We start from the raw sequence: 57,671 nt of genomic DNA on the forward strand, positions 1-57,671 counted from the left end.
TGCACGACATGCTGCGGATACTGGCGGTGGTCGAGCCACGGCGGGAAGTCTCCGCGACCGGAAGTGCGCCGAACCTGCCGACGCGGGAGCCAGCGCCGGAGGTGGTGTTTGCGTGGAACGGCCTGCCGGCCGGCGGGCCGGTTCTGGCGCGTATCAGCTTCGATGACCTGCGGCCGGCGGATGATCTGAAACCGGAAAACAAGGTGAAAAAAGAGGCGTAAGGCTACGTCCGGGGGGCAGTCATGATTGTCTGTGTCAACTGTGGACAGGTGAATGAAACGGCTGCCAGCCGGTGTCTGCGCTGCGGGGCTTCGATCTTTGAGTATCCCAGTTACCTGGGTTCGGCTGGGGTTGCGCCGTCCGGTCCGCCGCCAGCTCCGCCCCCGCCGTCAGTGCCACCGCCGAAGCCTGCACCACCGCCACACAAACAGCCGCTGCCGCCGCCATACGGTTCGCCATACGGTGCATCGCAAACGGCGGCTCCTCCGCCAATGCCGTTGCCGCCGCCGGTGTCTCCGCCGTTGGCACATCCGCTGCCGGTTCAGCCCGTGGTGGTGGTTGGCGGTTTTGCGTGTCCTTATTGCCGGACAACCCTGCCGCCGCGCATTACCTATCGCACGTCACCGGCCGGGTGGGTCATTTTCGCCCTGCTGCTGTTGTTGTGCTGGCCGCTGTTTTGGGTTGGTTTTCTGTTTCAGGAAGAGTGTCTCCGGTGCCGCAACTGCGGCCGGCGGCTGGCGTGAGTTGCCGAAAAAACCATTTGCGCCGGTGCAACGCGCTGCGTAATGTCTCGCCGTCATGCTGGCCGGATGCCGATGATCACTGGTTTTGCCGGTGACGCCTGAAGCTTGTGGAGAGGGGACTGCGATGAAGATCATTCGGGAACCGCACGAAATGCAGCAGACGGCGCTGACGTTGCGGGACAAAGCCATTCGCATCGGGCTGGTGCCGACCATGGGGGCTTTCCACGATGGTCATGTTTCCCTGATGCGGCGCGCCAAGCAGGAAAATGACGTGTGCGTGGTGTCGCTTTTCGTCAATCCGCTGCAATTCAACGACCCTTCGGATTTCGAGCGGTATCCGCGCGATGAAGCGGCTGACCTGGAGATTGCCCGCACGGTTGGCGTGGACATTCTGTTCATGCCGAGTGCGGCGGCGATGTATCCGCCCGACGCACAGACCTTTGTGGAGGTGACGCGGGTTTCGCAACCGCTGTGTGGTCGGCATCGTCCCGGACACTTTCGCGGCGTGGCGACGGTCGTGGCGAAGCTGCTGATGATTACGCTGCCGCGCCGGGTCTATTTTGGTCTGAAGGACTATCAGCAGTGCCGCGTGGTGGCGCAGATGGCGCGGGACCTGTACTTTCCGCCGGATTTGGTCTTTTGCCCGACGGTACGGGAAGCCGACGGGCTGGCGATGAGTTCGCGCAACGCCCGGCTTTCGCCGGAAGAGCGGCGCGCGGCCGTGGTGTTGCCCCGGTCGCTGGAGTTGGCGCAGGAACTGTTTGCGGCGGGGGAAACGAATCCGGCGGTGATTCGGGAGCGGGTGCACGGGCAGCTTATGACGGAGCCGCTGGCCGAGGTGGAGTACGTTGAGGTTGTGGATGCTCAGACGCTGGAACCCATCACGGAGATTACCCAACCGGCGCTGGTGGCCATTGCCGCGCACTTTGGCCGGACGCGCCTTATTGACAGCGTAGTGCTGACGCCGCCGCGTCCTGAACCGGAGCCGTCAGCGCCCGACCCGCTGGACATTTCGGACGTGCCTGGCCGCGCCAGGTAGCCATTCATTGGTCATCGCAGGAGAAACATCATGTCAACAAGCCGGTTGCGGTGGATGGGGGTCGTGTGGGCACTGGCGCTGGCGGTTGGGGTGGGCGCGCAGGGTATGGGGCTTCAGGATGCGGACCGCACGGGGGAAGGGCGGCAGGGGACGATTGTCAACAGCCGGACGGGCTATGCCCAGCTCCTGGGGCAGCACAAGCTCCAGTTGCAGTGGATAAGCTGGTTTGAGCCAAAAAAGTCCGGTGATCTCACGGTGACGGACCGGCAGGGGCTGCTGGTGATACAGGGGGCGCAGCGCGACCGTCGGACCGGGGATTTCGTCGAGGTGGATGGCATTGTGACGCGCGTTGAGGACCGGACGTTTGACTTTCGGGGGAGGATCGTCACGCGCGTGAGCCACATCAACGGTGGCGAGCCATGCCTGCGCGAAGGCGATATGACGTTTGCCATCAAGGGGAAGCGGCGTTTCTGGCGGTTGCAGCAGATGGACAACCCGTGTGATGGCGTGACCGATTACGTGGATATTTTCCTGCGCTGATTGCCGGGAGCACGGGCGTCCCGCCCGCATTGGCCCGCATGGGAATGGGGGCATCACCGCGATCCGTGGGTTGAAATCCACGGCTAAAATCAGGCGTCACTACGCGACGATGGAGATTCCAATAAATTCAACCGTCGCTACGCGACGCGGGCCGATGCGGCACGTTTTCCCTGCGCGAGGGGGGCAACCTGGCGGGGTGGTGGCTGCCCGTACGCAACGATGAAGATTTGGGGATGCCCACGGAAATGCGGGGTGGGAATACCTACGGGCCGCGAAGTGGGAACGGGCCGCGAAGTGGGAAACCATGCCGCGTCAGCGGCAACTGAATTTAGCCGTGGGTTTCAACCCACGGATTCGGGGGGGCAACCCACGGATCACGTCGCCCCCAATTGTTTCCCGTCGCGTAGCGACGGATGAATGCCACCGGCAGGGGGCGTCCGATACGTCGCGCAATCCGTGCAGGCGGGACGCCCGCGCGCCCAAGCGCGTCGCGTTAGCGACGATTGAATTTAGCCCGGCGTTTCAACGCCGGGAAAACGGTGTCACATCGCCCCGCGTCGCGTAGCGACGCCTGAAATCCATCGTGGGTTCAAACCCGCGACGGATTTCAACCCCCGAATCGTGTGATGCCCAATGCCCACGCGGGCGGGACGCCCGCGCTCCCAGGGACGCATGCGCTCCCGGCAAGAAAAACATGCACGACACACGCCGGATTCCGCTATGTTTCCCCAGCCGATTTTCCCTACAGTACGCGCTGCGCCCCACACATCCGGGAACAGCGCGCGGACGCAAAACGCTTATGTTCCGCCTGATGCACAAATCCAAAATTCACCGCGCCACGGTGACCGAAGCCAACCTCAACTACACCGGCAGCCTGACCGTTGACCAGGACCTGCTCGATGCCGCCGACATCCTCCCCAACGAAAAAGTCTCTGTCGTCAACATCAACACCGGCGCCCGCTTCGAGACCTACGCCATTTCCGGCCCACGCGGCTCCGGCACCATCTGCCTCAACGGCGCTGCCGCGCGGCTCGGTACGCCCGGCGATCTCGTCATCATCATTTCCTACGGGCTGTTTACCGACGAAGAAGCCCGCCACCTCAAACCCCGCGTCGTCAAGGTGGATGCCCACAACCGCCCGCTGCCCGAAGCGTAGGCGCTCCACAGCACAGGCGCTTCAAAGCATAGGCATTCCATAAGCATCCAGGTCACGCTCCAGCCCGTGCTGCCGGCCCAGCCTTCACCGCTCTTTCAGCGCGTCGTCCACGCCTACAACCAACACCTGCTGCGCCGCGCCTTCCACGCCGTCTGGTGGCGCGGCGTTGACGTGTTCACCGCCGAACCACGCCGGCCGCTGCTCATCTACGCCAACCATCCGGGATGGTGGGACCCCCTGCTGGCCTTCTTTGTCGTCCGCCGTACCGGACGCGACGGCTACATGATGGGCGAAGAAACCACCCTCCGTACCTTCCGGTTTTTCCGCTGGATGGGCGGCTTTTCCGTCAACCGCGCCGATGCCCGCGACGTAGCCCGGTCCATCCGCTATGCCAGTGAACGCCTGGCGGCTCCCTCAACCGCCCTGTGGATTTTCCCCCAGGGCGAAATCGTCCCGCCCGACAAACGCCCCCTGACTTTTCTGCCCGGCGCAGCCCACATCCTGCGCCGGACAACCGCCTGCATCGCCGTTCCGACCGCCATCCGCTACGAGTTCCACGACCAGCCGCGCCCCGAAGTGTTTCTCGATTTCGGTCCCGGTGAACTGATCCGTGGCGCTGAAGTCCACGACATCACCGCGCTGACCTGCCATCTGCAAGCCCGGCTGACCGAACGCATGGATGCCCTGCGCGATGCCGTCTGGGAACGCCGCCCGGAAGGATTTTCCCTGGCGCTGCGCGGGCAACCCTCCATCAGCGACCGCTACGCTGCCGTCGTCGCCCGGCTGACCGGAAAGCGTGCCGCCTGAACAGATGCCGGATGAACAAATCTTTACCCGGCCCACAGGCCGGAAAGCTTGCGCCGGCAACCCATCCGTGCCATACAGAAACCAGCTTCAGAAGCCTGATTTCCGTTGCCAGCAAGGAGCCAAAGCCAATGTCTGAAGGCGTTTTTTCCGTCCGCCGCCCGGTCTGGTGGGCGGCTGCCGTCGGTGGGGTGTTCGTCTCGGCCGCGTTGTTTTCCCCAACGGTACGCGCCGTCGGACAGTCCTTCCTGGACGCTTTCCGCCTGCCGCGTGTCGTCGCCATCGGTCTCGATGACCAGCAGATGACCGCCCTGCGGGAGCGCCTCAACCGGGTACAGTCGAAGTTTGACCTGCCGGCGCTCGTCGCTGAAAACGTCGAAGTCGCAGAGCCGAAGGTCAGGTCCGCGCGGGTGAACTCAGCCAGGGAAGCCGGTCAGGTGGCGGGTATGGCTATCCGTACGCCGGCGTGGTTGCCGGAGGGCGTCACCATGCAGGACATGCGCGCCACGTCCAGCGGCGGCGGCGCGCGCTTCAAGGTGGACGTTGGCTTTGCCAATCAGGTGCTCGACTTCCTCGAACTGCGGGACGCCCTGCTGCCGGCTTCACTCGACGGCCAAACCATTGCTTTCCGGCTGGGCGGGCGCGTGGAAACCAGCTTTGCCCGTGGCGACGAACACCGGTTCGCGCTGGTGCAGGCGCGCCTGCCCGAAGTCAGCCTGCCGGAAGGGACATCGCTGACGCCGTTTGGCTACGCCTACCTGCGGATGCTCGGCATGGATGCCGAAGCCGCCCACCGCGTCGCCGCCACGACCGACTGGCGTTCGACCTTCGTGCTGCCCATCCCGGCCCGCTTCCACGATCTGCAGCAGGTCATCGTGCGCGGGCAGCCGGGCTTTCTGCTGACACCGCACGCCGTTGAAGAAGCGCCACGGCGCAACCGTCGCTGGCAGCCAGCGCGGGCAACAACGCTGGCCTGGACGGAAGGCGACCAGGTGTTCGTCCTGAGCGGCAACCTGACCGAACAGGAAGCTCTCACCATCGCCGGCGCGTTGCAGTAGGGGCCGGAGCCGGTTCCGGGGCTGGCTGTGACCGCCGGAAACTGGGTGATTGAAGCGGAAGGTCTGCGCAAGGTGTTCGGCCGCAAGGTGGCCGTCGCCGACCTTTCGCTGCGCGTGGCTGCCGGCGAGGTGTTCGGGTTTCTCGGCCCGAACGGCGCGGGCAAGACCACGGCCATGAAAATGCTGCTGGGCCTTGTCCATCCGACGGCCGGACGCGGCTTCGTTCTGGGGCATCCCGTCGGCTCGCGGGAAGCGCGCCGGTGGGTGGGTTTCCTGCCCGAACACTTCCGCTTTCACGACTGGATGACCGGCCGCGAGTTGCTCAATTTTCACGGGCAACTGCACGGGCTGCCGGCGACCGCGCGCGCCAAGCGCATCGAGACCCTGCTGGCACAGGTGGATTTGGCCGATGCCGCCGACCGCCCGGTAGGCACCTACAGCAAGGGCATGCAGCAACGGCTGGGACTCGCCCAGGCGCTCATCCATCAGCCCAAACTCGTCTTTCTCGATGAGCCAACGTCCGGGCTTGATCCCATCGGGCGCATTCTCGTGCGCGATCTCATCGTGCGGCTGCGCAGCGAAGGCGTCACGGTTTTTTTCAACTCACACATTCTGGGCGATGTCGAAGCCGTCTGCGACCGCGTTGTGTTTCTCAAACGCGGCCGGGTGGTTCACGAAACCGCGCTGCGGGAGGGGCTCACACCGGAACTGCACCTGCGCCTTGGCGAAGTCCCACCGGAACTCGTCCGGGGACTGGCTGCCTTCGGCCGCGTGCTGCGTACGGCAGAACGTGAAGTCTGGCTGCAACTGGAACAGGAAACCGCCGTGCCGGGCATCGTCCGCTGGCTGGTTGAACGAGGGGCGGCGGTCTATGGCGTACGGGTGCAGCGCCCGTCACTCGAATCCCTGTTTCTGGAAACCATGGGGCCGGAAGAACGCGCCGGCTAGCGGTGGCTTATGTCCATTCAAGTCCATTCGAGTTCGTCGGCGCGGAAAACCGGGCCTTCAACACATGCCCGGCGGTAGTCCGTCGCGCCCTCCTGACCCCTGACGGCAACGACGCATCCGACACAGACGCCAAAGCCACAGGCCATGCGTTCCTCAACCGAAACGTAGGTCAGTACGCAGGCCGCAGCCGTCAGCGCCGCCACCCGCGCCAGCATCGGCCCGGGGCCGCAGGCATAGACGACGAACTTCCCGCTGCGTACTTCATCCGCGTGGTCATGAAGAAACCGCTCGAAGGGTGTGGTGACAAAGCCCCTGACGCCGCGTGAGCCATCATTCGTGGCGACATGAACCGGAATACCCAGCGCGGTGAAATCCTCCAGCCCGATGAGGTCCACGGTGGAGCGTCCGCCGAGAAACAGGCGCGTGGTCACATGTTCCCGTTTGAGCTGTTCGGCCAGCGCAAGCAGCGCCGCACTCCCGACACCGCCGGCAACGAGCAGGGCTTCGCGTCCGCCAACAGCCACGGGGGCAATGTCGAACGGCCGCCCCAGCGGAAGCAGCGCCTGCACGGCATCGCCCGCGTGTACGCGCCGCAACGCCTGTGTGCCGCGCCCGAAGACCTGATAGATGAACTCAACCTGGCTGCCGGCCCCGCTGCGCCGCAGGCGGTAAATCGCCATGGCGCGTCGCCACATGGGGTCAAGTGCACCGGCCGGTTTGAGCATGGCGAACTGTCCCGGCGCAAATGTCAGCGGGGTCTCCGCCGTCAGCGTGAGGTGGCCGTAGCTGCCAAACGTACGGTGTCCGGTGACGGTGAGCCTGATGTCCTGCACGGCAATCCTCCGGTCTGGAAAACCTGTTTTCCGACAAAAACATGCCGCCGCAACGTGGTCAACCGGAACGTTCGGCGCGGGCGGAATTGGTATGGCGGGCTTGCATCCGGGGGCGCTGCAAGGTAGCCATGGGCGTCTCTGAAACAGGTGCTTCACCATGTTGCTTGACCGCCAAACCGTTGACGATCTGCGCGCCCAGGCGGACATCGTGCGCGTGGTTTCCGGCTATGTCACGCTGCGCAAGCGCGGCGCGAACTACCTTGCCTGCTGTCCGTTCCACAGCGAAAAAACGCCCAGCTTCAACGTCCATCCCGGCAAGCAGGTGTTCAAGTGTTTTGGGTGCGGCATCGGCGGTGATGTGTTCACCTTCGTGATGCGCATGGAGAATGTCGGCTTTGCCGAAGCCGTGCGCATCGTGGCCGAAGTGTGCGGCCTGCCGCTGCCGGAAGCCCGTCCGGCCGCCCCGCCGGCACACGGGAAAGGGGCGCATCAGGAAGGGGCGCTGCCGGAAGCGGAAGAACGGGAGCGGCTGCTGCGCCTGCACGAACTGGCCCTGCGGTTTTTCCAGAGCCAGCTTGCCGCCCCGGAACACTATGCCGCCCGCGAGTATCTGGCGCGGCGTGAGGTGGCGTCGTCCACGATTGCCACGCTCGGCCTCGGCTATGCCCCCGACCGCTGGGATGCGCTGCTGAACTTTCTGCGCGGCCACGGCGCAAGCCTGACCGACCTCGAACGCAGCGGTCTGATCACGCCACGGGAAAGTGGCAGCGGTGGCTACGACCGCTTCCGGGGACGGGTCATGTTTCCGATTGCCGATTCGCAGGGGCGCGTCGTGGCCTTTGGGGGACGCACACTGGGCGACGGCGAGCCAAAGTACCTCAACTCGCCGGAAACGCCGCTCTACGTCAAGGGAAAGCACCTGTTCGGGCTGCATCTGGCGAAGGAAGCCATCCGGCGCAGCGGCTTTGCCATTCTGGTGGAAGGCTACATGGACTTTCTGCGCCTGTATCAGGAGGGCGTTCACAACGTCGTGGCGACCCTGGGCACGGCGCTGACGGAGGCGCAGGTGCGCCAGTTGCGGCGGTATCTGGAAACGCCCAAAGTCGTCATCAACTTCGACAGTGACCGCGCCGGACAGGCGGCCACCCGGCGTGGCTTTGAGCTGCTGCTGGAGCAGGGGTTTCGCGTCAACGTGCTCCATCTGCCGGAGGGCAAGGACCCGGATGATTTCGTGCGGGCCCAGGGCGTCCGCACCTACCGCGCCTGCCTCCGACAGTCACAGCCGCTGGTGGAATATCTGGCGGATGCGGCGGGACTGGAGTACGACCTGACGCGCCCGGCCGGGCGGGCCCAGGCCGTCAATGCTGTGCTGCCATACATTGCCAAACTCAACGATCCCATCGAGCGCGCGCTGGCGGCCGAACGGCTGGCTGACCGGCTTCAGTTGGATGTAGGGTTGATTCGTACGGCCCTGGAGCAGTCCGCCCGTGAGCGGCGCACTGAGCTGGCGGTGGAAACCGTCGAGGTGGCGGCCAAGCTGACGCTGGCCGAGCGGCAGGTGCTTCAGGTGTTGCTATCCCATCCGCCGCTGTGCGAACTGGCGTTTGCCGCACTGGATGACGAACTCATCAGCATGCTTTCGGGACGGGTGTTTTTCCGCGCAGTGCGGGAGGTCTATCTGAAAGGCGAGCCGTTTGACTACAGCCCGCTGGCCGCGGCGGTGGCCCGTTGGCAGCGGGCCGAAACCAGCGGAAACGCCCACGGGCAGTTTGATTTCCTTGCGGAAGCCGACCACACGCCAACGCCGCTGGACCGGGAAATGGAAAACCACATGGCCGAACTGCTGCTGGGGGCCGAGCCGCCGGCCGACGACACGGCGCTGGCAAAGTACCGTTCCATTCTGGAAGACGGATTGCTGGTGCTTCAGCAGCGGCGGCTGGAACACCAGAGCGCTGCCATGCACCGGAATGTGCAGAAGGCGGAGGAATCCAATGCCGATGACCGTGCCCTGGCCTACGTCCATGAACGGTTGCAGCTCAAACGGGCGCGTCTGGCGGCGCTGCACCATCGGCAGAAAAAGCCATGACCGGTGAGACGACCCAGCCGCTTGTGACGCAAGTGATAACCGCCGCGCGTGGCCGGGCTTTTCTGTCCTATGACGAACTCAATGCCCTGCTGCCGCCGGGGATGACCGATGTCGCGGTCATCGAGGCGCTGCTGTCCGCGCTGGAGCGGCGTGGCATTCGCGTGGGAGAGGAACATGAACGCCCGTTGCCAGCAGGGGCGGTTCCGCTGGCGGGGGCGGTTCCGCCGGCAGGGGCGGTTCACGGAACCGCCCCTACAGCGCCGGCGTCGCCGACCGCCTTTTTTGAAGACCCGCTGCGCCCGTACCTTCAGGAAATGGGACGGATTGCCACGTTGTCCGCCGAAGATGAAGCCGCACTGGTGGCCGGCATCCGCCGCGCTGAGGCGCGGTTTCGGAAGCAGCTTTCCCGCCTGCCGGCCACAGCGGTCCTGCTTATTGAAAAAGCAGAAGCCCTGGCGCAGGGAGAGAGTGCGGCAGCCCGCTGGTTTGATCTGTCGGGAACGGCAGCCGGGCCGGAGCCGGGCGAAACAGCATCGTCGGAAGCTGCTTCTCTGGAGGCGGCCCTTGACGAGGCTGTGGCGCGTGTACGGCAGGCGCTGGAAGCCGTTCAGGATGAGTGGTCTCTGTTGTCCGCCGTGGCTGATCTGCCGGCATCGGCGGACTGGCAGCGCCGCCGCCTGGCCCGGGCGCGGATTGTCCTGTCGCGGGCCGTGCTGGATGTGCCGCTTTCCCGTACCGGTTACACGTCCCTGCTTGAAGCCCTGGAGGCTGGACGGCGTACCAACGCCGCGTGGCTGCTGACGGCCGCCGAGCCGGAGGGCATCGCGCGCACCCTGGCGCAGGCGCGGCAGATGTTTGACCGGGCGGCGGCAGCGCGGCAGCGGCTGGTGGAAACCAATCTGCGGCTGGTGGTGTCGGTTGCCAAGCACTACACGCACCGGGGACTCGGACTGACAGATTTAATCCAGGAAGGCAATCTCGGACTGCTGCGCGCTGCCGAGCGGTTCAGCGGGCAGCGCCCGGAACGGTTTGCTTCCTACGCGACGTGGTGGATTCGCCGCGCCATGGCGCAGGCGCTCAGTGAGCAGCCGCGCCTGATTCGGTTGCCGGCGGCCGTGCGCGCCGAACTCACGCGGCTGCTCGAAGCCGTGCACCGTCTGACGCTGGAACGGCGCCGTGAGCCAAAACAGGCCGAACTGGCGGAACATCTGGGCATGTCGCTTGAAAAAGTGCAGATGTTGCTCCAGTTGGCGCAGCCGCCGGTCAGCCTTGAAACACCGGTGGGCGATGAAGAAGACCAGAGTCTGGGGGATTTCATTGCCGATGCCCACGCGCCGAATCCGCTGGATGATGCGGCGCGCGTCCGCCTGCGGGAAGACCTCGATGCCGCGCTTCAGTCACTCAATGCCCGTGAGGAAAAGGTACTGCGGATGCGCTTCGGGTTGGGTGCGGATGGCAAAGCCTACACACTCGAAGAAATCGCGCAGTTTTTTGCGCTCCCACGGGAGCGCATCCAGCGCATTGAAGCGGAAGCCCTGCGGAAGCTGCGGCGTCCGGCGCGCAGCCAGCGCCTGCGCCAGTTTCTGGACGACACGGCGCACGATGCGTCGGCCTGACGCCGGGGCCAGGCCACACAATCGGTTGGCGATTGGCCTTTATTTGGCGACGAACTGCCCGTGCAGACCGTAGGGGACAGTATCGCGCAGGTGGAGCCGCGCCAGCGGCCCGCCGGCCACATTCCGGGCGTCAAAAATGGCCAGCCCGCTTGTTCCCCGTCGGGCATCGAACACCATCTGCAGGAGGTAGCCGGCGTTTTCTTCGGTAGCGCCCGGCGTGGGCACGAACACCGGCTCGCCGACGTAGCCGCCGGGGGCGAAGCTGTACGTCTGGGTTTCGCCCGTGTGGGTGTCGTAAGCCATGACGCCTTGCAGCGGCGCATTGCCGGTCGGTGCATCAGCCATGGCCATAAAGGCCCAGCGGTGGGGGAGTCCGACCCGCGCCGGGTGGACACTAGGGAACTCAACCGCGCGTTCCAGCAGGCGTTCCCGGCGGGACGCGCCGGTTTTCAGGTTGATGGTGAAGCGGAAAAGCTGCGAGGCCGCGATCTTTTCAATCTCGACCTGCCGGTACATCGTGCCCGGTTCAAGCGAAGGGAAGGTTTCGTACGCAATGGAATCCACGGTCAGCACATCGTCCACGAGGTGGGCGTTGACGTGGTGGAACACAAAGCAGGCGTCGGTTTCGTAGGTGCACATCCGTCCGCCGTGGCGCGGCAGCAGGTGGACTTTCGTCGGGCGGTCAGGCTGGAAGACGAGGCATTCGGCCGCGCCGCGAAAACCGAACCAGTAGGGCAGGGGATTGACCGTGACCGGGTTCTGGAAAAACACGGCGTAGTCGTCAGTCAGGGCGAAGTCGTGGATGAAGGCAAAGCCGGGGACTTCCCAGCGGTGTTGCGCCGTCACGTTCAGGTCGGCGTCGAGGGTGTAAAGGTTGATGGTTGAGGACAGTCCCGGCTCGATACCGAAGTTGACCATCTCGCCGGTGCGCCGGTCATAGTGGGGATGCGCCGCAAAGTTGGCATTGCCGGCCAGTGCCCCGCCCAGATCGTCTTCGCCGATGGTCTCAAGCGTTTCTGGGTCAAGGGCATAAGGTTTTCCGCCTTCCCACAGCGCCAGCAGCTTCCTGGGCGAGCAGGCCACGTTGGTGTTGGCAATGTTTTTGGCCTGGAGGTCAAAGGCATTGGCCAGCCAGCCGCCCGGCTTTTGTGTGCCGAAGACACCGCGTTGCAGGAAGCGTCCGGCTTTGGATTCAGCGATGAAGCCGGCCGTGCGGACGTACCGGTTGCGAAACCGGACCCGGCCGTCGCCGGTGAAGTCAAAGGCGCAGATCATGCCGTCGCCGTCGAACGGATGCTGGACAGACTGACCACCGCGTTCGAGCAGTCCGGGCCCGTTGCGGTACAGCGTGCCGCAGAGGTCAGCCGGCAGGTTGCCTTCGATGTCGTCAATCCAGTAGTCGCGTTCTTCAGTCAGTGACGTGTAGCCGCGCAGCCAGTCGGCGCGGTTCCAGCGGCGGGTGGTGGGTTGGGGAGCGGGAGCAGCCATGGCACCTTCTTCAGGCGTGGGGTTCGGCCTGGGGGGAAGCCAACGATGCCAGACGTTCCAGTTCCGCTACCGTGCGTTCAAGTTCGTTGGCAAGCGGTTGGCACGGCCCGGCGGCAAAGATTTCGACAAGGCGGCGGTAGTACCACAGCGTTCCTTCCCGGCCGCCTTCAAACCGCGACCACAGGGCTTCGCCGACCGTCCGGTAGTCGGCCAGAATCGTGCGCGCGTTGTGAACCTTGTCGGCCAGCGACACCAGCCGTGCCGTGTCAGGCGTCGTACGCAGGTGGGCGAGGTAGGCTTCCTTGCGCGCGCGCCACGGCGGTTTGGGTATCTGATCGGTGTCGGTACAGTGGTCCACAATGGCTGCCACGTCTTCGCCGAAGCGGTGACGGATTTCCTGCCGTATGGCGTCGCCGCCCTGGTCTTCCACGGCGTCGTGCAGCAGGGCCGCAATGGCCTGGTCTTCCGTGCCGCCGTGTTCGAGGACCAGCGCCGATACCGACAGCAGGTGGCTGATATAAGGGATTTCCGTTCCCTTGCGCTTCTGGTGGCGGTGAAGCTGGTGGGCGAAGACCAGCGCCGCATCGTACCGTTCGCTGAGCATGGTTTGTCTCCCAAGCCAGTGACTGAATCGTTATGCCGCCTGTCCGGTGGGGCCGGTGGAGAGTGCCGCGTGGATGTCTGCCGGCAGGCGTATGATGCGGCCCGCGTGGTTCGTCGGCAAGTGTGTCGTTTCGCCCGTGGCCAGCAGGGTGTCGTCGGTGGCGCGCCGGATGTCGTAACCAAAGACAACCTGCCGCGAGCGCAGCGCCAGCAGGCGGGTGGTGATGTGGATGTCGTCGTCGTAACGGGCCGGCGACAGATAGCGCACCCGCGCTTCCGCCACGACAAGGCGCAGTCCGGCGGCTTCCATCGCGCGGTAGGCATATCCGCAGGCCCGGCAGTAGTCAGTACGTCCGATTTCCATCCAGACCAGATAGTTGGCGTGATAGACCACGCCCATCTGGTCGGTTTCGGCGTACCGGACGCGCAGGCGCGAAATGACACTGGAAGGCAGGGCTGAATCCGTCGCCATGGTTGCGTGGGGGGTCAGTGCCGCGTTGCTTCCGGCAGCGGGGCCGCCGGAGCGGCGACGCGCTGCCGCAGCGCCACAAGCTGTGCCTCGCGGTCGTCGCGGTAAAACAGGTTGAAGGTGTCGAAGGGGATGATCCGCCCGTCAGGGTGAACGATGTGGACACACGACCGCTTCACCGAGCGGATGTCGAGATTGTGGGCGTCCATAAACTGCACGATGAGAATCCGAAAGACGTTCTCGTAGCTCAGCGATGCCGGAACGTTGACCAGCGGCAGGCAGCAGAGGAGTTGTTTGAGGGAAAGCGCCTGCCCGTCCGGGGAGTGGCCCGTGGAAAACGTCCTGAACAGTTGCTCCCGAAACGCCGCCTGGTGCTCGTAGGCGATGGTGTTGTTGCCTTCGCCGGCCAACAACATCTGCGGATCAATGAGTCCGGTCAGCGGGATGATGTCTCCGCCGAGTTTCAGGGCGTAGGCCATGGCCAGACAGTCGGGATGGCAGGGAACGGGCAGGACATCCTGGGGGCGCAGCCACGGGACCTGCCGCAGCAGTTGCTGCCGTACTTCGCCCAGCGTCAGGCGGTCACGCGCCGGGTCGAAGTGTTCGGTCCGTCCGGCGGCCTGTACCGGCTGGAAGGTCACACCGCGCACGCACGGATGCTGAAGGGCAAAGGCGATGATGTCGCCAATTTCGTCGTCGTTGACGCCCTTTTTGAGGGTGACGACAAGGGTTGTGGAGACCTTCAGCCGGTCGAGCCGTTCCAGCGCGCGCTCACGGACGGCGCGCAGGTCCAGTCCGCGCAGGTCACAGAGGGCGGCGGGCCGCAGGGAATCGAACTGAAGGTACACCTCGAAGCCGGGCATGTAGCCGGCCAGCCGTTCGGCAAAGGCTTCGTCCTGGGCGATGCGAATGCCGTTGGTGTTGATCATCAGGTGCTTGATGGGACGGCGGCGGGCGGCATCGAGAATCCCGAAAAATGCCGGGTGCAGCGTCGGTTCGCCGCCGCTGATCTGCACGATGTCCGGCTCGCCTTCATTGCGTACGACACAGTCGAGCATGAACTCAACCTGTTCGAGGCTGCGATGGGTCGGACGATGGGGCCCCGAATCGGCATAGCAAATCGGACAGGTCAGGTTGCAGTGGTCGGTGATCTCGACAATGGTCAGGCAGCCATGCTGCTCGTGATCGGGACAGATGCCGCAGTCATACGGACAGCCATACCGAATGGGTGTGTTGAACTGCCGGACGAGTTGGCCGGGCTTCAAAAACTGCCGTTGCTGCCGGTAAAACGCGGCATCCGTGGAAATGAGCACCCGTTCACGCCCGTGCGTCGGGCAGAACTTGTGCATGAACACCCGCTCGCCTTCGATGACAATCTTGGCCTCGACCTTCTGGAAACATGTCGCGCAGATGGCGTTGGTCAGCTCATAGAACAGGTAGGGGCGGTCAGCCATGGGCCGGGCTTCCTTTCGCCGTGGAGTGGGCCGTTGCGGGGGCGTGGGGGAGCGTTGGTCTCCACTGACGCCACAGGCTGATGGCAGCCGCAACCAAGCCGAGCAAAGCCACAAACTGAATGGCCGTCAGTCCGATGAGGTAAGGGAACGGACGCGGCTTGATGAACTCGATGGCGAAGCGGAAGGCGAAGTAGCCGATGAGAAACTGGCGAAACCGCGCGCCATCCGGTGCGCCGGGCAGCTTCCATGTCCAGAGCAGCCAGCCAAGCCCGGTCAGATAGAGGATTTCATAGAGCTGGGTTGGGTGGCGGCGGAGGCCGTCGCCGAAATCAACGCCCCAGGGCAGGCTGGTGGCGATGCCGCAGGTGCCGTCGGAGAGACCGGTGAGAAAGCACCCGATCCGTCCGATGGCGATGCCCACGATGAGCGGAAAGACGTAGGCATCGCCGGTGGCCTGCGAAACGCCGGCAAAGCGTTTGGCAACTTCGACACCCAGCCAGCCGCCCAGCAGCCCGCCCACGATGGACTTTCCCTGAAGCCAGATGAGCGGGTTGGCGCGGTGCTGCCAGTAGAGCGGGAAGACTTCCAGCCAGGCGACGAGCTTTGACCCAAGGGCCGCGCCGGCCAGGCAGCCGACGAGCGTCCAGACTGCCTGTTCGACCGTCATTCCGCCGGGTTGCCGGCGGCGGGCGCGCAGGTAGAGCCGAAAGCCAACCGTATAGGCCAGAATTTCACAGACCAGATGAATCGGAATGGTGACGCCGGGCAGCCGCAGGTCGTAGGGGAAGCTCATTGCGGAACCCTGCTCCGGTGGAAGGGCCGTTCAGCGGGACAGGTAGCGTTCGGCGGTTTTGACGCGCACCAGCGCCGCTTCCAGTTCGGCACGCAGACGGTAAAGGTCTTCATCGGGGCGTTCGGCTTCGGCTTTCCTGAGCGCCAGTTCGGCTTCACGCAGGCGCGTCCGGGCTTCCTCGATGTCAATGTCTTCGGCGAGTTCGGCCCGTTCGGTCAGCACGGTGACGCGGTTGCCCAGAACTTCCACGAAACCCTGCGCCACGAACGCCAGGGTTTCCTTTCCGCCCTGGCGATAGGTCAAAAGACCGGCCACACCAAGTTGTGACATCAGGGCGGCGTGGCCGGGGAGGACACCGATTTCACCATCCAGCGCCGGCAGGACGACTTCATCCACGGTCTGGGAAGGAAACGCCCGTTCGGGGGTAACGATGTCGAGTGTGAGAGACATATCCTTCAAATTGGTCCTTCATGTGCCAGATTTGTCTGTGGCGGCACGATACCAGCCCTGCCCCCGGATTGGAAACCGGTTGCCCAGCACGATGGCCCCGGGCCTCCCAGTGAAGACCCGCCAACGAAAATCCGGAAGTGCCGCTGCTAGAGTTTTCTTGAGACAGGAGATTGTTCATGGCTGTTGAAATCACCGGCAAGTATCTTGGCGCTTTGCGCGTTGAAATGACCCACGGACCCTCCGGGGCACTTCTGCAAACCGTGGCCCCGACAGACAACCAAGGGGACGGAAGCTGTTTTTCGCCAACGGACCTCGTGGCGGCGGCGCTTGGCTCCTGCATGATGACCCTGATGGGCATCGTTGCCCAGCGCGACGGCCTCGACCTTTCCGGGACGCATTTCCGCATTGTCAAACACATGCAGACCACCTCGCCGCGCCGGGTAGCCTCGTTGCCCATCACCTTTCACCTGCCGGGTCACATTCCAGCCGAGGCCCGTCCCAAACTCGAACGTGCGGCCCTGACCTGCCCCGTTCACCACAGCCTGCACCCGGACATTGAAAGCAAGGTTGAGTTCCTTTACGACCTGTGAACCGCACATCAACGGGCGTTGACAGGTCACAGGCGGCGGCGTATGTTCTCGCCAAGTCATCCGATGCGGGCGTAGCTCAATGGTAGAGTACCAGCTTCCCAAGCTGGGTGTTGTGGGTTCGAGTCCCATCGCCCGCTCCACATCCGGCGCCAAAAACCACGGCTGCCGAAAGACCACGTAAAACAGACAACAACAAACAAAAAACGAGGCGGATGAAACCATCCGCCTCGCGTCGTTTGGGCGTCCGTGTAACGCTACCGACTTAGTAGTTACGGAACAGCGCGTTGGCATCCAGCGTGCCGTTGCTGACGCACCGGCCGTTGAGGGATGAAATCCGATAGACGCTGTTCATGATGTTGTTCTTGATGGTGAGACCGCGCGCTGAACGCCGGGCAGCGTAGAGCGCAACCACACCCGTGACGTGCGGGGTTGCCATCGAAGTGCCGCTCAGAGAGCCATACCGGCTCGCCGGCAGCGTGGACTGGATGTTGGAGCCGGGCGCGCCGAGGTCAACGCTTGTGCGGCCGTAGTTGGAGAAGGAAGACAGCGCACCGGTGCTCGTGATGGAAGCCACGGCAATGATGCAGTTGTGGCTGTAGCTGGCCGGGTAGGACGGACGGCGGTCGTTGTCGTTGGACTCGTTGCCCGCTGCCGCCACGAAGAGAATGTTGCGCGCCTGGGCGCGGGAAATCGCATCGAACAGCGCCTGCGAGTAACCGCCGCCGCCCCACGAGTTGTTCGTGGCAACGATGTCCAGCCCATGCCGCACCTTGAGGTCGGTGAAGTAGTCAATGGCGCGGATGGCGTTGGCCGTCGTGCCGCCCTGTGCACCCAGGAACTTGCCCGAAATCATGGTCACGCGCCAGTTGACGCCGACCACGCCGATGCCGTTGTTGCCTACGGCACCAATCGTGCCGGCCACGTGCGTGCCGTGGGAGTCAATGTTGGTCGAACCGGAAGCCGGCCCGTCATACACCGTCCGGTCGTTGTTGGCGAAGTCCCAGCCATGCGTGTCATCCACATAGCCATTGCCGTCGTTGTCGCGTCCATCCACGGGATCGAAGGGGTTGACCCAGATGTTGGCCTGCAGGTCGGGATGGTTGACCTGGATGCCTTCGTCAATGACGCCGACGTAGATGTTGCGTGAACCGGTGCCATTCGTCACCGAGGTGGACCACACGGCGGCGGCTTCACTACCGTACTGATTGCTCGTGCCGCTGCCGGTCCGGTAGCCGTACATGCCCCACATCGAGCCGTTCAGGAAGAGCGGGTCGTTGGGACGCGCTGCCTGAAGCTTGGTGTAAATCCAGTTGGGTTCAACCGACTTGACGGCCCGGTGGCCGCGGAGAATTTCGCACGCTTCCTTGACGCTCAGACCCGGCGGCAGGGTGTCGAGTTCAACCTCACCGGCCGGGCGCTCCATACCGTTGCGCAGGGGCGTGCCAGCTTCGAGCATACGCCGTTCGTCGGACGAAAGCAGCGTTGTCGCACGGGCGGCACCAATCATGGCGCGCACCTGCGCGCGGCTGCGCTCGTCGGCGTCTTCGTAGTACTGGATGATGACCTGATTGGCGACGTAACGCGGCTCACCGGCCACGTCCACCGGGTATTCGTCGCGTCCACTACCACCTGCCGACGGCGGCAGCGGGCGGCTGATCTGGCTGAAAGTGGTTGCCGTCATACCTCCGGCAAGCAAAAGCGCAAACGCAAGGGCCAGTGACTTTTTCACGATGAGGATCCCTCCATGGATGAAGCGGGAAAATGTTTTGTGGTGCGCAGGACCGGGTGGTGCTGGGCGTAACCTGTGCAAAACAACTTGCGTGCCAAACCTGACGGATTCCCGCCGGAACGACACCGGCGGTGGGCCGTCCGCGCCCCACAGCCGTGGCCCGTGACGCGCCGGAATGCCGGCTTTTTCAAGGTTTTTTCGTCCATGGCACTGGCTTGTGACGCAAAAGGCTTGAGAAAGGGCCGACTTGGCATTACCTTCACGGCCTTGCACCTGAACCGTCAATCGCCGCTAAAGTGTCAAATGACTTGCTGTCAACCTGCTTGACGGCAAGCATCTTGATGGTTATGGAGACCGACTCGTCGCCGCGATGTCTGATGCGCTTTCTGCCAGTGCGCCACGCCTGAGTCGCCATGAGTGGTTGGTCAGTCGGCTGCAATTCGAAATCGGAGAACTTGAGCAACAGGGGTCGCCGCTGGCTGTCGAGCGGCGCTTTGAGCTGGCCCGCCTTCTGGCCGAGGTGCACCGCTTTGACGAAGCGGCACAGGTTCTGGACCGCATCGCCGCACAGGCGGCTGATGCGGAAACCATCGCTGGCGTTCACCTCCAGCGGGCGGACACCTATCTGCGCCAGCATCACATTCCGCGCGCCATTCACGAAGCCAATCTGGCGCTGAAGGTGGGAGAGTCTGAGCGCCTGGAGACTGTAGTGGGGCAGGCGGAAGCCCTTTTGGGAGGCATCTACGCGGCCATTGATGAATACGCCATCGCCCGTGAGCATCTGGAGCGGGGGCTGCGTCTGCTGGAAGCGGCCCGCAGGATGCGCGGCGTTGCCGAATGCCGCTGGCAGCTTGCCGTCATGGCCTATCACGAGGGGCGTCCGGCTGAATCGCGTGATGAAGCCGCGCGCGCCCTCGCGCTGCTTGAAGCCCTGCCGGGCGGGTTGGCGGCCCAGGACCCCAGGCTGGTTGGGCAGTTGCTTGACCACCAGGCTTTTATGGCTTTTGAGGCAGGCGATCTCGCCACGGCGCTGGCGCTGCTGGAAAGGGCCCTGTCCCACTGGGCGCAAACCGATGACCGGTTGGCGTTGGGGCGGGCATACGACCTGGTGGCCGATGTGCGCATGTGCGCCGGCAAGTGGCGCGAGGCGGAAGAAGCCCTGGGGCAGGCGATGTCGCTGGTGGCGGATGACCAGGCGGCTGAAAGCCTGGTACGCCGGACGGCAAGCCGCCTGCGGCTCTGGCAGGGTGATCTGGACGCTGCCGAACGGCAGGCCCGGTTGGCCGTGGAGCGCGCCCTGGCCGCCGGGCGGGCGGCCGCCGAAGCCGGCGGCTGGGAAGCTCTGGCCGAAGTGCTGCTGGCGCAGGGACGCAACGAAGAAGCCCTGGCGCTGTTCGAGCAGGCCACGCGCATCAATGCCAAAATCAACCGGATCAACCGTCTGCCCATCAGTCACCTGCGTCTGGCCGAAGCCTGTCTGGCCACGGGCGATGCCGTCCGGGCGGAAGCCCATATCCGCCGCGCCCGTGAGCTGTTCGGAGAGACATCGAAGCTTCATGCTGCGGGTCTGCTCTGTCGGCTCGAAGGGGAGTTGCACCTCGTGCGCAACAATCCCAGTGAGGCCGTCACGGCTTTTACCCAGAGCCTGTCCATGTTTGAAGCGGCCGGCTTTCTCTACGACGCCGCCACGAGTCACCTTGGAGCCGGCCGGGCCTTTCTCGCTCTGGGCAATCCGGCCCGGGCGCGCCTTCACCTCGAAGCCGCCCAGCGGCTCTTTATGGAACTGGGCGCCCAACGTGGCCTGGCACAGGCGATGCAGTTGCTGGCTGACGCCCAACGCGCCGATGAGCGGGACCGTCCACTGGCTCCCGCGCCCAGCCTCGATGCCCTGCTCGTCGAAAGTCTTGTGGCGGCTTCGACAACACCGGATTTGCTGCTGCGCGAACTGGTCATCCTGCTCCGTGATGAACTGCGTGTGAACGCTGCCATTTTTGAACAGATGCCCGATGGACTGCGGCTCCACGCGGGCAGCGCCGGTCCAGCCGAGCGGATGCGCCGTGCTCTGGAAAGCAGCCTGCATGATGAGCGTTCCCTGCCGGACGATCTGACGGTGCGCACGTTCAATGACGTGCGGCCCGGAGCCGATCTCGCTCCCATGCGGCGGTTTTTCCTGTGCCTGAGCGGCGTCATCGCGCCCAACATCGCCACAACCATCGAGGCGCTCGTCCACGTCGTGGAGTTCATTCTCGAAAATCACCGTCTGCGCAACACCGTCCGGGCTTCCCGGGCCATTGCAAGCAGTGAGCCGGCGGCCAACCGCTTTGCCCACCTGGGTCTGGTGTGCGAGTCGCCGGCCATGCTGTCGGTTGTGGAGCGCATCGAGAAAATCCGCTCCTCCGATGTGACGGTGCTCATCACGGGTGAGTCCGGGGTCGGCAAGGAACTCGTGGCCCGGGCGCTCCACGCCACCAGCCGCCGCCGGGACCGGGTGTTTTTGCCCTTCAACTGTGCCGCGATTCCGGCCGAGTTGGTCGAAAGCCGGCTGTTCGGGCACCGCCAGGGAGCTTTTACCGGGGCCAACAAAGACGCCCTGGGCATCATCCGGTCGGCCGCCGGAGGAACGCTGTTTCTGGACGAAATTGGAGAGCTGGCCCTGCACGTCCAGCCCAAGCTGCTGCGCTTCCTGCAGGAGCGCGAAATTCACCCGGTAGGCGAGGAAAAGCCCATCAAGGTGGATGTCCGGGTCATTGCGGCGACCAACCGCGACCTGGAAGCGGAGGTGGCCCAGGGCCGGTTTCGGGAAGACCTGTTTCACCGCCTCAACGTGGTACGTCTGCACGTCCCACCGCTGCGGGCGCGCCGCGAAGACATTGCGCCGTTGGTACGGCATCTGTTGCGCGAGTGCGCCAAGCGGGAAGGGAAAAATGTTGCCCTTTCCGAAGCGGCTCTGGAACGTCTGTGCCAGCTTCCCTGGCCGGGCAATGTGCGGCAGCTCAAAAACGAAGTTGAGCGGGCGGTTGCACTTGCCGAACCCAACGACATCCTGACGCCCGATCACTTTTCACCGGAGTTGTGGCTCGCCACACCGCCGATGCCGAGTGGCGCGCACCGCATTCCGCCGTTGCCGCCGGGCGGTCGCCGTGGAACGGGGGAGTTGATCTTTCCTTCCCGACCGACACTGTCGGCGGCCGTGGAGGCGCTGGAGCGCCAGATGATTGCCGAGGCGCTGGAGCGTCACCACGGCAACGTCACCCATGCCGCCCGTGAACTGGGCCTGACCCGGCAGGGGCTGATTCTCAAGCGCCGCCGCTATGGCCTTGAAAAAGAACCGCTGCGGGAATGATGCCGGTACACTATGGCAAAGGCAGGCCCCACCGGCGAACCGTGCCATCCTGCCCCCAGGAAAAGGCATGGACGCCATCGGGATGCAGGGCCACGTGGTGCACCCGTTCGGTGTGACCGGTCAGGCACATAATTTCACAGCCGCTTTCGATGTCCCACAGCCGCACGGTCCGGTCGTCGCTGCCCGACAGAAGCCGTTTGCCATCGGCCGAAATGGCCAGACTGTTGACGTAGTTGCCGTGGCCAATGAAGACCTGCACCGGTTTTCCGTCGGCGACCTGCCACAGGCGAATTGTCGAATCGAGGTTGACTGACGCCACCTGCCGGCCATCGGGCGTAAAGACAACCTGCGCCGAGCCGTAGGGAATTTGCCCGGCATCAAGCCGCTTGATGCGCCGCCGTCCTTCACTTTCGGCCGTTTTGACCTGTTTGAGTTCACTGCCGACCAGCCGCTGGCGGTCATCCGAAATGGACACGCTCAGCGAGTCGTAGGTCGTTTCGTCCGGCGGCAGATAGAGCAGCTCCCGTCCAGTGTGCGTGGCCCACAGGTGGATGTCACCGCTGACGGTCATGACGATGACCGATTGCCCGTCCGGCGCAAAGGTGGCGCAGGCAATTTCATCGGCATGCTTGGTGAACCGGCGGATTTCGCGTCCGGTGGAAGTTTCCCACAGGCGTACGGTTTTGTCCTGCCCGCCGGTCACAATCCATTGCCCGTCTGGCGAGAACGCCACCGTCGTCACCATCGTGTGCCCGAAGAGCCGCCGCAGTTCGCTGCCGCTCTGGGCGTCGCGCAGGCGGAGGCTGTCATCCGCGCCGCTGAACACGGCCAGGCGGTTGTCGGGACTTAGCGCCGCACAGCGTACCGGAAACATGCGCCCGGCGGCAAAACGGGTGATTTCACGCCCGTCTTCAGTCGAAAACATGCCGATGGTCTGGTCACGGCGCGCTGAATGGAAAAACCGGCCATCCCGCGAAAAAGCAATGCTGTTTGGGTAGGTGTGGGCGGTGAAAACGGCAATCTCGCCGAGCTTTTCGGGCGGTTTTACCGGTTCGGGCGCCGGCAACACCAGTCCTGCCAGATTCGGCAGGTGCGGGGCGGGGCCGTTGGTCGCCGATGGAGCCGTGGCCGCCGGGACGCTTTCCGTCAGCGGGGAAGTGATGATTTCCAGGGTTGAGGTCAGGTCGAAGAGCAACGGTACGCTGGGGCCTTCAGCCGTCAGCGCCGGGAGTCCGGCCGGAACCGCCGGTGAGGCGGGGTCCGCCGATGGCGTTGACGCCGGACTGCCCAGGGTGAACTTCCCGGAAGAGTAGCCGAAGGAAGATTCGCCCGTGGCTGCCAGCAGCTCGCTGGCCAGTTCCTCTGCCGTCGGCCGGTTGGCCGGGTCCTTTTCCAGCGCGTGCATGACAACCCGCTCGATTTCCACTGGAACGGCCGGGTTGTATGAACGCAATGGCGGCGGCGGATCGTTGACCTGCATCCACATCACGGCGACGAAATCATTGTCCGGCGACTCGAACGGCAACTTTCCGGTCAGCATCTGATACATCATGATGCCCAGGCTGTACACGTCCGCCTTGCCGTCATAGGGTTTGTTGCGCATGCGTTCCGGCGACATGTATTCCGGCGTCCCCATGAGAATGCCGGTGGCCGTCAGGTTGCGCCGGCCGGGTTCTTTCGGGGGGCGCGCCAGCTTGGCAATGCCGAAGTCGAGTACCTTGACGACCTCTCCGCGCCGGGTGCGGTGGAGAAAAATGTTATCCGGCTTGATGTCGCGGTGGACGATGCCCGATGCATGGGCTTCGGTGAGCACATCGCACACTGGAATGATGATTTCCACGCAGCGTTCGAGTGGAAGCACAAACCGTTCCTGGAGTTCGTCGCTCAGCGGGCGGCCGTCGAGCAGCTCCATGACCAAGTAGGCATGACCATCCTGGGTGATGCTGAAATCCAGAATGGCCACGGCGTTGGGGTGTGAAACCGAACAGGCCGAGACGCCTTCCTGCCGAAACCGCTCCAGGTTTTCCGGCGTGGTGTTGTGGATGTTGTTGTGCAGCACCTTGACTGCCACAGGGCGGTTGAGGTTCAGATGCGTGGCCCGATAGACCGCACCAAAACCGCCCACGCCAATTTTGGCGTCAAGGCGATACTTGCCATCGAGGGTGACACCAATGAAGGGATCGGGGATGGTCGTCAAGGGCTGGTGTCTCCACGAAGAAAACCTGGGTCGGTGCGGGATGAGAAGCCTATTGTGTGCCAAACCTTGTGGTATGACAACCAAGTTTCTCGTCAACCTTTTGGCAGCCGATTGTAGCAAAAATTCAGATGCAGTGCAGCCGGCCGTGGCGCTGGCAGGGCTGTTTTTCAGTCCGGTGTACCGTGCCGCGCGCCGCCATAGCGGAACTTCAGCACCAGAATCGTGGCGACCAGAACCAGCGTGAGGGTGTTCCACACCATCAGCGGTATGTCCCGGCGGAGCAACCCATAGATGAGCCACAGGATGACACCGGTGGAAAACACAAGGTACATGCCGGCTGAAACGTCTTTGACCGACTTCGTGCGCCAGCTCTGCCACACCTGAAGGGCGAAAGAAAAGCTGGTGAGGGCGCCGGCCAAAAGGCCCAGAACTGTCAGTGTGGCAGAGGAAGGCATAGGTGTGGCACCGGTTGGTTACGGCGCATCCGGTCGGCCTGGTCAGGGTGTCAGCCAGTGGCCACGCCAGCCGGCGGCATGATCGTCCCAGGTGAAGGCGGCCCGCCGGTGGCCGCGGGCGGCAAGCTGGAGCCAGTCCAGCCGGATAACCTCCGTGACGCAGACGGCAAAGTTGACAAAGCCGGCTTCACTTTCTTCCGCCGTCGGCGACCGCTCCACCAGTGCCGGCGGTAGTCCGCTGGAGGGGGTATCGGACGGGGTGCTGGGAGCCACTTCAGCCAAGTAACAGCGCCGTGACATCAGCCGGGTGCGCGCCCAGGCGTCTGCGGCCACGGCATCACCCTGGTGAACCACACTGTTCCCTTTGGCCCGTACCTGTACCTTGCCAGCCGGGTCATAAAACACCCAGGCCGTTGTGTGACAGGCCTGTAACAGGCGCACCTTGGGGGCGCGGGCGTCGGTGTGGAATGCCAGTTCGCGGCGGTCCGGGGAAGCGCGCCGCAGGACGACGACCCGCGCATCGCAGTCTGCCGGGCCGGCCGTGGCTACGACGGGCGTGTGAAAGGGATGTCCGGCTTCCCGGACGCCGACTTCAAAAGTCTCCCAGATACTTCTGAGAATGGCGTCGAGATCGATTGGCAGGTCAGTTGGCAGGTGATGGCCCTTCATCGGAAACGGCTGACACTCGGTTCATTCGGAATGAAGAACCGCCAGAGTAAATCGCGCCCCTGAGTAATGCCAATGCGGGGCGAACTGGCGATGGGCGGTGCAGTTGCGCGCGGTTGGAGGCAGACCCGGTGCCCGATCTGCTCGCCGTTGTGTTCGCGTCCAATTCCCAGGGCGCGGCAGAGCCGGCCCGGGCCGCGCGCCAACTCGTGAACCGGCATCGGGCGCGGCGTCCGGGCCTGCATGCTCTCGATGCCATGCGTCGGCGCAATGGCGCGAATGAGCACTGCGCCAGGGCCGCGCGTATCGGTCGTGAAGTTGAGGCAGTAATACATCCCGTAAATCAGATACACGTAGAGCCGCCCGTAGGTCTCACGCATCAACTGACCACGCGGCCCACGCAAAACGGCATGCGAGGCCGGGTCGTCGGTGTAGGCTTCGGTTTCAACGATGATGCCGCCGGCGTCACCGTGCCAGAGCGTACATCCCAGAAGTTCCTGTGCGACGGTCACGGCGTCACGGGCGAAAAAATCAGCCGTCAGCATTGGGTTCATACCAGTCAGCACGGCGCGTCGGTCAACCGGCCCGCCGCTGCCGGGCAATGGTCTGGAAATAATCCGAACACGGCTCACCGGCAAGCTCCACGGCGCGCAGGTCCACGTCCAGCAGGTCGGTCCCGGTGACAACCTTGCCCACTGGAACAGCCGTGCCTTCATCCGGTTGCCAGTCCCGGCTGATGAACTTGTGAGTCAGGTCCACGACGGCCCCTTCAAACCGTACGCCAAGGGTGAAATAGACATCCACCAGGACGCGCTGCACGTCCGGCACGTGGAGCTGCCCGCGGGCATGCGGGCTGCGGGCGCGATAGACGGCGCGCGGAAAGAGTCCGTAGAGATTTTTGATGGCGGCGCTGATGAGCGGGCGTCCCTTGAGCGTCGTGCGCTTGAAACCGGCCACGGATACCCGGCAGTCAGCTTCCTCCAGAAGCGCCGGGGCCTGCATCCGGTCAAACCGCTGCGGTTGCCGGGAGGTGTTGGAATAGGCCTTGTGCGACAGCGTATCCGCATCCAGCAGCCGCAGCCCTGGATCGTCCAGTTCGGTCAGCAGCCGGTTGACGCCCAGCCGGGACATGACTTCCGCAAACGTGACCTTGGTGCAGACCCCTTCCAGAATGACGATCTCCGCCCGTGGCGCAACACGCCGGATACCGAGCAGCACTTCCCGCAGCACCGGCAGCCCTACCGTGACCGGAGCCGGGACGGGATAGCCCAGGTTTGGCTTGACAATGACCCGCTGCGCCCCATGCGCAGCCAGCGGCGGTACGTAGTGAAAGGTCGGACTATCGGCTACGACGGTGTCGCTCACGAAATGGCGTTGGCCGCAGCGAAGGCGGCACGATTATGGGCTGGTGGGGGGAGCGTGCAGAACAAGAGGCTTTATCCGGGGTGCCCATTGCCCAGGTCACGCTCGATGGCGGCGGCAACCTGCGCGGCAAGCGTGCCGATGTCTATGCCGTTGGCCGCTTCCAGCATCACCCGCGCCAGATTTTCCGTGCCGGAGTACCGCAGGAGCAGGCGTCCCCGTCCGGCAAGCTGGGCCTCGACTTCCCGCACCGTTGCCGCCACCCGTGGAAGGGTCTCGAAGGGGCGCTTTTCACGTACGGGAACGTTGACGAGCGTCTGTGGGAAGCGGGTCAGTCCGCGCACGGCTTCGCGCAGCGAGCACTGCCGTTCCACGAGCAGGCGCAGGACGTTGAGGGCGGTCAGCAGCCCGTCGCCGGCCAGGCTCTGGCGGGCAAAAATGATGTGGCCCGATTGTTCACCGCCCAGCAGTGCCCCGTGTTCGAGCATTGCCGCCAGCACGGCCCGGTCGCCCACCGGCGTGCGGATGAGGTCAATGCCCCGTTCCCGCAGGGCCAGTTCCAGCCCCAGGTTGCTCATGACGGTTGCCACGACACAGCGCGGTGTCAGTTCGCCACGGGCGTCGGCGTCGGTGGCCATGGCGTAGAGGATGGCATCGCCGTCCACCACTTCGCCCTGTTCATCCACAAACAGGCAGCGGTCGGCGTCCCCGTCAAAGGCAATGCCAAGCTGCGCACCGGCTGCACGGGTCACTTCGGCCACGTGCTGGATGTGAATCGTTCCACATCCGTCGTTGATGTTGCGTCCGTTGGCGGCCGCGCCGGTCACAAAGGTTTTGGCGCCGAGCGCCTGGAGCATGATGTTGGCGTAAGGCGCGGCCGCGCCATTGGCACAGTCAACGGCAATGGACCAGCCGGAAAGGTCGAGGTCCGCGCCAATGTGCTGCGTGAGAAACTCCAGATAACTCAACGCATGGGTTGGGTCTTCCCACAACGAAGCCGGAGCTGAACCGGGCGCCTCAGTCTGCGCCGGGGCCGGGGACAGGTTTTCAAGGGCGGCTTCAATGGCGGTTTCCAGCGCGTCGTCGGTTTTTTCTCCCGAAGCCAGAAAGAACTTGATGCCGTTGTCGTGAAATGGATTGTGCGAGGCCGAAATGACAATCCCGGCGTCAAAGCCTTCGGCGCGGGTCAGGTAGGCAATGCCGGGCGTGGGGATGATACCGGCGCAGCTTACTGTGCCCCCGGCCTGTGCAATCCCCTGGGCAACGGCGGCAGCTATCCACGGACTGGATTCACGGGTGTCACCGCCAATGACCAACCGGGGCGTCTGCCCGGTACGCGCCGCCAGCACCTGGCTGAGCGTGGCTCCGATGACGGTCAGAGCTTCTGGTTGAAGTGGGAACTCCCCGGCGCGGCCGCGTATCCCATCGGTACCAAAAAAGCGTCCCATGACAGTGAACTTCGCTGTGGCTGAATTTCGAGCCGCCGGACGCCAGACCACCATAGCGCCGGACTCTTTCTGGAATTTATAGTCTGGCGGCGGCATCCGCACCAGCCAAGATTGTGTTGAGGAGCTATCCGTTTGTCTATTCCAGTTACCGTTGTCATATTGGCGGCCGGCGAAGGGACGCGCATGAAGTCACGCCTGCCGAAAGTGCTGCACCCTGTCGCCGGCGATACGCTGCTGGGGCATGTTGCCCGGAGCGCGGCCGCACTGGACCCAAAGCAGGTCGTGGTCGTGGTCGGCCACGGGGCAGAAGCCGTGCACGAGGCTTTTGCCGCCCGTTGGAAGGCGTTGGCCCCGCATATCCCGTTTTCAGTCGTCGTGCAGTCCGAGCGGCGTGGCACCGCCCATGCCCTGCGGGTGACGGAGGAAGTGCTGGCGGCGGTCACGGGGACGCTGCTGGTGCTCTCCGGGGATGTGCCGCTGCTGCGGCCAGCAACACTCCGCCACCTGCTGGCCGTCCATGCCGCAACCGGGGCGGCGGCAACCGTCCTTTCCACCCACCTGGCGACGCCGACCGGCTACGGCCGCATCCGGCGCACATCCGACGGAGGCTTTGACCGGATCATCGAGGAACGCGACGCCACACCGGCCGAAAAAGCCATCACCGAAATCAACGCCGGGGTCTATACCTTCCAGCTCGACGGCCTGTTTGACGTGCTGGCCCGCATCTCCAACGACAACGCCCAGGGGGAATACTACCTACCCGATGCCCTGCGGCTGCTGCGCCAGGATGGGCGGCGCGTCGAGGTGCTGCTGCACCCCGAAGCCGAGGAAGTCTGCGGCGTCAACACCCGCGCCGAACTGGCGGCGGCAGGAGCCATCCTGCGTCGTCGCAAGGTGTCCGAACTGATGGCCGCCGGGGTGACGTTTCTCGACCCGGCAACAGCGTACGTCGAAGTGGAGGTCGAGATTGGGATGGACACCGTGGTGTATCCCAACGTGCACCTCGAAGGTCAGACCGTCATTGGCGAAGATTGCCGGATTCACACGGGCGCACGGCTCGTCAATGCCTGCTTGGGGAACAGTGTGACCGTACGCGACTACTCGCTGGTCTTTGACAGCCGCCTCGATGACCGGGCAACCGTCGGGCCCTTTGCCCACCTGCGCCTGAATGCCCACGTGCAGGAAGGCGCTGTGGTGGGGAACTTCGTGGAGGTCAAGCAGTCGTCGCTGGGTCCCGGAACAAAAGCCATGCACCTGAGCTATCTCGGTGACGCCACGCTTGGGGCTGGGGTCAATGTGGGCGCCGGCACGATCACCTGCAACTACGATGGCAGACAGAAGCACCGCACCATTGTCGAGGACGGCGTCAAAATCGGCAGCGACACCATGCTGGTCGCGCCAGTGCGGGTGGGCGCGGGAGCCGTGACGGGGGCCGGGGCCGTCGTGACCGAGGATGTGCCGCCTGCCACGCTCGTGGTCGGCGTGCCGGCCAAGGTCAAAAAAGTTTTGTCCTGAGCGCCTGTCCGAAACACGGCGTTAACGCGCCTCCTCCAAGCTTCCCTTACGTTTGACATTGCTATTTTCAGGCTCGGTTTTGAGGGAATCCGGTTCGTATGGATGCATTATTTGGCGAGGCGCTTCCGCCGACGACCCTCGTGCTGCTCCTCGTGTCGCTGGCCGTCGCTTTTGGTTTCGAGTTCGTCAACGGTTTTCACGACACAGCCAATGCCGTAGCCACCGTGATCTACACGAAGTCGCTGCGTCCCTGGACGGCTGTGGTCTGGTCCGGGATTTGCAACTTCTGCGGCGTGTTTTTCGGCGGGATTGCCGTGGCCATGGGCATCGTCTATCTGCTGCCCGTCGAGCTGCTCATTTCAAAGAGCACCAGCGCCGGGCTGGCCATGGCGCTCGCCCTGCTGCTGGGAGCCATTATCTGGAATCTGGGCACGTGGTACTTCGGGCTGCCGGCTTCCAGTTCGCACACGCTGATTGGTGCGATTGTCGGCGTCGGTCTTGCCAATTCGCTTCTGCCCGGTCATCGCTTTGGTGATGGGGTCAACTGGGGCAAGGTCTCGGAAACCGGGCTGGCGTTGCTCATTTCGCCGCTGATCGGTTTTTCGCTGGCGGCCCTGCTCGTCCTGCTGTCAAGGTGGCTGATTCCCGACAAGCGGTTGTACGAAAAGCCGGATGAGCACAATCCGCCGCCGCTGTGGATTCGCGCCATTCTCATCCTGACCTGCACCGGCGTGAGTTTCGCCCACGGCTCCAACGACGGCCAGAAGGGCATCGGGCTGGTGATGCTCATTCTCACGGGGATTGTCCCGGCTTCGTTCGCGCTGGATATGTCCTTCAACGCCCAGCAGATGGAAAGCGCCCGGCAGGCGCTCGTGCGCATGGACGGCGTTGCATCCCGGCTGGCCCCGGCCGAAGCCGAGGCACTTCAGTCGGCTGTCGCGCGGGTGCGGGGGACGCTTGATGGTCACACCACGCTGGGGGAGATTCCGCGTGAGCAACGCAAGGACGTACGCTCAGACATCATCAAGCTTGACGCCACGGTGAAGAAAATCCTCAAGGCCGCGTCGCCGGGGCTACCGGCCGCCGAAGCCGAGGTGCTCAAGAAAGACATTGCCACGCTCAAGTCGCTCACCGACTTTGCCCCCTTCTGGGTCAAGGTCTCCATTGCCCTTTCGCTGGGCATTGGGACGATGGTCGGCTGGAAGCGCATCGTCATCACCATTGGCGAAAAAATCGGCAAAGAGCATCTGACGTACGCACAGGGAGCCTCGGCTGAGCTGGTGGCGATGTCCAGCATCGGGATGGCGTCCTACCTGGGGTTGCCGGTGAGTACAACGCACGTGTTGTCGTCAGGTGTCGCCGGCACGATGGTGGCCAAGGGGTCGGGCCTTCAGGCGGCCACCGTCATCAAAATTGCCTCGGCCTGGGTGCTGACCCTTCCGGCCGCCATCGGGCTGGCCGGCGGACTGTTTTTGTTGTTCCACTGGCTGTTCGTCTAGGGCTTTGGGGCGGCTTTGGGCCTGAACACCCAGCCGCCCTGCTGCATCGTCCAGCCGGGCGGTGCCGTAGCCTTCAGGCGCTCCATAATCCTGGGGACATACATTTCGTTGTAGCGCAGCCGCGACAGGGCATTCGGGCGCGTGGGATCGCCGTTCCAGCAGTGCTCGGCGCGGTCGCCGTAGCGTACTTCGCCCCCGTAAGGCGGGTCGGTCGTGGCGGCCAGGAACTCCTCGACGAGATAGACGGCATTGTTGAGGTAGTAGTTATCCATGTCCCCGCAGTAGATGTGGATTTTCCCCTGGAGCCTGGGCCCCAGCGTCTTCCAGTTGCGCCGCAGGATGTCGCCCAGGTCGTAGTGTTCCCGCCAGTACGCCGCTACGGACTTGTCAATGACGCCCGTGCGTTTGTCCCAGATGGGCTTGGGATAGCCGTCGGGCCCGACGGGTGAGTACACCGCCTGCCAGATGTCCCACTGCCCGCCGGAGCGGCCGTTGGAGCCGAGCGCCAGCTCCAGTTGGTTCATCTGCTGGACGGTCGCCTGAAGGTGGCCGAGGTAATCGCGCTTGCCCGGACGCGGGACGGTCTTCCACGGCCCACCGAAAACGTAGGCGTTGTCGTCCGCATAGATGTTGACCGTGGTGTAGGCGCGAAAATCAATCGGGTCGGGACAGGCGGCAAAACAGCCGTTGAAATCGTCCGGGTAAAAGATTTGCGCGGCCAGCGCTTCCCAGCCGCCGGTTGAGCCACCATAGGTGAAGCGCGCCCAGCCCTGCCCGATGCAGCGGAAGCGGCGTTCGATTTCGGGAATCAGCTCGCGCATGATGGCGTCGCCGTAGGGTCCGACGTTGGCCGAGTTGACCGCGTAGGAGTCGTCGTAATACGGGTTGGCGTGCTGGATTTCGACAATGACCAGCCGTGGGAAGTCGGGACTCGTCCAGGTTTTGTAAAAATCGTAGGCCGCCTGCTGCTGAATCCGGTTGTAGCCCGTCAGTTTGAAACGCTTGCTGTAATCCGGCTTGAGGTCGGGGTCGGGCGGTGTTTCCCGAAAGCCATCGAAGGTGTAGGGAAAATGCCCGTGGAACACGCAGAGCGGATAACGCAGGTCGGGATGTTCATCAAAGCCTTCGGGCAGAAGAACGCATGCGCCGAGTTCCATGGGGCGTCCCCAGAACTTCGACAGCAACTCACTGCGGATTTTGAAGTGTTTGATGTACTTCGTGTCCGGCGGGGGCGGAATGGGCGGGATTTCCTGATCGAGGGACAGTTCCACCGTGCCGCCGCGCTGCGGGTTGAGCGTGATTTGCCGTGGCGTGCTGTAGGTGTTGCCCGGCGCGCGGTTCCACTGCTGCCCTTCGCCCCGGTCCATTGGCAGTTTGACGACGTGCCCATCGCTGCGTCGGAACGTCTCGTAGCGGTGGAACAGCACCTGCACGAAGTAGTCGCCGGGCGGGAGGTCGGCCAGGCGGAGCACCGGATAACCGTCAGCCTGGGGGTCGAAGGTCACCACCTGTCCGGGCTGGACGCCGTTGACATCCATGCCGAAAACCTGCTGTGTGTCGAGGTCTTCGCTGATTTGAAAGCGGGGTTCGGCACTGGGGTCTTTCGAGATGAGCAACAGCAGCCGCCCGTCGCTTGGGGCGCTGAAGCGCGTCTTGGGAAACAGCACCCGGATGTTCAGCGAGGCGTTGGCCGCCGCCTGTCGGGCCGGGCCGAAAGCGCCCAGACCGCCCCACAGTAACAGAACGCCGGCAACCAGCAGCCATCCGGCCCGGTGTGCCGGCGACATCCGGGCCGGTGACATCCGGGCTGGCTGAAGCAGGAGCAGAGGTTTCGGCATGGTTTATCCAACGGTTTCCCGAAGCACTTCAAAGACTTCCAGTGCGTAGGCGACGCGCCCGAACGGTGCGCTCACCTGTACGCCCTGTACGAGATCGCGCACTTCAGACAACATTTCACGGGCAATGGCCAGCCCTTCCTGCTGTCCGGCTTCCGGCGAGGCGTTAGCCCGGCGCATGCGTTCGAGAATCTCCGGCGCCACGACGACGCCGGGGACTTCATTGCTCAGAAATTCCGCATTGCGGTAGCTCGTCAGGGGCCAAATCCCGGCCATGATGGGAATGCGGCAGTGTTCGATGCGCTTGAGAAAGGCGCGGAACATGCCGATGTCAAAGATGGGCTGGGTGATGGCGAACTCCGCGCCGGCCTCGACCTTGTACTCAAACCGCCGGATTTCGTAGTCCAGGTCCACGGCACAGGGATTGACGCCGACGCCGATGAAATACGAGGTCGGCTGCCCGATGGCATTGCCGCCCAGATCGAGTCCCAGGTTGAGTCGCGTGACCATGTTGGTCAGACCGATGGAGTCAATGTCGAAGACGGCCGTGGCGTCCGGGTACGGCCCCATCTTCGGCGGATCGCCCGTGATGAGGAGGATGTTCCGCAAGCCAAGGGCTGCTGCCCCCAGCAGGTCGGAGGTCATCCCCAGCAGATTCCGGTCCCGGCAGCAGTAGTGCGTGACCGTCTCGATGCCGACCTGCTGCTCGATGATGAGCGAGGTTGCAATGGCACCCATCCGCGACTGCGCCCGTGGGCCGTCGGGAACGTTGACGGCATCCACGCCAGCCGCTTTGAGCAGACGCACGCCTTCCAGCATTTTGGTCGGGTCACAGCCGCGCGGGGGGACAATCTCCACGCTGGTGACAAACTCGCCCTGCACGATCTTGCGCGCAAACCGGGACTTTTCCTCCGGCGGCGTGATGCGCACATCCGGGCACTTTGTCTCCAGAACCTGTATCACCGGCTCGATGCGCTTGGCCGGCGACAGCGCCCGCACGGCCGCCTTGAGGGTCTTGATGTGCTCCGGGGTTGTGCCACAGCAGCCGCCGATGAACCGTACGCCGGATTGAATGAGCCGGCGGGCGTATTTCGCCATGTATTCCGGCGAGCAGAGATAGATTTTGCGCCCCTGCAGGTCTTGCGGCAGGCCGGCGTTGGGCTGTGCAGACAGGGGTTTTTCCGTAACGGCCGCCATGCGCTCGATGGCTTCCAGCATGGGCTTGGGCCCTACGCTACAGTTGAGACCAATGACATCCGCACCCCACTCATCAAGCCGTGTGGTGAAGGTTTCCGGGGCTGTCCCGTAGCCGGTGGCACCGTCTTCCCCCACGGTCATCTGGGCGACAACCACCATGTCCGCGGACAGTTCCCGGACGGCGGCCAGCGCCTGCCGAATCTCTGTCAGGTCAGTGAAGGTTTCGAGCACGATGAGGTCCACGCCGCCGTCAATCAGCGCCTCGGCCTGCTCGCGGAAAAAGGCTTTGGCTTCGTCAAACGAGGTCGGCCCCCACGGCTCGATGCGGATGCCCAGCGGCCCGATGGAACCGGCCACATACACCTGCGGGCCAACGGCCTCGCGGGCCAGTTTGGCCGCCTTGTAGTTGATCTCCTGGACGCGATCCTGAAACCCGTGCATTTCGAGCTTCGGACGATTCGCGCCAAAGGTGTTGGTCTGGACAATTTCAGCGCCGGCCTTGACGTATTCGCGGTGCACTTCCTGGACAAGCGCCGGATTGGAAAGCGAAATCTCGTCGTAGCACCGGTTGACATAGACACCTTTGGCGTACAGCAGGGTTCCCATCGCGCCGTCGAAAACGTGGATACCGTCGGCGGCAAGGAGTTCACGGAACGGTTTGAGGACTTTCATGGGCAGCAGACCGACAGGGATGTGGGGGTTGGTTCGGGCTGGAAGTCCCGATTGTCAGGGAAGATGGCTTTCCATGCAACCTGCCGGCGAACGCCCGCCGGTTCCGGCGACCACCGGAGTTGTCCGCTGTCCGCTGATGGGTGCCGGCTTGCTTCCGCCCCTATTGCTTCTGCCTTTGGGCGCGTACTACAGTGATGCCGGAGAAACAACCCCATGCGTGTGCAGCATTCCGGTCAGCACAAAACAGGTTGGCAGCAGGGCTTCGGGAGTTTTTTCCTGCTCTGGCTGCTGTTTGACCTGTGTGTGGTGCACCTGCTTTGCCCGCAGTACTCGGCCGGTGAACTTTTCGGGTGCGCTGTGCCGGCGGTTGTCGCTGTGCCCACTTCGGGAGACCTGGCGCCGGAAGACGGAGGTGTACCGCAATTGACAGCGGTTGCCCTCGGCGGCAGCGTGACCGAAAAAGGCGCTGTGGCACATTCCTGCCTGTGGAACACCCAGTCGGTGGTTGAATCTCCCCCCTTCGTCGTCCCGCCGCTGCACGGTATCCCGCTGGCGGCAGGCGCCCATGGCGACGACCTCCCGGTGTTCTACGCCCGCATGTTTCCCGGCGCGATTTTCCACCCACCACGACATTCCTGACCCAATGCCTGTTTGACGGCGGCTGGCGCCCGAAGCCGGGCCCGGCAGTCTGGCTTTCCACAAACAGATGAGGTCAGGAGTTGTGTCATGACGACGGAAATCATGCCGGAGGTTTCTCCGGCTGTTGGTACAGAAGTGTCCGGCGGCGGCGGAATGGCCCCGGTCACGCCGCCCCGGTGGGGACGCGGGTGGTCATCCTGGGCGGTTGCCCTGGGGCTTTTGGGAATTCTGGCGCTGGGCGGCTGGTGGCTTGTGGGTGCGCGCCGTTCGGCCGTCGTGGCCACACTGCCGGCAACGCCGCAGCCGAAAGCGGGCACGCCGGCGCTGCGGCTTGAGTCTCTGGACGGCGTACGCCTTGAGCCGGCAGAGACCGCCGCTGTGTCTGCGGAATGGCATGTCACCGGCACAGTCGAACTCAATCCCCAGGCGAATGTTGTGATTGCGCCGCTGGTATCCGGGCACATCAGGCGGGTGCTGGTCACGCAGGGGACACGGGTGCGGGCCGGGCAACCGCTGGTGGTTCTCGACAGCCCGGAAATTGCTGACCTGCACGTACGGTTGCACGACGCCGAAACCCGCCGCGACATTGCCGCGCGCAACGTGCAGCGGGTCGAGCGCGATGAAAGCCGGGTGGCGCTCGTGCAGGCGCAGGCGCGCATGCATCAGGCGGAAGCCACCTTCGAGCGCATGAAACAGCTTTTCGAGGCCGGGGTGCTGTCGCGGCAGGAGTTGCAGGACGCCGAAACCGCCTATGCCACGGCCAAAGCCGAGTATGACTTTCAGAAAGTGGTCGGTCTGGAGCGTGATTTACGGGAGGCGCGGGCCGCACTTGAAGTCGCCACGGTGGAGGTCAGGCACATCCAGGATCAGCTTGCCGCGCTTGGCGCGCCGGCCGGTGCTTCCGATGACACGGCCCATCCGACGGCAGAAATCACACTCGTTGCGCCGCTCTCCGGTCTGGTGACGGAACGAACGGCAAATGTCGGGGCGTTTGTCCCGGTTGGCACGCCGCTGCTGACGGTCGCTGACCTGCGGACGGTGTGGGTCATGGCGGCCGTTCCCGAAGCCCAGTTGGGGCAGGTACGCCTGGGGCAGCCGGTGACGGTTCACGCGCCAGTGCTTGGGGCAACGCCTGTGCGGGGGCGGGTGGCCTTTATCGAAGCGCAGATCAATGCCGACACCCGTACGGCGCGCGTCCGCATCGAGGTGCCCAATCCCGGCGAGCGTCTGCGGGCGGGGATGTTTGTCGAAGTCGCCCTGCTGTCACCGTCACCGGTAGCGCAGCTTGTCATTCCGGCGGCGGCCGTCCAGCGCATTGGCGCCCGAACGGTGGTGTTTGTCGCGGGAGCCGACCCCCACGAGTTTCACCCACGGGACATCGAGGTTGGAGCAATCCAGGGCGACAGCGTTGTGGTGCTGCGCGGTCTGGAAGTCGGTGAGCGCGTCGTGGTCGGGGGGGCGTTGGCGCTCAAAACCCAGCTTGTCGGCCTCGAAGCGGAGGAATAAGCCATGCTTGACCGTATCCTGCGCTTTTCGGCCAACCATCCGCTGCTCATACTCATCGGCGTCCTGCTGCTCGTGCTGGCCGGGCTGGATGCGTTCCGGCGGCTGCCGATTGATGCCGTGCCGGATGTCACCAACAACCAGGTTCAGATACTGACGTCCGCGCCCGCCCTGACACCGCTGGAAATCGAACGCCAGGTAACGTTTCCGATTGAAACGGCGCTGGCCGGACTGACCGGCGTCGAGGAAATCCGCTCCCTGTCGAAGTTTGGTCTCTCGGCCGTCACTGTCGTCTTTGATGATGACATGGACATTTACCGGGCGCGGCAGTTGGTTTTTGAACGGTTGGCAGCCGCGCGCGATCAGATTCCGCCGGGTAGTGGTGCACCAATGCTGGGCCCCATCACAACCGGTCTGGGGGAGGTCTATCAGTATGAGCTGCGCGCCGCGCCCGGCAGTGGTTACGACGCCATGGGGCTGCGGACCATCCAGGATTGGATTGTCCGGCGGCAGTTGCTGGGAACGCCGGGTGTCGCTGAGGTCAACAGTTACGGCGGTTTGAGCAAGCAGTATCAGGTGCGGATTGAGCCATCCCGGCTTCAGGCGTACGGTCTGACGCTGCGGGAGGTCATGGATGCCGTTGTCCGCAACAACGCCAACGTGAGCGGCGGGGCGATTGTCCACGCCCAGGAGCAGTACCTGTTGCGTGGCTTGGGACTGGCGCAATCGGTGGAAGACCTGGCGCAGATTGTCGTGGCAACCGGACGCGGCGGGACACCCATCCTGGTGCGCGACCTGGGCGAGGTTGTCTGTGCGCCGCCCGCTGTACGGCAGGGGGCAGTAACGGCCGACGGCACTGGCGAAACCGTCTGCGGCATTGCGCTGATGCTCAAGGGCGCCAACGCCCGGACGGTGACGCAGAACGTGGCCGAACGGCTGGCCGAAATTGCGCCGACGTTACCGCCCGGCGTGCACATCGTGCCGTTTTATGACCGGGCCGAACTGGTTGGGCGCACCATCCGCACGGTGATCTGGAACCTGACCGAAGGGGCGCTGATTGTCATCGGTGTCCTGGTCCTGCTGCTGGGTCACTGGCCGTCGGCGCTGCTGGTCGCCACGGTGATTCCGCTCTCGATGCTGGGCGCTGCCGTCGGCATGCAGATGCTGGGACTGTCGGGCAACCTGATGAGTTTGGGGGCGATTGATTTTGGTCTCATCGTGGATGGGGCTGTCATCCTGACGGAAAACAGCATCCGGCGGGTTGCCGAGCATCAGCATGCGCTTGGGCGGCGGCTGACCACGGCGGAACGGCAGGAGGTCGTGGTGGCGGCCTCAAGCGAGGTGCGGCGCGCCACGATGTTCGGCGAGATCATCATTGCCCTGGTGTATGTCCCGTTGCTGGCCCTGCGCGGCATCGAGGGAAAAATGTTTGCGCCCATGGCGCTGACCGTCATGTGCGCGCTGGCCAGTGCGGCGGTACTGTCGTTGACCTATATCCCGGCGATGCTGGTCTTTGTCCTGCGCGGCTTCGTTGCGGAGCATGAAGTCTGGCTCATCCGCCTGGCCAAGCGCGGTTACGGCCCCGTCTTTGCGTGGATGCGGCGGCAGCGCGCCCAGGCCACGGCAGTGGCTTTTGGACTGGTGCTGCTGTCCGGCGCGCTGGTGATGTCGCTGGGGGCGGAGTTCATTCCACGTCTGGAAGAAGGGGCGCTGGCGGTGCAGATACAGCGCCTGCCCAGTGTGTCGGTTGCCGAAGCCGTCCGCACGGCCACCGAAGCCGAACGGGTGCTGCTGGAATTCCCGGAAGTGACCAAGGTCGTCACGAAAAACGGCAGTGCCGAAATTGCCACCGATCCGATGGGGATTGAGTTGGGCGACATGTACATCGGGTTGAAGCTGCCCGCCGAATGGAAGACGGCCCGAACCCGCGAAGAGCTGGTGGCGGCGATGGCCGCGGCGCTGCGGCAGCGGATTCCTGAAGCGCATTTCAGCTTCAGCCAGCCCATTGAGCTGCGGGTGTCGGAACTCATTTCGGGCGTCAAGTCGGATGTCGCGGTCAAGGTCTTTGGGGATGATCTGGAGGTGCTGCGTGACCGGGCGGAACGGATTGCCCAGGTGCTCACCCGGGTTCCCGGCGCGGCGGATGTCAAACTGGAAACGATTGCCGGCATCCCGCAGGTACAGATTGTGCCCAACCGCCCGGCGCTGGCGCGGTACGGTCTGAGTGTCGAGGATGTCAACCTGCTGGTGGAATCACTTGTGGTCGGGCGGGAAGTCGGCACGGTCTATGAAGGCGAACGGCGTTTTCCGCTGGTCGTGCGTCTTGATGAGACCAGCGCCCGCCGGATCGAGGACATTGCCGCCCAGGTGCTTTTGACGCCGACTGGTGCGCGGGTGCCGTTGGCGGCCGTGGCTGAGGTGACGCTGGTCGAGGGGCCCGCCCAGGTGTCACGTGAACACGGCCGGCGCCGGATGGTGGTCGAGTGCAACGTACGTGGGCGGGATGTGGCCGGCTTCGTTGCCGAGGCCCAGTCCAAACTCAAGGCGTCCGTGGACCTGCCGCCCGGCTACCGGTTGGTGTTCGGAGGCCAGTTTGAGAACCTGCAGCGGGCCGCGGCCCGGCTGGCGGTGGTCGTTCCGGTGGCCCTGTTGCTGATTTACGCACTGCTTTATACCTCGTTCGGGCAGGCACGGGCGGCGGCGCTGGTCTTTACCGGCGTGCCTTTTGCCGCCGTAGGTGGCGTGGCGGCGCTGGCGCTGCGCGGTATGCCGTTTTCCATCTCGGCCGGCGTTGGCTTTATTGCCCTGTTTGGCGTGGCGGTGCTCAACGGGTTGGTGCTGGTGTCGGCCATGAAGCAACTGCGGCGGCAGGGCTTGACGCTGGAAGCCGCCGTGCGCGAGGGGGCGCTGACGCGCGTGCGTCCGGTACTGACCACGGCGCTGGTGGCAAGCCTGGGCTTTTTGCCCATGGCTACGGCCACTTCGGCCGGCGCAGAAGTGCAACGGCCGCTTGCCACGGTCGTCATCGGCGGGTTAGTGACAGCCACGCTGTTGACCCTGCTTCTGTTGCCGGCGCTGTATGAATGGGTGGAGCAGGCAGCAGACACACCGGAAGGGAGATGAGTCAGCGTGGCCGAACTGCCGATTTATCACGATTCCTACCGCCCTTCATCGAACTGGGCGAAGCGACTTGAAGCGGCCCGGCAGGCGCACCCGGCTGCGGCCGTTCTGGCGGCGCAGCCACGGTGGCTGCCGAAGTGGATTGCCGGGCTGGAAGCTTATGCCGTGCCACCGTTTGATACGGCGTCGGATGCGACAACGCCGGCTGCTCTGGAAAGGGCTGCGCGGTGGCTGCTGGCGCGGGCAACCGCCAAGCCCGGAGACCAGCGGGATGCCCTGACGATGGACGATCTGGAAACGGCCTGCCGCGAACTCGTCGGGGAACAGGGAGACACCGTTCAGGTGTGGCGTACCGCTGCGGGCCGGCCCCAGGTGGAGACCCACCAGCCGGCCGCGCCGGCCGCCTTGCCGGTGCTTTTGGAGATGACCCTTGACTGGTTCACCACCGATGCCTTTGCCGAACTGCATCCCGTCGAGCAGGCGGGCCTGTTTCACCTGCGCCTGCTCGATCTCCAGCCCTTTGCCGCCCGGACAAACACCCTCGTGCGCCTGCTGTCCAGTTTTTATGTCCTGCGGGCTGGCTTTCCGCCCATCATACCCGTCGCTGAAGAACAGTCGGCCTATCGGGATGTTGTCGGGTATGCTTTCCAAATGATCACGCAGCCCGGGGTGGAACTGTTTGCCCGCTGGCTGCTGGCGGCTTACAGCCTCATCGAGACGGAGCAGGAGGAACGACGGTGAGATTTTTCCGTGTCACGACGGGTGTATTTCAGGCGCATACGTACTTTCTCATCTGCGAGCAGACCCGCCAGACGCTGGTCATCGATCCCGGTGAGGAGTTCGATGCCATTGCCGATGCCATTCAGAAAGAACGGCTGGACGTGGTGCGGATTGTGGTCTCTCACGCCCACCTGGATCACTTCTGGAGCGCCGGGGCGCTCCGGGACATGACGGGCGCACCGATTCATCTGCATCCGGCAGATGACTTTCTCTACACACAGTTGCCAGAGCAAGGCTCGTGGTTTGGGTTTGATCTGGAGGATGCGCCGCCGGTGGAGGTGTATCTGAAAGACGGCGACGTACTCACCTTCGGGCGTGAGCAGGTCAGGGTGCGTCACGTGCCCGGGCATTCACCTGGACACGTGATGCTGTACAACGAAACCGATGCGTGGGTGGGTGACTGTCTGTTTGCTTCGTCGGTTGGGCGGGTGGACCTGCCTGGCGGCGACGGCCCAACGTTGATCAACTCAATTGAAGAACGCATCGTGACCTTGGGTGAGCACTACCGCATTCATCCCGGCCACGGGCCGTCAACGACGGTGGCCCGTGAATTGGACGACAACCCGTTCCTGACCGGTCGCCTTCCGGGCATGAGCCGACGGTGAGGTTGCGGGCGTGCAGCGGGGGCCAACCCGTGAACTAAAACTTCGTGATGCTGATGTCTTCGGCCCGCTCTTCCGGTCTGGTCAGGAAGAAGCCAAGGGCTGAACCGCCAGCCGCCACAAAACACACGACAGCAATCCAGAACTTGTAGGTCTCTGTCGAGGATGCCTGGCTCATGTACATCCAGGCCCCGACAATCGCCAACAGAATCGCAGCACCGAGCAATCCAATCCGAAGAGGGGACATACGCTTAGCCTCCAGGGTGTGACAGGTGGTGGGGTGAACGTCAGGTGGCTGAAGCGCCTGCCGGGTTCAGCGCACCTGCCATCTTAGGTCTTCCAAGTGTAAACATTATCACATGCGGAGGGGGCTGCGGCCAAGTCGGGCCGGCAAGGTGGAAAAGAAAGGCGTTGCAATCCGTGAACGATGTGCTATCATCGTGGCTTTTCCAGGCAATCATGGTGTGTGTCACCAAGGAGGTTTTTGCCGGCGTAGCTCAGTTGGTAGAGCAACTGACTTGTAATCAGTAGGTCGCGGGTTCGAGTCCCATCGCCGGCTCTTCACAAAGGATCGTTGCAGGGGTGGCCGAGCGGTCAATGGCAGCAGACTGTAAATCTGCCCTCCGAGTGAGTTCACAGGTTCGAATCCTGTCCCCTGCACCAGCTTGGACCCGAGCGGGAGTAACTCAGTGGTAGAGTCACGGCCTTCCAAGCCGTTGGTCGCGAGTTCGAATCTCGTCTCCCGCTCCATCCGCGCCCATATAGCTCAGTCGGTAGAGCACTTCCTTGGTAAGGAAGAGGTCACCGGTTCAAGTCCGGTTATGGGCTCTCGCAATTTTTGCGCGCCGTCCACCCGAGCAGGTGAGCGACGCCCTATTTTTCGCGGTAACTCACGCGGCTATTCATCGAGGTTTTGACATGTCAAAGGAGAAGTTTGACCGGAGTAAGACGCACGTCAACATTGGGACGATTGGGCACGTGGATCACGGGAAGACGACGTTGACGGCGGCGATCACGACGGTGCTGGCGAAGCGGAATCCGAAGGTGCAGAAGAAGAGCTACGATCAGATTGACGCGGCGCCGGAGGAGAAGGCGCGGGGGATTACGATCAACACGGCGCACGTGGAGTACGAGACGGCGACGCGGCACTATGCGCACGTGGACTGTCCTGGGCACGCGGACTACATCAAGAACATGATCACGGGTGCGGCGCAGATGGACGGGGCGATATTGGTGGTGGCGGCGACGGACGGGCCGATGCCGCAGACGCGGGAGCACATCTTGCTGGCGCGGCAGGTGGGGGTGCCGGCGATGGTGGTGTTCATGAACAAGTGCGACATGGTGGACGACGCGGAGTTGCTGGATTTGGTGGAGTTGGAGGTGCGGGAGCTGCTGTCGAAGTACGACTTTCCGGGGGACGAGATACCGGTCATTCGGGGGAGCGCGCTTGGTGGGTTGAACGGGGAGCCGCAGTGGGAGGCGAAGATTGAGGAGTTGATGGCGGCGGTGGACAGCTACATTCCGACGCCGGTGCGGGACATTGACAAGCCGTTTTTGATGCCGGTGGAGGACGTGTTTTCGATATCGGGGCGCGGGACGGTGGCGACGGGGCGCGTGGAGCGAGGGGTGGTGAAGGTGTCGGACGAGGTGGAAGTGGTTGGGATACGGGCGACACGGAAGACGGTGGTGACCGGGGTGGAGATGTTTCGGAAGCTGCTGGATCAGGGGCAGGCTGGGGACAACGTGGGGTTGCTGCTGCGGGGTGTGGAGCGGCGGGAGATAGAGCGGGGGCAGGTGATTGCGAAGCCGGGGAGCATCACGCCGCACACGAAGTTCAAGGCGGAGGTGTATGTGCTGACGAAGGAGGAAGGCGGGCGGCACACACCGTTTTTCAAGGGGTATCGGCCGCAGTTTTACTTTCGGACGACGGATGTGACGGGGGTGGCGGAGTTGCCGGAGGGCGTGGAGATGGTGATGCCGGGCGACAATGTGGCGCTGACGGTGGAGTTGATTACGCCGATTGCCATGGAGAAGGGGCTGCGGTTTGCGATTCGGGAGGGTGGTCGGACGGTGGGCGCCGGCACTATCTCCGAAATCATCGAATAAACCGGCTTTGCAGGGGTATGGTGTCAATGGTCAGCACGTCGGTCTCCAAAACCGAAAGTACGGGTTCGACTCCTGTTACCCCTGCCAATCCATTCCCTGGTGCGCCGGGCAGGTGCCTGTGCCGAGTTTAGAAGGTGTTCGGGGTATTTCATGGAACGAGCTTCCGAAACAGTAACAGCACCGGAGAGCAAACCCTCCGTACCGGTTCCAAAACTGGCCGGTTGGTGGTCGTCCGGTATCCAGTTTCTCCGTGACACACGTAGTGAGCTCAGGAATGTAGTCTGGCCGACGCGCGAGGAAGTCTATGATACAACCCTTGTCGTCATCGGCATCGCGGTTTTCTTTGGTTTCTTTCTGTGGGGTGTGGATGTCGTGGTGACACGCCTCCTGGAAATGATCTTCAAGTGGTTGGCATAACGCGCGCCGGCTGAGACTGTATATGGCAAAGCGCTGGTACATCATTCATACCTATTCGGGACACGAGAAAAAGGTACGCGAGAGCCTGCAGAGCCGCCTCAAGGCCTACGGCATGGAAGACGAGGTGACGGAGGTGCTCATTCCTTCGGAAACCGTCGTCGAAATGCGCGGCAACAAGCGCGTCGAAACTTCGCGGATGATTTTTCCGGGCTACGTTCTCGTGCAGATTGAAACGAATGACGAAACCGGCGAAATGTCGGAGCGTGTCTGGCACACCATCAAAAACACCCCCAAAGTGACCAACTTCATCGGCGGCCAGAAGCCGACGGCGCTCACTGAGGAAGAAGTCAATCAGATCATCAACCATGTCACCGAGACCACGGACCATCCAAAACCAAAGGTCATGTTTTCCACTGGGGAGACCGTGCGCATCATCAGCGGTCCTTTCACCGGTTTTACCGGAGTGGTGGAAGAGGTCAATGCCGAACGCAGTACGCTGAAAGTCATGGTGACGATTTTCGGGCGGGCGACGCCAGTTGAGCTGGACTTCCTGGGTGTCGAAAAACCCAACTTCACTGAGTCCTGAACCCTGTCCGGCATCCTGAGCAGCGGACGGGAAACCCGTTGCCTGTGGGGTGTCCGATATGCTTTGTCATTGTCCGTCGTATGAGTGATGCCGGCTGCCCGGCTTCAGATAACCGAGTGATATAGACAAACGTTATGGCAAAAAAAGTTACGGCATATATCAAGCTTCAAGTTCAGGCTGGAAAGGCCAATCCGGCCCCGCCGATTGGCCCTGCGCTGGGTCAGCATGGGGTCAACATCATGGAGTTCTGCAAGCAGTTCAATGCGCGCACGAGCGACATGGGAGACCTGAAAATTCCGGTCGTCATCACGGTCTATGCGGACAAGTCATTTACCTTCGTGACGAAGACACCGCCCGTCCCTGACCTCATCAAAAAGACGTTGGGGATCACGAGCGGCGCGGCGCGGCCCGGACGGGAGCGGATTGGAAAGCTGACCATGGCGCAGGTGCGTCAGATTGCGGAGACCAAGATGCCGGATATGAACTGTGCTTCACTGGAAGCGGCCATCCGCTCGGTCAAAGGGACGGCCCGCAGCATGGGGCTCGAAGTGGTCGAATAAGTATTGAACCGGCATACCACACCGGCCAGATTGGCTGCGCCGGTGATTTCAGGGAGCGACGGCAACGGTCGCGCTGGCACCTGAGAGGAGACGATTATGGGACGGATGGGCAAGAAATACCGGGCTGCACTGGCACAAATCGAGCCGGGGCGGCTCTACGCCCTGGCGGATGCCGTGCCGCTCATCAAGCGGATGGCCTACGCCAGGTTTGATGAGACGGTCGAAGTCACCATGGTTTTGGGCGTTGACCCCCGCAAGGCTGACCAGATGGTACGCGGGACGGTCATTCTGCCGAACGGGCTGGGAAAAACCAAACGGGTGGTGGTGATTGCCGCCGGAGAGAAGCAGTCCGAGGCGCAGACGGCCGGTGCCGATGAGGTCGGCGGTGAAGACTTCGTCGAGCGCATCAAGGGCGGCTGGCTGGACTTCGATGTGCTCATTGCCACGCCGGATATGATGAAGTCCGTCGGTGCGCTGGGTAAAATTCTCGGCCCGCGCGGGCTGATGCCCAACCCGAAGACGGGAACCGTGACTTTTGAGGTCGGCAAGGCCGTGCAGGAAGTCAAGGCCGGTAAGGTCGAGTTCCGCGTGGACAAAACCGGTGTCGTTCACGTTCCGGTGGGGCGTGTCTCTTTTTCGGATGAGAAGCTCACGGAAAACATCCGTACCCTCATTGAAGCCGTTCTGCGCGCCAAGCCGTCGGCAAGCAAGGGGCGGTATGTGCGCGCCGCTTACTGTGGCTCAACCATGGGGCCGGCCGTACCGCTTGCATCGTCTGAGTATCATAGCTGAATCCAGACCACAGCGAGGAAAACGTTGATGCCCTGTGCGGTAAGCCGGGGCGTCCTTGTGCAATGCCTGAGTTGAGGGCCTGAGTTGGGGGAACAATGACGCGACAGGAAAAGGTGTCGGCAGTGGAGGCGTTGGCGGCGGAGTTTCAGTCCACCCGCCATGCCTTTCTGGTTGATTTTCAGGGCTTGACGGTGCAATCCGACACGGCGCTGCGCGGTGAGCTGCGCCGGGCCGGTGTGCGCTACCACGTTGTCAAGAACACGCTGGCGCGCCGCGCCGCCAAAGGGACCGTGCTGGAGCAGCTCGGCGATCGGTTTACCGGCCCGACGGCGGTTGCCCTGGCCCCGGAAGACCCAGTGGCCGCCGCCAAGCTGCTGCTCAAGCTCTTCAAAGACTATCAGCAGTTTGCTTTCAAAGCCGGGGTGGTGGACGGGAACACCATCGGGGAGAAGGACATGGAGGCGCTGGCCACCATGCCCTCCCGTGAGGAACTGCTGTCCCGCATCATGTTCCTGGTCAACTCCGGGGCCCAGCGGATTGCCTCGGCAACGAGTGGTGTGGCGCGCAATGTGGCGGTGGTCACGGCGCAGGTACGAGACAAAAAGGCAGAGTAGCGTCCGGTCGAGCGTTGTGACCCAGCCATCTGCCAGCGGATGTCGCGGAGCAGGGGAAGAGCAGGGGGGGGCGGCGCTGCCTGGTCAGAGCCTGAACAACCCCTACCTGAACCACCCATGGCAGCTCGTGATTTTACGTTTTAGTTCAGAAAGGTAGGAATGAACATGTCGGAGAAGTTGACGGCCATTGTCGATCAAATTGGTTCATTGACATTGTTGGAGGCAGCGGAACTCGTCAAGCTGATGGAAGCGAAGTTTGGAGTTTCGGCTGCGGCGGCTGCGGTCGCCGTTCCGGCTGCCGCCGCCGCCGGTGCGCCGGCGGCTCCGGCCGAGGAAGCCAAGGATGAGTTCGATGTCATCCTGACGGCGGCCGGCGCCAACAAGATCAACGTCATCAAGGTTGTCCGGGAAATTACCTCGCTGGGGCTGAAGGAGGCCAAAGACCTTGTGGACGGCGCTCCCAAGCCGGTCAAGACCGGCATTCCAAAGGCCGAGGCCGAGGCTATCAAGGCCAAGCTGACGGAAGCCGGAGCGTCCGTCGAAGTCAAGTAAGAACGTTTGTCGTCGGCGGGGCGGTAGGGGCAGATTACCACCACCATGTCCAAGGTCAGGGCAGGTGGTGGGCTTGCCTTTTGAGCACAGGGCTTACCTGAAAAACCCGTCCGGCCTGGAAAACCTGTCCGGACTGGAAAGCCTGTCCGGTTTGAGCCATTCATTGGTGGCGGGAGGCGCTTTTGAACAACGTCAGTGGCGCCAACTGGCTCGTGGTTACGGGGTATGCACGAGTGGCTTTCCCTTGTCACCTGACGGGCGACTGTGGCCGGCCGGCTGCGGCAGGTGATCCCGGTCCGGCCCTGACCCGTTGTTTTCCCAACTGGTTTCGCTGCACCATTTCCTTGTTGGCTTCCTTACTTCACGCGCATCGAAAAGCCCGTTTTTCAACGGGTGCGTTTTCCCGTGCCCGTTGTTTTCCGGGGCTGGTTTGATGCGGAAAGGCATGTCTTTGGCTTATGTCGTACAACGGTAAGGAGACGCGGGCGCGTCACGACTTCTCAAAGATCAAGACGGCGATTCGTATTCCGAACCTCATCGAGGTTCAGCGCGAGTCTTACTATCGCTTCCTCCAGATGGACAAGCTCCCTGAAGAGCGTGAAAACATCGGTCTTCAGGCAGTTTTCAAATCCGTATTTCCCATCAAGGATTTCCGTGACACGGCCCAGTTGAGCTTCGTCGAATACTCGATTGGCGAGTGGAAGTGCAAGTGTGGCAAGAACGAGGGCTTGCAGTTCCTGCGCTCCAACTGTCACAACTGCGGGGCCGTCATTCAGGTTGATCCGCTCTCCGGTGAAGACGTGATCTGTCACGCCTGTGGCGCGGCCAACAAAAATATCGTCACCACCTGCGATGTGTGTGGCGAGCCGGTCGGTCTCAAGCACAAATACGAAGTCCGGGAATGCCAGGAGCGCGGCATGACGTATGCCGTTCCGCTCAAGGTCAAAATCCGCCTGACGCTCTGGGACAAAGACGAGGAAACCGGACAGCGCAGCCTCCGCAACTTTCTGGACGAAGACGTGTACTTTGGCGACATCCCACTGATGACCGACAACGGCACGTTCATCATCAACGGGACGGAACGAGTCATCGTTTCCCAGCTTCACCGCAGCCCGGGGGTGTTCTTTGAAAAGTCGCCGACCTACCTGGCGAAAGTCATTCCCTACCGTGGTTCGTGGGTGGAGTTTGAATACGACCAGAAAAACCTGCTTTACGTGCGGATTGACCGGAAGCGGAAGTTTCTGGCGACGATCTTTCTGCGCGCACTGGCGCTCATCCAGAAGCTCGATCTGGAAGCGATTGAGCGGGGCGACTATACCGATGCCCAACTGGAGGAGCGCATCAAGGCGACGACGTGTACGGACGTTGAAATCCTGCGGCAGTTCTACCAGGTGGCGACGATGGAGGTTCGTGAGGGAACGCTCTGGTTTCCCATCAGTCCCATGCTGCTCGATATGCGTCTCACGGGTGGGGTTCAGCATCCCGAAACCGGTGAGACCCTGCTGCGGCCGGGGCAGAAGGTCATGCCAAAGCACCTGAAAACCTTCCGTGAAGCCGGGCTGACCGGGATTCCGGTCAGTGCGCCGGACCTGCCGGGAGCGACGGCGCTGGCTGATATTGTGGATGCGGCAACCGGTGAGGTTCTGGTTGAGGCCGGGACGGAGCTGACGGCACGCGAGTATGAAAAGCTCTTTGTCGCCGGGGTCGGGAGCTTCGAGGTGTATTTCCCGGAACGGGATGACATCGGGACGATTCTCCAGCAAACGCTCAAGAAAGACACCATCCGCCGGCCTGTGGATGCACTGCTGGAAATCTACCGCAAGATGCGGCCCGGTGATCCGCCCACCATCATGACGTCCTGGGGACTGTTTTACGGGATGTTTTTCGATGCCCGGAAGTTTGACTTCTCGCGCGTCGGGCGGCTCAAGTTCAACATCAAGATGGGGTATCCCGAACGGGCGAACCTTGACCAGCAAACGCTTTCGCCGCGCGATTTCGTGGATGTCATCAACTACCTGCTCAAACTGCGCAAGGGGCGCGCCATTGGGCCCGACGGGCAGGAACTGCTCTACGACGCCGATGACATTGACCATCTGGGCAACCGGCGGGTGCGCGCCGTCGGTGAGTTGCTCGAAAACCAGTTTCGGCTGGGCCTGGTGCGCATGGAGCGGGCCATCAAGGACAAAATGTCCATCCACCAGGAGATGCAGCAGGCGATGCCGCGCGACCTCGTCAACGCCAAGCCGGTCATGGCGGCCGTGCGCGAGTTCTTCGGTTCGTCGCAGCTTTCGCAGTTCATGGACCAGACGAATCCGCTGTCGGAAATCACCCACAAGCGGCGGCTTTCGGCGCTGGGGCCGGGCGGACTCTCCCGTGAGCGGGCTGGCTTCGAGGTGCGCGATGTGCATCCGACGCACTACGGCCGCATCTGCCCGATTGAGACACCGGAAGGTCCGAACATTGGACTGATTTCGTCCCTGTCGTGCTTTGCGCGGATCAACGAGTTTGGCTTCATCGAGTCGCCCTACCGCAAGGTGGAAAACGGGCGGGTCATCGAGTACGTCCGCATTACCAACGGCGGCGACACCAACCTGCGACCCGGAACCCATCTGCCACTGTCGGACGCCGAGGCCGCCAATGCGGCGCTCAAGCCAGGCCAAAAACCGGCTGAATATGAACCCTATCCGTTTTATCTCTCGGCCTGGGAGGAAGACAAATACACCATCGGGCAGGCCAACATCCGCCTCAATGACCGGCTCGAAATCGTGGATGAACGGGTGTCGTCCCGCAAGACCGGGGATTTTCGGGAGGTTTCGCGGGAAGAAATCCAGTTTATGGACGTATCGCCCAAGCAGCTTGTGTCGGTGGCAGCGGCGCTCGTGCCGTTTCTGGAGCACGACGACGCCAACCGCGCACTGATGGGGGCAAACATGCAGCGGCAGGCCGTGCCCCTGCTGCGGGCGGAAGCGCCGCTGATTGGCACGGGGATGGAGCGGGTCACGGCTCAGGATTCCGGCGCCGTCGTCATTGCCCGCCGCGATGGCATCGTGGACAGCGTGGATTCCGAACGCATCATCATCCGGGTGGATACCACGCAGCCCGGCACGCTCTCGCGTGAGGTGACGGCTGACATTTACCAGTTGGTCAAGTTCCGGCGCTCCAACCAGAGCACCTGCATCAACCAGAAACCCATCGTGCGCGTCGGGCAGCGGGTCAAGAAAGGCGATGTGCTGGCGGATGGCCCCTGCACCGACCAGGGCGAGCTGGCGCTGGGCCGCAACGTGCTCGTGGCGTTCATGCCCTGGCGTGGCTACAACTTCGAGGATGCCATCCTCATTTCGCAGAAACTCGTGCAGGAGGACGCCTACACGTCCGTCCACATCGAGGAACTCGAAATCGAAGCGCGGGACACCAAGCTCGGCCCGGAAGAAATCACCCGCGACATTCCGAATGTTTCGGAATCCAGCCTCCGTGATCTGGATGAATCCGGGGTCATCCGTATCGGCGCCCGCGTCAAGCCGGGTTCGATTCTCGTCGGGAAGGTGACGCCCAAAGGCGAAACCCAGCTCACGGCGGAGGAAAAGCTCCTGCGCGCCATTTTTGGCGAAAAGGCGGGGGATGTCCGCGATGCGTCGCTGACCTGTCCGCCGGGCATCGAAGGCACGGTGGTGGATGTCAAGATTTTCACCCGGAAAGGGCAGGAAAAGTGCAAACGCTCCCTGGCCATCGAGGAGGAGGAAGAGGCGCGGCTGCGCAAAAACCTCGAAGATGAGCGCCGCATCCTCGAAGACGAGCGCAACAAGCGGATTTACGAAATTCTGGAAGGGCAGAAAGTCGCCAAGGATGTGCTCGTCAACAAGCGGGCCGTGCTGGGCAAGGGGGAAGTGCTGACGCTCGACTTCCTCAAGACGCTGGACCTGTCCACGCTCAAGAAAATCGAGCTTCAGAATCCCAAGATTGACGTGGCGGCCGAAATCAGGGAACTCGAAGAGTTCACCAAGCGCCAATTTGCCATTCTCCAGAAGCTGCACGAGGAGAAGGTGGAAAAACTCAAACGGGGCGATGAACTGCCGCCGGGCGTCATCAAGATGGTCAAGGTCTTCATCGCCATGAAGCGCAAGCTTTCGGTGGGCGACAAAATGGCCGGGCGGCACGGCAACAAGGGGGTCATTGCCCAGATTCTGGCCGAGGAGGATATGCCTTACCTGCCCGACGGCCGGCCCGTTGAAATCGTGCTCAATCCGCTGGGCGTGCCGTCGCGCATGAACGTCGGTCAGATTCTGGAGACCCACCTGGGCTGGGCGGCGCACGTGCTTGGCGTGCGGTTTGCCACGCCGGTGTTTGACGGGGCTTCAGAAGCCGAAGTCAAGCAGAAGCTGGCCGAAGCGGCGGCGCTGCGGGAATCCCAAGGCGAGTTGCCGATGATCAACCAGTCCGGCAAGACCGTGCTCTATGACGGCATGACGGGCGAACCCTTCGAGCAGTTGGTCACGGTCGGCTACATCTACATGCTGAAACTCTCCCATCTGGTGGATGACAAGATTCACGCCCGCTCCATCGGGCCCTACTCCCTCATCACGCAGCAGCCACTGGGCGGCAAGGCACAGTTTGGTGGTCAACGCTTCGGAGAAATGGAGGTGTGGGCGCTCGAAGCGTACGGGGCGGCGCACATTCTCCAGGAGCTGTTGACGGCGAAATCGGATGATGTGGCCGGCCGCTCGAAGAGCTACGAGGCGATTGTGAAGGGGGAAACCGACTTTGATCCCGGCGTACCGGAGTCCTTCAACGTGCTGGTGCGGGAGCTCCAGTCGTTGTGCCTCGATGTCGAACTCATCAAGCGCTCGGAGGACTCGAATGGCGCGTCCGCCGAGCCACCCACCAACCTGTCGCGTCGCTGAGATGGTCAACCAGTGACGGCCGTTCAGTCCGGCGGCCGTCACATTGCCCGCTTTGGAGGTCATTCATGCTCAGACATCAGGACAAGCCAACCGTCGCGCCCGACTTTGAAGCCATTCGGATTTCGCTCGCCTCACCGGACAAAATACGTTCGTGGTCGTACGGTGAAGTGACCAAGCCGGAAACCATCAACTACCGAACGTTCAAACCGGAGCGGGACGGCCTGTTTTGCGCCCGCATTTTCGGCCCCATCACGGACTGGGAGTGTTTGTGCGGCAAGTACAAACGCATGAAATACCGGGGTGTGGTCTGCGACAAGTGCGGGGTCGAAGTCACCCTGTCGCGCGTGCGTCGGGAACGGCTCGGTCACATTGAGCTGGCGTCGCCCTGCTCCCACGTCTGGTTTTTCAAGGGGCTGCCCAGCCGGATTGGACACCTGCTCGATATTCCACTGCGTGATCTGGAAAAGGTGCTCTACTACGAGTCCTACATCGTGGTGGATGCCGGCGAGATGACCGACATCAAGGAAAAAGACCTGCTGACCGACGAGCAGTACCGCAAGCTGTTTGACGCCTATCCCGGACAGTTCATTGCGCGCATGGGGGCGGAAGCCATCAAGACGCTTCTTGAGCGGGTGGATTGCGAGTCGCTCTCCGAAGAACTGCGCCAGAAGATGCGCGAGGAAACCTCCCAGCAGAAGAAACTCAAGCTGGCCAAACGGCTCAAGGTTGTGGATGCCTTCCGGCGTTCCGGCAACCGGCCCGAATGGATGATCCTCGATGTCATCCCGGTCATTCCGCCGGAGCTGCGTCCGCTCGTGCCGCTCGATGGCGGGCGCTTCGCCACGTCGGACCTCAATGACCTCTACCGCCGTGTCATCAACCGGAACAACCGCCTGCGCAAGCTGCTTGACCTGAAAGCGCCGGAAGTCATCGTCCGCAACGAAAAGCGGATGCTCCAGGAAGCCGTGGACGCCCTGTTTGACAACGGCCGCCGGGGACGGGTGCTGCGGGGGGCGAACAACCGTCCGCTCAAGTCGCTGTCGGACACGCTCAAGGGCAAGACCGGCCGGTTCCGGCAGAACCTGCTGGGCAAGCGCGTGGATTACTCCGGGCGGTCGGTCATCGTCGTCGGGCCCGAACTGAAACTGCATCAGTGCGGATTGCCGAAGAAAATGGCGCTGGAGCTGTTCAAGCCCTTCATTTACCACCAGCTTGAAAAGCAGAAGTACGCCCAGACCATCAAGCAGGCCAAGGAAATGGTGGACCGGCAGGCGCCGGAGGTGTGGGACATCCTCGAAGAGGTCATTCGGGAGCATCCGGTGCTGCTCAACCGGGCCCCAACGCTCCACCGCCTGGGGATTCAGGCCTTCGAGCCGGTGCTGGTGGAAGGCAAGGCCATCAAGATTCATCCGCTGGTGTGCACCGCCTTCAACGCCGACTTCGACGGCGACCAGATGGCCGTGCACATTCCGCTTTCCCACGAAGCGCAAATCGAAGCCATGGTTCTGATGCGCGCCGACAACAACATCCTGTCCCCGGCCAATGGGCAACCGATTGCCGTGCCGACGCAGGATATTGTCTTGGGGTGCTACTACCTCACCTATGAGCGCGCTGACGATCCGAAGGGGGGACGCTCCTTCGCCACGCTGGATGACGTGGTCATTGCCCATGACGCCGGCATCGTCAACACGCAATCACCCATCAAGCTGCGCTACGAAGGCGTGCTCATTGACCTGGAGCAGGAACGCAACCAGCAGGACCTGCTGCGCGCCACCCCGCGCCATGTCCGGCAGGTCATCAGTACGACGGTCGGGCGGGTCATCTTCAACCAGGCCCTGCCGGAGGGCATGCCTTTCGTCAACGGGATTCTCAAAAAGAAAGGCTTGCAGTCGCTGGTCAGCTACTGCCAGCTCCACCACGGCCTCGAAACGACCGTCAGGATGCTCGATTCGCTCAAGGCCATTGGGTTTCTCTACGCCATGAAGGCGGGTATTTCCATTGGTATTGACGACCTGGTAACGCCGCCGCGCAAAGCCGAACTCATTGCCGAAGCCGACCGCGAAGTGGCGCGCTTCCAGCGCGAATACGAGGAAGGCAGCATCACGGACGGCGAGCGGTACAACAAGGTGATCGCCACCTGGTCGCAGACGACGGAAGCCGTGGCCAAGGAAATGAACGAGGCCATGAAAGCGGCCGAGAAAAACAACAACGAACTCAACCCGATCATGGTCATGGCGGACTCCGGGGCGCGTGGTTCGGCGCAGCAGATTCGCCAGTTGGCCGGGATGCGCGGGCTGATGGCCAAACCATCAGGGGCCATCATCGAAAAACCCATCCGCGCCAACTTCCGTGAAGGTCTCGACGTGCTGGAGTACTTCATCTCCACGCACGGCGCGCGCAAGGGGCTGGCGGATACGGCGCTCAAAACCGCCGACTCCGGCTATCTCACACGCCGTCTGGTGGATGTCGCCCAGGATGTCATCGTGTCGGAGGAAGACTGCGGCACGATTCGCGGCATCTGGGTCGAAGCCATCAGTGAGGGGGGAGAAATCATCGAACCGCTGCGCGACCGGATCGTCGGGCGGGTGGCCCTCGATGACATCGTTGACCCGGTGACAGGCGACATCCTCGTGCAGGCCAACCAGGAAATCACCGAAAAGCTGGCGGCCGACATTCAGGACGCCGGCGGCATCGAGCGCGTCAAACTGCGCTCGGTGCTGACCTGTGAAGCGCGCCGGGGCGTGTGCGTCAAGTGCTATGGACGCAACCTGGCGACCGGAAAAATGGTTGAACTGGGCGAGGCCGTCGGGGTCATTGCGGCGCAGTCCATCGGCGAACCGGGAACGCAGCTCACCATGCGTACCTTCCACCTGGGCGGCGCGGTGACGGGCTCCTCGGAGCAGTCTTCGCATGAAGCGCGCAAGGCCGGACGGGTGAAGTTTGAAGACCTGCGGACGGTGACGGGACGCGACGGCCGACTCGTCGCCATGAACCGCAACGGCTACGTCGTCCTCATTGACGAAAACCGCAGCAACCGGGAAATCGGACGCTACCAGATTGTCTATGGCGCGCGTCTGACCGTCACGGATGGGCAACTCGTGGAGGAAGGCGACACGCTGGCGACCTGGGACCCCTACACCTTCTCGATTCTGACCGAGGTCGAAGGCACGGTGCGTTACCACGACCTCATTGAGGGCATCACCATTCAGGAAGACATTGATGCCAATACCGGCAACCGCAGCATGATCGTCCGCGAGGCCACGGATGAAAAGCGGCAGCCGCGTATCGAAATCATTGGCGATGACGGCAGGACGGTCCTCAAGGCCTACCAGATGCCGGTACGCGCCAACCTGAGCGTCCGCCAGGGCGACCGGGTGCTGCCGGGAGACGTGATTGCCAAGATTCCGCGTGAATCCACCCGCGCCAAGGACATCACCGGTGGTCTGCCCCGGATTACCGAGCTGTTTGAAGCCCGGAAGCCCCGCGAAACGGCCGTGATGGCCGAGATTGATGGCGTCGTCAAGTTCGGCAACGTCGTCAAGGGGCAGCGCAAGGTGCAGATTATTGGCGACGACGGCGAGACGCGCGAATACTCGATTCCGAAGGGCGTCAACATGTTCATCCAGGAAGGCGACCGGGTCAAAGCCGGCGAGCCGCTGGTGGACGGCCCGCTCAATCCACACGACATCCTCGCCATCCAGGGGATGGATGCCCTGCAGCGGTATCTCGTCAATGAAATCCAGGAAGTCTATCGCCTCCAGGGGGTCAACATTGCCGACAAGCACATTGAAGTCATCGTGCGTCAGATGCTGCGGTGGGTGCGCGTCAAGGATGTGGGCGACACCGATTTCCTCATTGATGAACAGGTGGATCGCTTCCGCTTCGAGGACGAAAACAACCGCGTGATCGCTGCCGGCGGGCAGCCGGCCACGGCCGAGCCGCTGCTGCTGGGCATCACCAAGGCTTCACTTTCGACCGAAAGCTTCATCTCGGCGGCAAGTTTCCAGGAAACGACGCGCGTTCTGACGGAAGCCGCCATTTCGGGCCGCGTGGATTACCTGCGCGGCCTCAAGGAAAACGTCATCATGGGACGGCTCATCCCGGCCGGGACCGGTATGGAATACTACCGGCGGATTCGTCTCCACGAAGAAAAAACCTTCACCGTGGAAGAAGATACGGATGTCTCGGCCTATCACTTCGACGATGCCATGACGCAAATTGCCGAAACGGACATCCAGGTTCGCAAGGCGGCCAGGGGGAGCGAATAGCACGGGGGACGGGACATTTTCCCCCGGTGACGGACGGCGCGCGTCCGGGTTACGATGCCCGGCGCGCGCTTTTTTGTCTGCTTTGGCCGCGCCATACCTTGTTCCGGCAACCCTCTTGCGGAGGCAACTGCGATCATGCCAACCGGAGATGAACTGCGCCGCCTGGCGCAGCAGCTACGCGAAGGAACTGCGCCGGTGCTTGAAGCGCCTGCGATTGGAAGCTGGCTACAGTCCTGGGCCCGTCAGCAACCGACGGCAACGGCGCTGGTTGCCTACGATGCTGAAGGGCAACGTACGGCGCTGAGCTACGCGGAGTTGTGGGAAGCCGTCCAGGTAGGCGTCGCCGCATTGCGGGCGCACGGTATTGCGCCGGGCGACCGGGTGGCCACGCTGGCCCACAATGACGGTGAAACCGTTGTGGCGTATCTCGCCATCTGGGCGCTTGGCGCATGTGTGGCGCCGGTCAACATGACCGAAGACGCCGGGCGCCGGCGCTTCATTGTCGAACACGCCGAAGCCCGGCTGCTGCTCGCGCTGGATGATTACCTGTCCGAAGCCCACGAACTGGCGCGTCAAATTCCGGCGGTGCGGGCTGTCCTCGAACTTCAGGGCGGACGGTGGCGGGCCGGCTTTGCCAGCGCTGGCAATGTGGAGCCGGATTGCACCCCGGAGCGCGAAGCCCTGATTGTCTATACCTCCGGCACGACCGGCGCGCCAAAGGGGGTGGTGCTCACGCAGGCCAACCTGCTGCTCGATGCCCAGGCGCTGCGCGACTGGAACGGCGTCACCCGGCAGGATGGGCTGATGTGCGTTCTGCCCATCCACCACGTCAACGGCATTGTGGTCACGCTGCTGACGCCGCTGGTTGCCGGTGCGCGGGCGGTCCTCAATCACCGGTTTTCGCCGGCGACCTTCTGGCCGCGCCTTGTGGCGGAGCAGGTACGCATTGTGAGCGTCGTTCCGACACTGCTTGCCTTCTTGCTGGAGCGTCGCCAGCACTTCCTGCCGGAAGCCAGGGCGTTTCTTTCACACGTCATCTGCGGGGCCGGGCCGCTGACCGTCGAACTGGCACGCCAGTTTGAAGACACCTTTGGCATCCGGGTGCTCCACGGGTACGGGCTGAGTGAAACAACCTGCTACTCGACGATGCTGCCGCTGGACCTACCGCCGGACGAACACCGGCACTGGATGCAGACCTTGGGCTTTCCTTCCATCGGGGTGGCCCTGCCGGTCTGCAACGTGGCCATTCACGACGCCACGGGGCAGCCCCTGCCGCCGGGCGTCCGGGGGGAAATCGTCGTGTGCGGGCCGACCGTCATGGTCGGGTATTTCAAGCGCCCGGAAGCGAATGCTGATACCTTTGCCCACGGCTGGTTTCGGACGGGCGACGAGGGCTTCTACGAGCGCGATGCCCAGGGGCGCGCCTTTTTCTTCATCACCGGACGCATCAAGGAACTCATCATCCGGGGTGGAGTGAACCTGTCGCCTTTTGAGATTGACGCCGTGCTTTCCCACATTCCCGGTGTGAAATGCGGGCTGGCCGTCGGCTTTGAAAACCGCTGGTATGGCGAGGAAGTAGGGGCTTATGTCGTTTTGGAGGAAGGCGTCCAGCTTGACGCTGAAACCATCCTGCGGGCGGCGCGGGA

The 57,671-nt window shown here is 63.1% G+C and carries 46 protein-coding genes and 6 tRNA genes (2 of these 52 cut by a window edge); 35 read left to right on the forward strand and 17 right to left on the reverse strand.

Annotation, left to right across the window (positions count from 1 at the left end; all coding sequences use genetic code 11):
• From J8C05_RS00895 to J8C05_RS00930, 8 genes are all read left to right on the forward strand, one after another.
• Nucleotides 1-221, forward strand: the end of a protein-coding gene (locus tag J8C05_RS00895; RefSeq protein WP_211422375.1) for a DUF58 domain-containing protein. It extends 1,240 nt beyond the left edge of the window; only the last 221 of its 1,461 coding nucleotides appear in the window; its start codon lies off the left edge, out of view; its stop codon occupies nt 219-221.
• A gap of 21 nt (nt 222-242) precedes the next feature.
• Nucleotides 243-743 carry an LITAF-like zinc ribbon domain-containing protein gene (locus J8C05_RS15605; RefSeq protein ID WP_014098700.1) on the forward strand — a complete coding sequence of 167 codons (501 nt, stop codon included), beginning with the start codon at nt 243-245 and terminating at the stop codon, nt 741-743.
• 124 nt (nt 744-867) lie between these two features.
• Nucleotides 868-1,782, forward strand: coding sequence for a pantoate--beta-alanine ligase (panC, locus tag J8C05_RS00905; protein ID WP_014098701.1), 915 nt, complete (start codon nt 868-870; stop codon nt 1,780-1,782).
• Nucleotides 1,783-1,812: 30 nt separating this feature from the next.
• Entirely contained in the window at nt 1,813-2,322 is a 510-nt protein-coding gene (locus tag J8C05_RS00910) for a hypothetical protein (RefSeq protein WP_211422376.1), read from the forward strand.
• Between the two features lie 694 nt (nt 2,323-3,016).
• Nucleotides 3,017-3,478, forward strand: a complete 462-nt coding sequence (gene panD / locus J8C05_RS00915) for an aspartate 1-decarboxylase (protein WP_459543828.1) — start codon at nt 3,017-3,019, stop codon at nt 3,476-3,478.
• Between the two features lie 66 nt (nt 3,479-3,544).
• Nucleotides 3,545-4,285: a lysophospholipid acyltransferase family protein gene (locus J8C05_RS00920; protein ID WP_211422377.1), complete on the forward strand. Its 741-nt coding sequence runs from the start codon at nt 3,545-3,547 to the stop codon at nt 4,283-4,285.
• Between the two features lie 128 nt (nt 4,286-4,413).
• The gene (locus J8C05_RS00925; protein WP_211422378.1) at nt 4,414-5,340 is read left to right on the forward strand and encodes a hypothetical protein; all 927 of its coding nucleotides are present in this window, start codon (nt 4,414-4,416) and stop codon (nt 5,338-5,340) included.
• A 45-nt stretch (nt 5,341-5,385) separates the two neighbouring features.
• The gene (locus tag J8C05_RS00930) at nt 5,386-6,288 is read left to right on the forward strand and encodes an ABC transporter ATP-binding protein (protein ID WP_246840711.1); all 903 of its coding nucleotides are present in this window, start codon (nt 5,386-5,388) and stop codon (nt 6,286-6,288) included.
• A 17-nt stretch (nt 6,289-6,305) separates the two neighbouring features.
• Here J8C05_RS00930 and J8C05_RS00935 read toward each other — a convergent pair whose 3' ends face one another.
• Complete coding sequence (locus tag J8C05_RS00935; protein ID WP_211422380.1) at nt 6,306-7,121, reverse strand: iron-sulfur cluster-binding protein; 816 nt, start codon at nt 7,119-7,121, stop codon at nt 6,306-6,308.
• Nucleotides 7,122-7,278: 157 nt separating this feature from the next.
• On the opposite strand from J8C05_RS00935, the gene dnaG reads away from it, so the two are divergent.
• Nucleotides 7,279-9,207, forward strand: coding sequence for a DNA primase (dnaG, locus tag J8C05_RS00940; protein WP_211422381.1), 1,929 nt, complete (start codon nt 7,279-7,281; stop codon nt 9,205-9,207).
• Nucleotides 9,204-10,823 carry a sigma-70 family RNA polymerase sigma factor gene (locus J8C05_RS00945; protein WP_211422382.1) on the forward strand — a complete coding sequence of 540 codons (1,620 nt, stop codon included), beginning with the start codon at nt 9,204-9,206 and terminating at the stop codon, nt 10,821-10,823. Before dnaG ends, J8C05_RS00945 begins: the two co-directional genes overlap by 4 nt.
• A 39-nt stretch (nt 10,824-10,862) precedes the next feature.
• Here the strand turns inward: J8C05_RS00945 and J8C05_RS00950 are convergent, their stop codons facing one another.
• The 6 genes from J8C05_RS00950 to J8C05_RS00975 are packed head-to-tail and all read right to left on the reverse strand — an operon-like array spanning nt 10,863 to nt 16,080.
• Complete coding sequence (locus J8C05_RS00950; protein WP_211422383.1) at nt 10,863-12,311, reverse strand: carotenoid oxygenase family protein; 1,449 nt, start codon at nt 12,309-12,311, stop codon at nt 10,863-10,865.
• A 10-nt stretch (nt 12,312-12,321) separates the two neighbouring features.
• Nucleotides 12,322-12,915, reverse strand: a complete 594-nt coding sequence (locus J8C05_RS00955) for an HD domain-containing protein (protein WP_014098714.1) — start codon at nt 12,913-12,915, stop codon at nt 12,322-12,324.
• A gap of 30 nt (nt 12,916-12,945) precedes the next feature.
• Nucleotides 12,946-13,386 carry an acyl-CoA thioesterase gene (locus tag J8C05_RS00960; RefSeq protein WP_211422384.1) on the reverse strand — a complete coding sequence of 147 codons (441 nt, stop codon included), beginning with the start codon at nt 13,384-13,386 and terminating at the stop codon, nt 12,946-12,948.
• Nucleotides 13,387-13,400: 14 nt separating this feature from the next.
• A complete protein-coding gene (locus J8C05_RS00965; protein WP_014098716.1) occupies nt 13,401-14,837 on the reverse strand; it encodes a radical SAM protein in 1,437 nt (478 codons plus the stop codon).
• Nucleotides 14,830-15,630 carry a prolipoprotein diacylglyceryl transferase gene (locus J8C05_RS00970; RefSeq protein ID WP_211422385.1) on the reverse strand — a complete coding sequence of 267 codons (801 nt, stop codon included), beginning with the start codon at nt 15,628-15,630 and terminating at the stop codon, nt 14,830-14,832. The genes J8C05_RS00965 and J8C05_RS00970 overlap by 8 nt, the downstream gene beginning before the upstream one ends.
• Nucleotides 15,631-15,660: 30 nt before the next feature.
• Nucleotides 15,661-16,080, reverse strand: coding sequence for a F0F1 ATP synthase subunit epsilon (locus J8C05_RS00975; protein WP_211422386.1), 420 nt, complete (start codon nt 16,078-16,080; stop codon nt 15,661-15,663).
• A 176-nt stretch (nt 16,081-16,256) separates the two neighbouring features.
• Between J8C05_RS00975 and J8C05_RS00980 the strand changes: the two genes are divergently transcribed.
• Together J8C05_RS00980 and J8C05_RS00985 are read left to right on the forward strand one after the other, a co-directional pair.
• Nucleotides 16,257-16,670 (forward strand): OsmC family protein, encoded by a 414-nt coding sequence (locus J8C05_RS00980; protein WP_211422387.1) that lies wholly within the window; start codon nt 16,257-16,259, stop codon nt 16,668-16,670.
• Nucleotides 16,671-16,735: 65 nt separating this feature from the next.
• A tRNA-Gly gene (locus J8C05_RS00985) sits at nt 16,736-16,810 on the forward strand.
• A 122-nt stretch (nt 16,811-16,932) separates the two neighbouring features.
• Here the strand turns inward: J8C05_RS00985 and J8C05_RS00990 are convergent.
• Nucleotides 16,933-18,351 (reverse strand): S8 family peptidase, encoded by a 1,419-nt coding sequence (locus J8C05_RS00990; RefSeq protein WP_246840712.1) that lies wholly within the window; start codon nt 18,349-18,351, stop codon nt 16,933-16,935.
• 418 nt (nt 18,352-18,769) lie between these two features.
• Between J8C05_RS00990 and J8C05_RS00995 the strand changes: the two genes are divergently transcribed.
• Nucleotides 18,770-21,742 carry a sigma 54-interacting transcriptional regulator gene (locus J8C05_RS00995; RefSeq protein WP_211422388.1) on the forward strand — a complete coding sequence of 991 codons (2,973 nt, stop codon included), beginning with the start codon at nt 18,770-18,772 and terminating at the stop codon, nt 21,740-21,742.
• Nucleotides 21,743-21,752: 10 nt separating this feature from the next.
• On the opposite strand, the gene J8C05_RS01000 is transcribed toward J8C05_RS00995, so the two are convergent.
• From J8C05_RS01000 to glmM, 6 genes are all read right to left on the reverse strand, one after another.
• On the reverse strand, nt 21,753-23,939 hold the full coding sequence (locus tag J8C05_RS01000) for a serine/threonine-protein kinase (RefSeq protein ID WP_211422389.1): 2,187 nt from the start codon (nt 23,937-23,939) through the stop codon (nt 21,753-21,755).
• Nucleotides 23,940-24,106: 167 nt separating this feature from the next.
• Complete coding sequence (locus J8C05_RS01005; RefSeq protein ID WP_211422390.1) at nt 24,107-24,394, reverse strand: SemiSWEET family sugar transporter; 288 nt, start codon at nt 24,392-24,394, stop codon at nt 24,107-24,109.
• Nucleotides 24,395-24,436: 42 nt separating this feature from the next.
• Nucleotides 24,437-25,063, reverse strand: coding sequence for a PNPOx family protein (locus tag J8C05_RS01010; protein ID WP_211422391.1), 627 nt, complete (start codon nt 25,061-25,063; stop codon nt 24,437-24,439).
• Nucleotides 25,060-25,614 (reverse strand): DNA-3-methyladenine glycosylase, encoded by a 555-nt coding sequence (locus J8C05_RS01015; protein ID WP_211422392.1) that lies wholly within the window; start codon nt 25,612-25,614, stop codon nt 25,060-25,062. The genes J8C05_RS01010 and J8C05_RS01015 overlap by 4 nt, the downstream gene beginning before the upstream one ends.
• A 22-nt stretch (nt 25,615-25,636) precedes the next feature.
• Nucleotides 25,637-26,425 (reverse strand): DUF362 domain-containing protein, encoded by a 789-nt coding sequence (locus J8C05_RS01020; protein ID WP_211422393.1) that lies wholly within the window; start codon nt 26,423-26,425, stop codon nt 25,637-25,639.
• A gap of 71 nt (nt 26,426-26,496) precedes the next feature.
• Nucleotides 26,497-27,870 (reverse strand): phosphoglucosamine mutase, encoded by a 1,374-nt coding sequence (glmM, locus tag J8C05_RS01025; RefSeq protein WP_211422394.1) that lies wholly within the window; start codon nt 27,868-27,870, stop codon nt 26,497-26,499.
• A gap of 132 nt (nt 27,871-28,002) precedes the next feature.
• Between glmM and glmU the strand changes: the two genes are divergently transcribed.
• Both glmU and J8C05_RS01035 read left to right on the forward strand, forming a co-directional pair.
• Nucleotides 28,003-29,385 carry a bifunctional UDP-N-acetylglucosamine diphosphorylase/glucosamine-1-phosphate N-acetyltransferase GlmU gene (gene glmU, locus J8C05_RS01030; protein ID WP_281503756.1) on the forward strand — a complete coding sequence of 461 codons (1,383 nt, stop codon included), beginning with the start codon at nt 28,003-28,005 and terminating at the stop codon, nt 29,383-29,385.
• A 98-nt stretch (nt 29,386-29,483) separates the two neighbouring features.
• On the forward strand, nt 29,484-30,884 hold the full coding sequence (locus J8C05_RS01035) for an inorganic phosphate transporter (RefSeq protein WP_211422395.1): 1,401 nt from the start codon (nt 29,484-29,486) through the stop codon (nt 30,882-30,884).
• Here the strand turns inward: J8C05_RS01035 and J8C05_RS01040 are convergent.
• Both J8C05_RS01040 and J8C05_RS01045 read right to left on the reverse strand, forming a co-directional pair.
• Nucleotides 30,881-32,722: an alpha/beta hydrolase gene (locus J8C05_RS01040; RefSeq protein WP_211422396.1), complete on the reverse strand. Its 1,842-nt coding sequence runs from the start codon at nt 32,720-32,722 to the stop codon at nt 30,881-30,883. The genes J8C05_RS01035 and J8C05_RS01040 overlap by 4 nt on opposite strands.
• A gap of 3 nt (nt 32,723-32,725) precedes the next feature.
• The gene (locus J8C05_RS01045) at nt 32,726-34,588 is read right to left on the reverse strand and encodes a bifunctional homocysteine S-methyltransferase/methylenetetrahydrofolate reductase (RefSeq protein WP_211422397.1); all 1,863 of its coding nucleotides are present in this window, start codon (nt 34,586-34,588) and stop codon (nt 32,726-32,728) included.
• Between the two features lie 213 nt (nt 34,589-34,801).
• Here J8C05_RS01045 and J8C05_RS01050 point away from each other — a divergent pair, with 213 nt between their 5' ends.
• The 5 genes from J8C05_RS01050 to J8C05_RS01070 all read left to right on the forward strand — a co-directional run bounded on the left by J8C05_RS01050 (nt 34,802) and on the right by J8C05_RS01070 (nt 41,235).
• Nucleotides 34,802-35,227 carry a hypothetical protein gene (locus tag J8C05_RS01050; RefSeq protein ID WP_211422398.1) on the forward strand — a complete coding sequence of 142 codons (426 nt, stop codon included), beginning with the start codon at nt 34,802-34,804 and terminating at the stop codon, nt 35,225-35,227.
• An 87-nt stretch (nt 35,228-35,314) separates the two neighbouring features.
• Nucleotides 35,315-36,733: an efflux RND transporter periplasmic adaptor subunit gene (locus J8C05_RS01055; protein ID WP_211422399.1), complete on the forward strand. Its 1,419-nt coding sequence runs from the start codon at nt 35,315-35,317 to the stop codon at nt 36,731-36,733.
• Between the two features lie 3 nt (nt 36,734-36,736).
• Nucleotides 36,737-39,853 carry an efflux RND transporter permease subunit gene (locus tag J8C05_RS01060; RefSeq protein WP_211422400.1) on the forward strand — a complete coding sequence of 1,039 codons (3,117 nt, stop codon included), beginning with the start codon at nt 36,737-36,739 and terminating at the stop codon, nt 39,851-39,853.
• A gap of 6 nt (nt 39,854-39,859) precedes the next feature.
• On the forward strand, nt 39,860-40,591 hold the full coding sequence (locus tag J8C05_RS01065) for a Fic family protein (RefSeq protein ID WP_211422401.1): 732 nt from the start codon (nt 39,860-39,862) through the stop codon (nt 40,589-40,591).
• Nucleotides 40,588-41,235 (forward strand): MBL fold metallo-hydrolase, encoded by a 648-nt coding sequence (locus J8C05_RS01070; RefSeq protein WP_211422402.1) that lies wholly within the window; start codon nt 40,588-40,590, stop codon nt 41,233-41,235. Before J8C05_RS01065 ends, J8C05_RS01070 begins: the two co-directional genes overlap by 4 nt.
• Nucleotides 41,236-41,269: 34 nt before the next feature.
• Here J8C05_RS01070 and J8C05_RS01075 read toward each other — a convergent pair whose 3' ends face one another.
• Nucleotides 41,270-41,479, reverse strand: a complete 210-nt coding sequence (locus tag J8C05_RS01075; protein WP_058880724.1) for a hypothetical protein — start codon at nt 41,477-41,479, stop codon at nt 41,270-41,272.
• A gap of 239 nt (nt 41,480-41,718) precedes the next feature.
• On the opposite strand from J8C05_RS01075, the gene J8C05_RS01080 reads away from it, so the two are divergent.
• From J8C05_RS01080 to J8C05_RS01150, 15 genes are all read left to right on the forward strand, one after another.
• Nucleotides 41,719-41,791 (forward strand) — tRNA-Thr (locus tag J8C05_RS01080).
• A gap of 17 nt (nt 41,792-41,808) precedes the next feature.
• Nucleotides 41,809-41,895 (forward strand) — tRNA-Tyr (locus J8C05_RS01085).
• A gap of 12 nt (nt 41,896-41,907) precedes the next feature.
• A tRNA-Gly gene (locus J8C05_RS01090) sits at nt 41,908-41,982 on the forward strand.
• Nucleotides 41,983-41,987: 5 nt separating this feature from the next.
• Nucleotides 41,988-42,060 (forward strand) — tRNA-Thr (locus tag J8C05_RS01095).
• 90 nt (nt 42,061-42,150) lie between these two features.
• Nucleotides 42,151-43,338: an elongation factor Tu gene (tuf, locus tag J8C05_RS01100; RefSeq protein WP_211421594.1), complete on the forward strand. Its 1,188-nt coding sequence runs from the start codon at nt 42,151-42,153 to the stop codon at nt 43,336-43,338.
• A gap of 11 nt (nt 43,339-43,349) precedes the next feature.
• Nucleotides 43,350-43,425: transfer RNA gene (locus J8C05_RS01105), tRNA-Trp, on the forward strand.
• 63 nt (nt 43,426-43,488) lie between these two features.
• Complete coding sequence (gene secE / locus J8C05_RS01110) at nt 43,489-43,755, forward strand: preprotein translocase subunit SecE (protein WP_211422403.1); 267 nt, start codon at nt 43,489-43,491, stop codon at nt 43,753-43,755.
• Between the two features lie 22 nt (nt 43,756-43,777).
• Nucleotides 43,778-44,341, forward strand: coding sequence for a transcription termination/antitermination protein NusG (gene nusG / locus J8C05_RS01115; RefSeq protein WP_058868284.1), 564 nt, complete (start codon nt 43,778-43,780; stop codon nt 44,339-44,341).
• A 134-nt stretch (nt 44,342-44,475) separates the two neighbouring features.
• Nucleotides 44,476-44,901, forward strand: a complete 426-nt coding sequence (gene rplK, locus J8C05_RS01120; protein ID WP_058868283.1) for a 50S ribosomal protein L11 — start codon at nt 44,476-44,478, stop codon at nt 44,899-44,901.
• 105 nt (nt 44,902-45,006) lie between these two features.
• A complete protein-coding gene (rplA, locus tag J8C05_RS01125; RefSeq protein ID WP_459543829.1) occupies nt 45,007-45,693 on the forward strand; it encodes a 50S ribosomal protein L1 in 687 nt (228 codons plus the stop codon).
• Nucleotides 45,694-45,788: 95 nt separating this feature from the next.
• Nucleotides 45,789-46,307, forward strand: a complete 519-nt coding sequence (gene rplJ, locus J8C05_RS01130) for a 50S ribosomal protein L10 (protein WP_211422405.1) — start codon at nt 45,789-45,791, stop codon at nt 46,305-46,307.
• A 159-nt stretch (nt 46,308-46,466) separates the two neighbouring features.
• Nucleotides 46,467-46,859: a 50S ribosomal protein L7/L12 gene (rplL, locus tag J8C05_RS01135; protein ID WP_211422406.1), complete on the forward strand. Its 393-nt coding sequence runs from the start codon at nt 46,467-46,469 to the stop codon at nt 46,857-46,859.
• A gap of 458 nt (nt 46,860-47,317) precedes the next feature.
• Complete coding sequence (gene rpoB / locus J8C05_RS01140) at nt 47,318-51,757, forward strand: DNA-directed RNA polymerase subunit beta (protein ID WP_211422407.1); 4,440 nt, start codon at nt 47,318-47,320, stop codon at nt 51,755-51,757.
• A 65-nt stretch (nt 51,758-51,822) separates the two neighbouring features.
• Nucleotides 51,823-56,025: a DNA-directed RNA polymerase subunit beta' gene (gene rpoC / locus J8C05_RS01145; protein WP_211422408.1), complete on the forward strand. Its 4,203-nt coding sequence runs from the start codon at nt 51,823-51,825 to the stop codon at nt 56,023-56,025.
• A gap of 135 nt (nt 56,026-56,160) precedes the next feature.
• Nucleotides 56,161-57,671 carry the 5' portion of a class I adenylate-forming enzyme family protein gene (locus J8C05_RS01150; RefSeq protein WP_211422409.1) on the forward strand. The gene runs 136 nt beyond the window's last position, so 1,511 of the gene's 1,647 nt are visible here — the first part of the coding sequence; its start codon is at nt 56,161-56,163; its stop codon lies off the right edge, out of view.

Source organism: Chloracidobacterium sp. N (assembly GCF_018304765.1).
Taxonomy (GTDB): domain Bacteria; phylum Acidobacteriota; class Blastocatellia; order Chloracidobacteriales; family Chloracidobacteriaceae; genus Chloracidobacterium; species Chloracidobacterium aggregatum.

Bases quoted from the DNA above. Each gene is read 5' to 3' on its own strand.
- panD (WP_459543828.1), top strand. From the start codon at position 3,017: ATGCACGACACACGCCGGATTCCGCTATGTTTCCCCAGCCGATTTTCC.
- dnaG (WP_211422381.1), top strand. From the start codon at position 7,279: ATGTTGCTTGACCGCCAAACCGTTGACGATCTGCGCGCCCAGGCGGAC.
- rplL (WP_211422406.1), top strand. From the start codon at position 46,467: ATGAACATGTCGGAGAAGTTGACGGCCATTGTCGATCAAATTGGTTCA.
- rplK (WP_058868283.1), top strand. From the start codon at position 44,476: ATGGCAAAAAAAGTTACGGCATATATCAAGCTTCAAGTTCAGGCTGGA.
- J8C05_RS01010 (WP_211422391.1), bottom strand. From the start codon at position 25,063: ATGAAGGGCCATCACCTGCCAACTGACCTGCCAATCGATCTCGACGCC.
- rpoC (WP_211422408.1), top strand. From the start codon at position 51,823: ATGCTCAGACATCAGGACAAGCCAACCGTCGCGCCCGACTTTGAAGCC.
- J8C05_RS01075 (WP_058880724.1), bottom strand. From the start codon at position 41,479: ATGTCCCCTCTTCGGATTGGATTGCTCGGTGCTGCGATTCTGTTGGCG.
- J8C05_RS00945 (WP_211422382.1), top strand. From the start codon at position 9,204: ATGACCGGTGAGACGACCCAGCCGCTTGTGACGCAAGTGATAACCGCC.
- J8C05_RS01055 (WP_211422399.1), top strand. From the start codon at position 35,315: ATGACGACGGAAATCATGCCGGAGGTTTCTCCGGCTGTTGGTACAGAA.
- rplA (WP_459543829.1), top strand. From the start codon at position 45,007: ATGGGCAAGAAATACCGGGCTGCACTGGCACAAATCGAGCCGGGGCGG.
- glmM (WP_211422394.1), bottom strand. From the start codon at position 27,870: ATGGGACGCTTTTTTGGTACCGATGGGATACGCGGCCGCGCCGGGGAG.
- J8C05_RS00990 (WP_246840712.1), bottom strand. From the start codon at position 18,351: ATGACGGCAACCACTTTCAGCCAGATCAGCCGCCCGCTGCCGCCGTCG.
- J8C05_RS01060 (WP_211422400.1), top strand. From the start codon at position 36,737: ATGCTTGACCGTATCCTGCGCTTTTCGGCCAACCATCCGCTGCTCATA.
- J8C05_RS01035 (WP_211422395.1), top strand. From the start codon at position 29,484: ATGGATGCATTATTTGGCGAGGCGCTTCCGCCGACGACCCTCGTGCTG.
- J8C05_RS01005 (WP_211422390.1), bottom strand. From the start codon at position 24,394: ATGCCTTCCTCTGCCACACTGACAGTTCTGGGCCTTTTGGCCGGCGCC.
- J8C05_RS00965 (WP_014098716.1), bottom strand. From the start codon at position 14,837: ATGGCTGACCGCCCCTACCTGTTCTATGAGCTGACCAACGCCATCTGC.
- J8C05_RS00910 (WP_211422376.1), top strand. From the start codon at position 1,813: ATGTCAACAAGCCGGTTGCGGTGGATGGGGGTCGTGTGGGCACTGGCG.
- nusG (WP_058868284.1), top strand. From the start codon at position 43,778: ATGGCAAAGCGCTGGTACATCATTCATACCTATTCGGGACACGAGAAA.
- rplJ (WP_211422405.1), top strand. From the start codon at position 45,789: ATGACGCGACAGGAAAAGGTGTCGGCAGTGGAGGCGTTGGCGGCGGAG.
- J8C05_RS00950 (WP_211422383.1), bottom strand. From the start codon at position 12,311: ATGGCTGCTCCCGCTCCCCAACCCACCACCCGCCGCTGGAACCGCGCC.
- J8C05_RS00975 (WP_211422386.1), bottom strand. From the start codon at position 16,080: ATGTCTCTCACACTCGACATCGTTACCCCCGAACGGGCGTTTCCTTCC.
- J8C05_RS15605 (WP_014098700.1), top strand. From the start codon at position 243: ATGATTGTCTGTGTCAACTGTGGACAGGTGAATGAAACGGCTGCCAGC.
- J8C05_RS01040 (WP_211422396.1), bottom strand. From the start codon at position 32,722: ATGCCGAAACCTCTGCTCCTGCTTCAGCCAGCCCGGATGTCACCGGCC.
- J8C05_RS01045 (WP_211422397.1), bottom strand. From the start codon at position 34,588: ATGAAAGTCCTCAAACCGTTCCGTGAACTCCTTGCCGCCGACGGTATC.
- J8C05_RS00960 (WP_211422384.1), bottom strand. From the start codon at position 13,386: ATGGCGACGGATTCAGCCCTGCCTTCCAGTGTCATTTCGCGCCTGCGC.
- J8C05_RS00925 (WP_211422378.1), top strand. From the start codon at position 4,414: ATGTCTGAAGGCGTTTTTTCCGTCCGCCGCCCGGTCTGGTGGGCGGCT.
- secE (WP_211422403.1), top strand. From the start codon at position 43,489: ATGGAACGAGCTTCCGAAACAGTAACAGCACCGGAGAGCAAACCCTCC.
- J8C05_RS00995 (WP_211422388.1), top strand. From the start codon at position 18,770: ATGTCTGATGCGCTTTCTGCCAGTGCGCCACGCCTGAGTCGCCATGAG.
- J8C05_RS00970 (WP_211422385.1), bottom strand. From the start codon at position 15,630: ATGAGCTTCCCCTACGACCTGCGGCTGCCCGGCGTCACCATTCCGATT.
- J8C05_RS01015 (WP_211422392.1), bottom strand. From the start codon at position 25,614: ATGAACCCAATGCTGACGGCTGATTTTTTCGCCCGTGACGCCGTGACC.
- panC (WP_014098701.1), top strand. From the start codon at position 868: ATGAAGATCATTCGGGAACCGCACGAAATGCAGCAGACGGCGCTGACG.
- J8C05_RS00955 (WP_014098714.1), bottom strand. From the start codon at position 12,915: ATGCTCAGCGAACGGTACGATGCGGCGCTGGTCTTCGCCCACCAGCTT.
- tuf (WP_211421594.1), top strand. From the start codon at position 42,151: ATGTCAAAGGAGAAGTTTGACCGGAGTAAGACGCACGTCAACATTGGG.
- J8C05_RS01050 (WP_211422398.1), top strand. From the start codon at position 34,802: ATGCGTGTGCAGCATTCCGGTCAGCACAAAACAGGTTGGCAGCAGGGC.
- rpoB (WP_211422407.1), top strand. From the start codon at position 47,318: ATGTCGTACAACGGTAAGGAGACGCGGGCGCGTCACGACTTCTCAAAG.
- J8C05_RS00980 (WP_211422387.1), top strand. From the start codon at position 16,257: ATGGCTGTTGAAATCACCGGCAAGTATCTTGGCGCTTTGCGCGTTGAA.